Here is a 54,200-nt window from a genome sequence, read left to right as displayed (position 1 = left end):
TGAATGCGGCGTTCCTCTGCGGAGCAGCGTCGCGCTCGTGCGCCGCCGGCGGGTCACGCGCCCACGCCGGCGCCCAGCGCGCTGCTCGTGCCTGGTCGCGTGGTGGCTTCGGCCGTCTCTGCACGCAGGCGGGGCAGCCCTTCCGGATACTCACGGGCCACGAAGGCTATCATGGCTTCGCGAATGGCACAGCGCAGGTCGAATGCCGTACCGGAATCCTTGGCGCTCACGAGCAGGCGGATCTGTGCGGCGCGCTCGCTGGTCTCCGTCACATGCAGCACGCACACGCGACCGTCCCAGAGCTGCGAGCTTTTGACGATGCGCTCGAATTCAGCCCGCACGGCCGGGATAGGCACACCGAAATCCAGCCACAGGAACACGGTGCCCAGGATGCTCGCCGAGCGATGCGTCCAGTTCTGGAAGGGGTTCTCGATGAACCAGCGCAACGGCACGATCAGACGTCGCTCATCCCAGACGCGCACCACGACGAAGGTGCCGGTGATTTCCTCCACCCGGCCCCATTCGCCTTCCACGATGAGCACGTCGTCGATGCGGATGGGTTGAGACAGTGCAATCTGCAGCCCGGCGATGAAGTTGCCGAGCACCGGCTGAGCGGCGATACCGGCGACCAGGCCGACGATGCCGGCCGAGGCGAGCAGGCTGGCGCCGATCTGACGGGCACCCGGAAGCGTGAGCAAGGCGAAGGACAGCCCGATCAGCCCGAGAACGAACATGGCGCTGCGTACCAGCACCCGGGTCTGTGTGAGTACGCGACGGGCCTTGAGATTGTCGGCGACATCGTAGGGGTTGGCCTGGATGACCGTATTGCCCACCGCCTGCACGCAGCGCATGGCGAGCCAGGTGAGCGTGGCGATCAAGGCGATGCCCACGACATACGACGCGCCCGGCACGAACGCCAGCTCACGTGGAGCACCGGTGAGCACGACGCGGATGCCCAGCAGCGTCAGCGCCAATTGCGAAGGCCCGTACGCCAGCTTGAGCACTTCCTTGACGAGTGGACGGTGCCGCGTGACGCGCCGAAGAATGCCGTGCACGATGCGGTGAAAGACGTAGGCGATCAAGGCAGCCACGCCGCAGAAGAGCAGGATCAGCAGCCAGGCAGCAAGGGTTTCCTGGAGCGCAGGCGATAGAAAGCCGACATGCATCGAGGGATCTCCGTGTGGGCGGGGGCAGGGCGGCGCACCGGGCCCGCCGCGGGTGGTCGCGGCGCTGACTGCCCCTCAGGACGTGGGGCAAACCGTAAGCATTGGCCGCTGTGTGAGGCAACGGTGTGAGCAGGTACCGTGCCGAACGCGACAGTTCGAGCGGGCCGAAGGCTGACAAGAAGCCAGCGGGAAAGGCCGGCGGCGGGGTGGCGTCAGGCGCGCGGTGTGCGCAGTGCCGCCCAGGCCACGAGGCCCCAGGCGATGAGGAACAGGGTGCCCCCGATGGGTGTGATGGCCCCCAGGATGCGCGTGTTCGTCAGCACCAGGACGTAGAGGCTACCCGAGAAGAACGCGATGCCGCCCAGCATGACCGGGCCGGCGAGCCGCAGGGCGCGGCAATCGAACCGCGGCAGCAGCGATGCAATCGCCAGAAGCCCCAGCGCATGCACCATCTGGTAGAGCACGGCGATGTGCCAGATCTCCAGATCGCCGGCCGACAGGATCTGGCGCAGCCCATGCGAGCCGAAGGCGCCGGCGCCCACGGCGATGATGAGATTGAGCGCGGCGAAGACGACGAGACGGCGATCGGACATGGCGGGCGGCTGACGACGGGATCCCCGTAGTGTAGCGGCCCGCCACGGCGCCGATCAGGCGCTGGCGTCGGCGAGCTCGGCGTAGCGCTGCAGATGGTAGTCCGCGTCGCCATACTGCTGGCCGATCAGCGTGAGACGGCGGAAGGTGTGCGAGACCTTCAGCTCTTCGCTCATGCCCATGCCTCCGTGCAACTGCACGGATTCCTGGGAGATCTGGCGGCAGGCATCGGCCGTCTTGATCTTGGCCGCCGAGGCCACGCGGCCCCGTTCATTGGCGTCCGAGGCCGAATCGAGTCGCGCGCAGGACAGATACTGCATCGAACGCATCTGCTCTTGCGTGACGAACATGTCGACCATGCGGTGCTGCAGCGCCTGGAACGTGCCGATGGGCTGGCCGAACTGCTGGCGCTGCTTCAGGTAGGCGAGCGTGTCGTCGTTGGCCGAGCGGATGGCGCCGGCGGCTTCGGCGCACAGCATCACATTGGCGAAGTCCACGGTCTCCTCGATCTCGGGCAGGGCCGCGCCTTCCGTGCCGAGCACGTCGGCTGGGGCCAGATGCACGTTCTCGAAGACGAGGTTGGCCGCACGGTGACCATCCAGCGTGCGATACGCCGTGCGGCGCACGCCCGGCGCCGACGGGTCGACCAGGAAGAGGGTGATGCCCTGGGCATCGCCATCAGCCCCGCTCGTGCGCGCGCTCACGACAAGCTTGTCGGCATGCGGCGCCCCATAGACGGCGAGCTTGTTGCCCGACAGGCGCCAGCCATCGCCCACGCGTTCGGCGCGGGTGGTGACCTCGTTCAGCGCGTAGCGCGCCTGGGTCTCGCCATGGGCGAAGGCGAGCTTGAGCCCGCCGCCAATGAAGGGCGTGAGCACGGCCTCGTGCAGCTCGGCCGAGCCGAGTCTGGCCACCAGCCGTGCCGAGAGAATGCCCGCCAGCACCGGCTCCACGACCAGGGACTCGCCCAGGGCTTCCATGACCGTCATCATGCCCACGGCACCGCCGCCGAAGCCGCCGGCCGATTCCGGAATGGGCAGGCCGAGCAGGCCCATGTCCGCGAATGCCGCCCACGCCTCAGGGCTGGTGCCTTCGTCAGAGGCGATCACGCGGCGGCGCGCGTCGAAGTCGTAGTTGTCCGCGAGCCAGCGGCGCACGGAGTCCGCCAGCATCTGTTGATCGTCGTCGAGTTCGAAATTCATGGATAGGCTTCCGTTGTGCTCAGAGACCCAGGGTCATCTTGGCGATGATGTTGCGCTGGATCTCGTTGGAACCGGCATAGATACTTGTCTTGCGGAAATTGCAGTAGCGTGCGGCAAGATTGCTGGTGAGCGTGTCGAGCTCGCCCGCCTGCTGCAGACCATCCGGGGCAAACGCCGCGGCCTGCATGCCGACGGCCTGCATCATGAGCTCGGTGAGCGCCTGCTGGATCTCGGTGCCGCGCAGCTTGAGCATGGAGACTTCCGCGCCCGGCGCCTTGCCGCCGCGCAACTGGTCCAGGAAGCGCAGGTTGGTGATCTCCAGCGCCTGCAGCTCGACTTCCAGTCGCGTCATGCGATCCCGAAACCGGCTGTCCTGCATCATGGTGCGACCGCCGCCGGCGGGCTGGCGCGAGGCGAGCTCCTTCAGCTGGGCGAGCTCGCGCTTGGACACCCCGATGCGGCCCGTGTTCATGCGTTCGTGGCCGAGCAGGAACTTGGCTACCGTCCAGCCCTTGCCTTCCTCGTGCACCAGATTCTCGGCCGGCACGCGAACGTCATCGAAGAAGACCTCGTTGACCTCGTGATGACCGTCCATGAGGATGAGCGGGCGCACGGTGATGCCGGGCGTCTTCATGTCGATCAGCAGAAAGCTGATGCCTTCCTGGCGGATGCGCGGGTTCGAATCCGTGCGCACCAGGCAGAAGATCCAGTCGGCGTAGTGGCCGAGCGTGGTCCAGATCTTCTGGCCATTGACGACGTAGTGATCGCCGTCGCGCACAGCGCGGGTCTTGAGCGAGGCAAGATCGGAGCCCGAACCCGGCTCGGAATAGCCCTGGCACCAGAAATCGTCGGCATTGAGAATGCGCGGCAGGAAGCGCTCTTTCTGCGCCTGGGTGCCGAACCGCATGAGGACCGGCGCGCACATCGACAGGCCGAAGGGTACGAGCGGAGGCGTACCGGCAAAACCGCACTCCTCCTCGAAGATGTAGCGCTGGGTGGCATCCCAGCCCGGGCCACCCCATTCCTCGGGCCATGCGGGGCCTGCCCAGCCTTTGCTGGCCAGCAGCTTGTGCCAGCGGATGAGGTCCTCGCGGCTCAGCCCTTCGTAGCGCTCGACCTTGGTGCGCAGGTCTTCGGGCAGGTTCTCCCGAAGCCACGAGCGGACTTCGTCGCGAAAGGCGAGTTCTTCGGGGGAATAGTTCAATTCCATGGTCAGGCTTTCCCTTGGTTGGCGTACTCATGTTCCTGCAGCTTTCGCCAGAAGACCTTGCCAGTGGCGGTCTTGGGCAGGCTGTCGGCGAATTCGACGATGCGCGGCACCTTGTAGGAGGCCATGTGCTCGCGCGCCCATTCGGTGATGTCGTCGGGACGGGTGGTGTCGATGGCGTCATCGCGCAACACGACGACGGCCTTGACGGTCTCGCCGCGGTGCGCATCGCGTGAGGCGATGACGCAGGCTTCGGCGATGGCCGGGTGGCCATACAGCATTGCCTCGACCTCGGCGGGCCAGACCTTGTAGCCCGACGCGTTGATCATGCGTTTCAGGCGGTCGGTGATGAAGAAGTAGCCTTCCTCGTCGTAGTGGCCGAGGTCGCCCGTGCGAAAGAAGCGCTTGCCGTCGAGCTCGAAGAAGGATTCCTCGGTGGCCTGCGGTTTGCCCCAGTAGCCCTTGAAGATCTGGGGCCCGTTGACGACGATCTCACCCGTCTCGCCCACGCCCACCTCGCGCAGCGTCTCCACGTCCACGACGCGCGCGTCCACGCCGAAGATCGGGATGCCGGCGCACTGGCGCTTGGGCCGATGCACGGGATTGATGTGGGTAGGGGCGATGGTTTCGGAAAGCCCGTAGCCCTCCACGAAATCGAGGCCGATGACCTGGCGCAGACGCTCGGCGAGCGCCTGCGGCATGGCCGCGCCGCCACCGGACAGATGGCGCAGGGACGACAGATCGTAGCGGCCGAGCTCGGGGTTGCCGAGGAAATCCACCAGCATCGTCGTGATCGCGGTGAACGCGGTGATCCGGTAATTCTGGATGAGGAGCGCGGCCGTGTTGCGGTCCCACCGGGTCATGATGACGACGGTATCGCCACCGAGGATGGGCACGTTCATGCCGCCTTGCATGCCCGTGACATGGAACATCGGCAGGGTGGCGAGGGCGACGCGATCGCCTGCGCTGGCCACCCACACGGATTGGGCTGCCGCCGTGCTCATCACGGTGCCGTGCGTGTGCATGCAGCCCTTGGGCGCACCGGTGGTGCCGGAGGTGTAGGGCAGGACCGCCAGGTCGTCGGGTCCGACTTGCGCCACGGGCGGGGGCAGGGCGGCGCCGAGCGCATCGTCCCAACGCACCAGCGAGTGGGGGGACGACACGGACGGCAGCGCTGCCACCGGCGCCGCGACGATGTCGGGCAGGGCGCCCACAGGCTCGGCTGGCAGGTAGCTCGAATAGGCGGCGGCAATGCCGTGATGCAGACTGCCGTCTGCCATCAGCGGCTGCCACTCGGCGAGCCCCTCCTGACCGAAGATGGCCGTATTCGCGCCGCTGTCCTGCAGCAGGTAGCGCAACTCATCCGTGCGCAACATCGGATTGGCCGGCACCACGACCGCGTTGGCGCGCAGGATCGCGTAGTAGCCGATCAGGAACTGCGGACTGTTCTGGACGTTGAGAAGGACACGGTCACCCCGCCCCACGCCGCAGGGGCCCGCGAGGTACCCGGCCAAGGCTTCGACTTCCCGCAGAAAGCGCGCATAGTCGATCGCCTGACCGTAGTAGACCATGGCGGTCTTCCCGGGATAGCGCGTGGCGCTGACATCCAGGTTGTAGCAAAGCGAGGTTTGCGGCACCGACAGGGTGTGCAGGGCGTGCGGCGGCCAGAACGGTAGATGCCGGTCGAACATGCTGTCTCCTGAACCTGATCGTTATTGTCATACTGCAGGTTCAGTCTACTGGTTCGCGCGCGGTCCCGTCCACGGCCGGCGCAGGGCGTTCTGCATTGCAGAACACCTTTTGCGCATACTCTAGATTCGATTTCCCTTCACGCGTAAGGGTCGGGCAGGCCCATCGCGGTCAGCACGCGCACCTCGAGCGCCTCCATGGCGGCGGCTTCGTCAGCCTCGATGTGGTCGTAGCCCAGGGCATGGAGCACGCCGTGCACCGTGAGGTGCGCGGCATGCTGCTGGAGTGTCTTGCCCTGTTCCTGTGCCTCGCGAACCAGCACGGGCAGGCAGAGCACGATGTCGCCGTGATGGAGGCCGTCCGGATCCTCGCCGTACTCGAACGTGAGGACGTTGGTGGCGTAATCGCGTTCGCGGTAGCCCTGGTTGAGCGATCGACCTTCGTCGGCATCCACGATGCGCAGCGTGAGGCTCGCGCCTGCGATGTCGTCGTGCTCGCGTGCCGCCGCTGTGAGCGCGCGCGTGGCCCAGCGACGCAACTGGTCACGCGGCAGTTCCGGCGCGGGGGTGGCGTACTGCACTGACAGGCTCAGCCGGGGGGCGCTCGTTTCAGGCATTGTCGGCGGCCTTGTCGTAGGCATCCACGATGCGCGCGACCAGCGGGTGACGTACCACGTCCTTGCTGGTGAAGCCCGCAAAGGCGATCCCGTTGACGCCATCCAGCACTTCCAGGGCATCGGCCAGTCCGCTGCGGTGACCCCGCGGCAAGTCCACCTGGGACGGGTCGCCCGTGATCACCGCCTTGCTGCCGAAGCCGATCCGCGTGAGGAACATCTTCATCTGCTCGGGCGTCGTGTTCTGGGCTTCGTCCAGGATCACGAACGCATGGTTGAGCGTGCGACCCCGCATGTAGGCGAGCGGGGCGATCTCGATGGTCTGCTTCTCGAAGAGCTTCTGCGTGCGCTCGAAGCCGAGCAGATCGTAGAGCGCGTCGTAGAGCGGGCGCAGATAAGGATCGACCTTCTGCGTGAGATCGCCCGGCAGGAAACCCAGGCGCTCGCCGGCCTCCACGGCCGGGCGCGTGAGCACGAGGCGTTGCACGGTGTCGCGCTCGAGCGCATCGATCGCACATGCCACGGCAAGCCAGGTCTTGCCCGTGCCCGCAGGCCCGGTGCCGAACGTGATGTCGTGCGCGAGGATGCGCTTGAGGTAATCGCGCTGGCGCGGCGTGCGCGGACGCAGATCCGAGCGGCGCGTGCGCAGCACGATGGCTTCGTCGTCCGGCATCTCGGTGGGCGGGGGCGTCGGCACGCTGGCCACAGCCTTCTTCGACGTATCCGCTGCGGTTTCGGCAGCGGTGGCTGCCTCGCGCTGCATGGCCTGCAGTTCCACCATGCCCAGCTGCACGTCATCCACGGACAGCGCGCGATGGCGCGCACGCACGTAGAGCACGTTCAGCACGACGGCGGCTTCTTCGGCCTGCTCGCCGGTGATCGTGACCCGGTTGCCACGACGCCCCACCTGCACGTCGTAGGCGTCGGCCAGTTGTCTCAGGTTCTCGTCCAGCGGGCCGCACAGATTGGCCAGCTGGGTATTGTCGCCGTCGAGCAGGACGGTGGTGGTGCGGGGACGGCGCGACGCGCGCGCTCGGGTGGCGGTCATGCGGTGAGGCTCTCCTGGCGCACGCCGCGCGGCGTGCTGCTCTCGATGGTAGTGGTGTCGCTCGTCAGCACTTCGCCGCGCAGACTGTTCGGATAGGCGTGCACGATGCGCACGTCGATCATCTGGCCGATCAGGCGCTCCGAACCCGGGAAATTCACGATGCGGTTGTTCTCGGTGCGGCCCATGCGTTCGCTCGCATCCTTGCGGGCGGTGCCTTCGACCAGCACGCGCTGTACCGTGCCGACCATGCTGGCGCTGATGGCCTGGGCCTGCTCGTTGATGCGCGCCTGCAAGCGCTGCAGGCGCTGGAGCTTGACCGTCTGCGGCGTGTCGTCTTCCAGATCGGCCGCGGGCGTGCCCGGACGGCGGGAATAGACGAACGAGAACGAGGTGTCGAAGCCGACATCCTCGATGAGCGCCATGGTCTTCTCGAAATCCGCTTCGGTCTCGCCGGGGAAGCCGACGATGAAATCCGACGAGAGCGTGAGCCCGGGGCGCGCCGCGCGCAGCTTGCGCACCAGCGACTTGAATTCCAGCGCCGTGTAGCCGCGTTTCATGGCGGAGAGCACGGTGTCGCTGCCGGCCTGCACGGGCAGGTGCAGAAAGGGCACGAGCTTGGGCAGATTGCCGTGTGCGGCGATAAGCCGGGGCGTCATCTCCTTGGGGTGTGAGGTGGTATAGCGGATGCGCTCGATACCGGGGATCTCGTGCACGTACTCGAGCAGCATCGCAAAATCCGCCACCTCGCCGTCGTCGCCCAGCGGCGCACGATAGGCGTTGACGTTCTGCCCCAGCAGCGTGACTTCGCGCACGCCCTGGTCGGCCAGGTCGGCGATCTCGGTGAGCACGTCGTCGAAAGCGCGCGAGACTTCCGCGCCGCGCGTGTAGGGCACCACACAGAAGCTGCAGTACTTGCTGCAGCCTTCCATGATGGACACGAAGGCGGTCGGGCCTTCGACCCGGGCGGGCGGCAGGTGATCGAACTTCTCCACTTCGGGAAAGCTGATGTCTACCTGGGCGCGGCCCTCGCGCTTGCGGCGGGCGATGAGCTCGGGCAGGCGGTGCAGGGTTTGCGGACCGAAGACCACATCCACGTAAGGCGCGCGATTGACGATGGCCGCGCCTTCCTGGCTCGCGACACAGCCGCCCACGCCGATGACGAGGTCAGGCTTGCTCTGCTTGAGGATCTTGACGCGACCCAGATCGGAGAAGACCTTTTCCTGGGCCTTCTCGCGCACCGAACAGGTGTTGAAGAGAACGACGTCGGCCTCTTCGACGTCCTGCGTGAGTTCGACGCCCTGATCGGCGTTGAGCACGTCGAGCATCTTGGCCGAGTCGTACTCGTTCATCTGACAGCCGAAGGTGCGGATGAAGACTTTGCGGGCGCGCGTGGGTGCGGCAGCCGCAGCGGCCGGTTCGGCCGAGGCAGTAGTGGTGTGGTCCATGCGTGTGCCGGAGCGGTTGTTGAATCCGTGGGCGGGATAACCGGCCATTGTAACGCGAGGTGCCCGCTTGAGCGGGCACCTGGGTATGACCGGCAGGAGATCAGGCAGGCCGGCCGCGGTCGCAGCCGGCCGACAGCGCGTCAGTCGCGTACCGTCTCGCCCATGGCGTCGCGATACCATTCATGGAAGTGCTGCATGCCGTCTTCCATGGGGGACTGATAAGGGCCGGCCTCGTTCACGCCGCGTTCCATGAGGATGCGGCGCCCGGCGTCCATGCGTTCGGCGATCTCGTCGTCTTCGATCGCCGTTTCCATGTAGGCCGCCTGTTGCGCCTCGATGAATTCACGCTCGAAAGCCGCGATTTCCTCGGGGTAGTAGAACTCGACGATGTTCATCGTCTCCTGCGGCCCCTTCGGGTAGAGCGTGGACATCACGAGCACATGCGGATAGAGCTCGATCATCAAGGTCGGGAAGTACGTGACCCAGATCGCACCGAAATCCGGGGCCTTGCCGCCGCGGTAGTCGAGCAGGCGGTCGTGCCAGGTGCGGTAGGCTGCCGAGCCCGGCTGCGCGAGCGCATTGTGCACGCCCACCTTCTGCAGGCTGTACTGCTGGGTGAACTCCCACTCGAGATCGTTGCACGTCACGAAGCGGCCCAGGCCGGGGTGGAACGGCCCGACGTGGTAGTCCTCCAGATAGACCTCGATGAAGGTCTTCCAGTTGTAGTTGCAGTGATGCACCTCGACCTTGTCCAGCACGTAATCCGAGAAGTCGAATTCGGGCCGGCCGAGCAGGCGGCCGAGATCCTTGCCGATGTCACGCGGCCCCTCGAAGAGGAATCCCTTGTGGTTCTGCATGGGAAAGCGCTGCAGGTTCAGGCAGGGTGTGCTGTCGAACTGCGGCGCGCCCAGGAGCTGACCACGGGCGTCGTACGTCCAGCGGTGCAGGGGGCAGACGATGTTGCCGCCTTGCGCGCGCAGGTTGCCATGGCTGCCTGAGGGGCCGGTCACGTTGCCGGCGCTGCCGCCCAGCATCACGGCCTGCCGGTGCCGGCAGACGTTGGAGATGAGTTCGACGCCCTCAGGATTGCGCACGAGCGCGCGCCCGTTGTCCTCTTGCAGGAGCGTGCGATAGTCGCCGACGTGGGGCACGAGCTTTTCGCTGCCCACGTACAGCGCCGATTGCTGAAAGATGGTTTGCAGTTCCCGCTCGAATCTTGCGTTGTCGAAGTAGGCGGTTACGGGCAACTGCGCCCGGCTGGCTGCCACATGTGCCAAACGACCGATGTCGGTCATGATTCCCTCCGCGTAGGGTCGATGCCCCGCGCCCTCGCACGATCCCTGCCCAGGGGCAGAAAGCGATGCCATGACGAACGGTGCACACGAGCCAAAGTGGTGTGGCCGACTTTCCCGGATATGACGGTTGGGGCGGCGCGAAGAAAATTTGATCGGGGTGGATCAAGGAAACCTTGCATTGTACCTCCATGGGGAAGGACAGCCAAACCGGCACGGGGTTCCCCTGACTCGAGGCCCTTGCTTCCTTTACAATCGCGGGCTTTGATGCCCTTGCCGGCCGGCCCGGTCACGAGGGGCTGCAGGAGTTCCATGAGCGACCATCTTTCTTCCCGCCCTGCGGGTGCCCCTGACGCCGAACCGCCCGTTCCCGATGATTTCGAGGCCGCTCTGGCGGGCCTGGAACGCATCGTCGGGGATCTCGAGCGCGGCGACCTGCCGCTGGAAGCCTCGCTGCTGGCCTATCGCCAGGGCGTGGCTCTGGTGCGGGCGTGCCAGCGTCACCTGGCCCAGGCCGAGCAGCAGGTGAGCGTGCTGGACGCAGATTTGCTGCGCCCGCTGCAGAATGAAGACGTCCGGGGGGATGCATGAGCGCGCGCGACGATACGGCCGAGGACATGGCGTTCGCCGCCTGGCTCGAAGCCACCCGCCAGCGCACGGAAGCGGCGCTCGAGCGCCATCTGCCGCCGGCGGATACGGCGCCGCAGCGTCTGCACGAGGCCATGCGTTACGCGGTGCTGGGCGGTGGCAAGCGGGTGCGTGCCGCGCTCGTCTACGCCGCAGGCGCGGCCTGCGGCGCCAACACACAGGCGAGCGCGGCGGCGCTGGATGCCGCAGCGGCCGCTGTCGAGTTCATCCATGCCTACTCGCTCGTGCACGACGATCTGCCCTGCATGGACGACGACGTGCTGCGGCGTGGTCGGCCGACTGCCCACGTCCAGTTCGACGAGGCGTGCGCGCTGCTCGCGGGGGACGCGCTGCAGCCGCTGGCCTTCACGTGTCTCGCTCAGATGCCCATCGCACCGGCGCTCGTCGCCCAGGCGGTACGCACGCTGGCCGATGCCAGTGGCAGCCTGGGGATGGTCGGCGGCCAAGCGATCGATCTCGCGAGCGTGGGGCACGTGCTCACGCTCGACGAGCTCGAGACCATGCATCGCATGAAGACGGGTGCGTTGCTGCGTGCCAGCATCGCGCTGGGCGCTGTCGTGGCAGGGGCGAGCTCGCCCCTGCGCCGCACGCTCGATACCTACGCCCAGGCCCTGGGACTGGCCTTTCAGGTCGTGGACGACATCCTCGACGTGAGTGCGGACAGCGCGGCGCTCGGCAAGACGGCGGGCAAGGACAGCGCGGACAACAAGCCGACCTACGTGTCGCTCCTGGGCCTGGAACGTGCTCGCGAGCTCGCCGAGGTGTTGCGAGGCGAGGCGCACGGCGCGATTGGTGCCATGGGCGATGCCTGCCGGCAATCCGAACCGCTGGCCGGACTGGCCGATTACATCGTGTTGCGCGGCCATTGAGCTGCGGAGCCGGCCAGGCCGGCGATATTGGATAATTTGCGGATGACTACTGACTTGCTGGACCGAATCCAGTCGCCAGCCGATGTGCGGCGGCTCTCCCGCAGCCAACTCGACACGCTGTCGGCGGAACTGCGTGCCTACGTGCTGGAATCGGTGTCGCGCACCGGCGGGCACCTGTCCTCCAATCTGGGTACGGTCGAACTCACGATCGCGTTGCATCATGTGTTCGACACGCCCCATGATCGTATCGTGTGGGACGTGGGCCACCAGACCTACCCGCACAAGATCCTGACGGGCCGACGCGATCGCATGTCGACCCTGCGGCAGGCGGGCGGCATCTCCGGCTTTCCGCGCCGGGTGGAATCCGAGTACGACGCCTTCGGCACCGCGCACTCGTCCACCTCGATCTCGGCCGCCCTGGGCATGGCCGTGGCCTCGCGCAATACCGGCGTGCGCCGCAAGCACATCGCCGTGATCGGCGATGGGGCGATGTCCGCCGGCCAGGCCTTCGAAGCCATGAACAACGCCGGCGTCACGCCGGACGTGGACTTGCTCGTCATCCTGAACGACAACGACATGTCCATCTCGCCGCCGGTGGGTGCGCTCAACCGCTATCTCACCCGGCTCATGTCAGGCGGGTTCTATGCGGCGGCGCGCAACGTCGGCAAGGCCGTGCTCTCGCGCATTCCGCCCGTCCTCGAGTTCGCGCGCCGCTTCGAGAACCATGCCAAGGGCATGGTCGCGCCCGGCACGATGTTCGAAGAGCTGGGCTTCCAATATTTCGGTCCCATCGATGTCATGACCTCGATGCCCTGGTGCCCACGCTGCAGAATCTGCGCAACCAGAGCGGGCCGATGTTCCTGCACGTGGTTACGCGTAAGGGGCAGGGCTACAAGCTCGCCGAGGCGGATCCCGTGCTTTATCACGGCCCGGGCAAGTTCGATCCCGCCGTCGGCATCCGTCCGGCGGGCGCCCCCGCGAAGCAGTCGTTCACGCAGGTTTTTGGCCAATGGCTGTGCGACATGGGCGCGGCCGATCCGCGTCTGGTCGGCATTACCCCCGCCATGCGAGAAGGCAGCGGCATGGTGGAATTCGAGCAGCGCTTTCCCACGCGCTACTTCGACGTGGGCATCGCGGAGCAGCACGCCGTCACCTTCGCTGGCGGTATCGCCTGCGAGGGCCAGAAGCCTGTCGTGGCCATCTATTCGACCTTCCTGCAGCGGGCCTACGATCAATTGATCCATGATGTCGCGCTGCAAAACCTGGACGTGACGTTCGCGCTCGATCGCGCCGGTCTGGTCGGGGCGGATGGCGCCACGCACGCGGGCAACTACGACATCGCCTTTCTGCGCTGCATTCCCAACATGGTCGTGGCCACGCCCTCGGACGAGGCTGAGTGTCGCCTGCTCCTCTCCACCTGTTACCAGTACCCGGGTCCGGCGTCCGTGCGCTACCCGCGGGGCGCCGGCACCGGTGCCACGCCGTCGGTCACTCTGGAGACCGTGCCGCTGGGCAAGGCGGTGGTTCGCCGCGAACGCGCTGCCGACGACGGCGAGGGCGTCGTGCTGATGGCCTTCGGCACCCGGCTCGCCGCGGCGCTGGGCGCGGCCGAAGCGATCGACGCCACCGTGCTCGACATGCGCTTCGTCAAGCCCATCGATCGCGAGGCGATCCTGGAGCAGGCCGCGCGTCACGCCGCCATCGTCACGGTGGAAGAGGGCAGCGTGATGGGCGGCGCTGGCAGTGCCGTCACCGAGGTGCTCAACGACGCCGGCGTGACCGTGCCCGTCCTGCAACTGGGCCTGCCCGACGTCTTCATCGATCATGGCGAGCAATCGGCCCTGCTCGCGGCACAGGGGCTGGATGCCGCTGGCATCGAAGCGGCGGTGCGCGCCCGGTTTCCTGCGTCGGCGGTATCTGCCGCACCCCGCGAGGCTGCTGCCTGAGCGTGGCTTTCCGTGATACCCGTACTGCGTTTGTCCGTGCCGGTGGCAGGGCCTTGCGCAGGCGGGCAGGTGCGATGCGTCATAATGTCCGGCAATTGCCTCTTTCTTGCCCTTAGCTGCCCATGAATTCTCCCGTCGATTCCGCGCTCGTCATGCCGGACGTCCAGTCCGCCTATGATTCCCGCCAGATCGCCATCCAGCGTGTCGGCATCCGGGGTGTGCGCCACCCCTTCATCGTTGCCTGCGAAGACGGCTCGCCCCTGCCCACCGTGGCGCAGTGGACGCTGACGGTGGCACTACCCGCCGACCAGAAGGGCACGCACATGTCACGCTTCGTGGCGCTGCTGGAGAAGCACCGTCGCACGCCGGTCGATACGAAGGGCTTCGCCGGCATCGCAGCCGAGATGCTCGGTCTGCTCAACGCCGAGCGCGGGGAGTTGATTGCCGCCTTCCCGTATTTCGTGAACAAGACAGCGCCAATCTCCGGCGTGCAGAGCCTGCTCGACTACGAAGTGCAGTGGACGGCGCGTGCGGGCCTTGACGGCGTGCAGATGGAAGTGAAGGTGGTGGTGCCGGTGACGAGCCTGTGCCCCTGCTCCAAGACGATCTCGGAATACGGCGCGCACAACCAGCGCTCGCATGTCACCGTGCATGCTGTCCTGGACGACACCGAGGGCTTCTCGCTGGAAGGCCTCATCAAGGCCATCGAGAGCGAAGGCTCGTGCGAGCTCTGGGGCCTGCTCAAGCGGACCGACGAGAAGTTCGTGACCGAGCACGCCTACGACAACCCGAAGTTCGTCGAGGATCTGGTGCGTGACGTGGCCGCGCGCGTGGCCGTGTTCCCCGGCGTGGGCAGCTATGTGGTCGAAGCCGAGAACTTCGAGTCCATCCACAACCACTCGGCCTACGCCGTCGTCGAAGGCTGACGCACGACGAGCCGGCATGGCCGGCTCGTCCAGCGTGCGCCGCGTGCAGCCGCCCAGCGTGGCGGCTGGCAGGCTCAGTCGCGGAAGTTGTCGAACGTGAGCGGGATGTCCTGCACGTCCTTGCGCAGCATCGCCATGGCGGCCTGCAGGTCGTCGCGCTTGGCACCTTGCACCCGCACCGCATCGCCCTGAATGCTCGCCTGCACCTTCATCTTGGCATTCTTGATGATGGCGACGATCTTCTTGGCGTTCTCTTGCGGAATGCCGTTGCGCACGGTCAGCACCTGCTTGACCTTGTCGCCGCCCATCTTCTCGACCTTGCCATGATCCAGAAAGCGAACGTCCACGTTGCGGCGGGTCATCTTGCCGAGCAGGATGTCGAGCACCTGCTCAAGCTGGAAATCACTGTCGGCATGAGCCGTGAGCACCTTGTCGGTATGCTCGATGCGCGCGTCCGATCCCTTGAAGTCGAATCGCGTGCCGATTTCCTTGTTGGCTTGCTCGACGGCGTTACGCAGTTCGACCTGATCGGGCTTGCAGACGGTGTCGAATGAGGGCATGAGTGGGCTCCTGTAACAAGCCCGCCAGTATGACATAATCGCCGCGTGCTCGAACCGAATCCCCTCGCTGATCTCACTCAGGCCAACACCCTGGCCCTGCGCGCGCAGGCGGCGCGCCTCGTGCGCCTCACGGCGTTGACCGATGTCCCGGCCGTGGCCGACCTGCCGGGCCCGGTGTTCATCCTGGGCGGCGGCAGCAACGTCGTCTTGCCGCCCCAGATGGCAGGCACCGTGGTGAAGGTGGAGCTACGCGGCATCCGTGAAGTGGCCTCGGGGCCGAAAGGCGTGATTCTCGAAGCAGGTGCGGGCGAATCCTGGCACGACTTCGTGGCCTACGGCGTGGCCCGTGGGCTTGGGGGCCTCGAGAATCTTGCATTGATCCCCGGTACGGTGGGCGCGGCGCCCGTGCAGAACATCGGCGCCTACGGTCTTGAGATCAGCGAGCGCATCGTCGGGGTCACCACCTACGATCTCAAGGCGCACGTCTGGCAGGAGTGGACGCCGCAAGCCTGTGCCTTTGCCTACCGTGACAGCGCATTCAAGCGGGCCGAGCCCGGGCGTTGGCTCATCACGGCGGTTCGCGTACGCCTGCCGCATCGCTGGCAGCCCCGTCTTGATTATCCTGATCTGCGCCAGCACCCCGCGTGGGCCGATACGCCCCCGACGCCAGCGGCCGTGTTCGACGCGGTCTGCGCGATCCGCCGCGCCAAGCTGCCGGATCCGGCGGTCTTGCCCAACGCCGGCAGCTTCTTCAAAAACCCCGTCGTGGACGTGCCGACCTACCGCGCGATCGCTGCGTCACATGCCAGCCTGCCCGCATGGCCGCAGGCCGACGGCGGCGTCAAGCTCGCAGCGGCCTGGCTCATCGAACAGGCAGGGTGGAAGGGGCGCCGACTGGGAGCGGTGGGCATGCACGAACGGCATGCGCTTGTGTTGGTGAATCACGGCGGGGCGAATGCGGACGACGTACTGCGCCTGTCCGAGGCCGTGCAGACGGCCGTGCGTGCCCGCTTTGGCGTGGGGCTCGAACGCGAGCCGGTGATGCCCGCCGCCAGCTGACGGCAGGCAGATACGACGTTTCAGCCGTTCAGGCCAAGCACCTGTTGCATGTCGTACAGGCCGGCCGGCTGGCTGGCCAGGTAGCGCACGGCACGCAGGCTGCCGCTCGCATAGTTGGCCCGGCTGCTGGAGCGATGCGTGATCTCGATGCGCTCGCCGGTGCCGCAGAAGAATGCCGTGTGATCGCCCACGATATCGCCGCCGCGCAGCACGGAAAAGCCGATGCGGCCCGGTTCGCGCTCGCCGGTGTGACCGTGACGCGCCCAGTCGGCGACGTCGTCGAGCGACTCGCCCCAGGCGTCGGCGATCACCTCACCCATCTTCAGCGCGGTGCCGGACGGGGCGTCCACCTTGCGCTTGTGGTGGGCTTCGAAGATCTCGACGTCGTAGTCCTTCAACGAGCGTGCGGCCAGCTCGAGGAGCTTGAGCGTGACGTTCACACCCACGCTCATGTTGGGGGCGAAGACGATCCCGACCTGGGCTGCCGCCGCCTGGATGCGCGCGCGGCCGGCGTCATCGAACCCGGTGGTGCCGATGACGAGGTTCACGCCATGGGCGACGCACGCATCGAGATGCACGAGCGTGCCTTCCGGGCGGGTGAAATCGATCAGGCAATCGGCCTCGGCCAGTGCGCCGAGATCGTCCGTGATGCGCACCCCGGATTCGCGGCCCAGGAAAGCCGTGGCGTCCTGCCCGCAGAGCTCACCGCCGGCGCGTTCGAGCGCCACGGTGAGGGTGAGATCCGGGCTGTCGACGACAGCCTGGATGAGTTCTCGGCCCATGCGGCCGCCAGCGCCGGCGATGGCGACGCGAATCGGTGTGGTCATGCAGACTGCCTTAGTTCATTCAACGCAGGGGAACGGTATTGCCGCCGCGCCCGGATTGAGGCACGGCCGACGGGTCGACGGCGGGGCCGCGCTGCAGACGCAGCAGCGGATTGCGCACGTTCAGGTCCGGCTGCTCGTCCGTGGCGGCCTCCTGGCTGTCAGTGCGGACTTCGCCGCGCGCGGCCTGTTCGGCCGACATGGGCACCGGGCTGCCGAGCTGGTTCATGCCGGGATCGAGCACGGCACCGGGCACGGGCAGGGGGCTGAAAGCCTCCTTGCCTTCGGCCGCGGGCTGGAAGGGCTGCTGGTTGGGCAGCGGATCGCCTTCCCATCGCGTGAGCCGATCGTTCTCGAAGAACACGGTGAACTTGCGCTCCTGGACCTGACCGTAGCCAGGCTTCAGGAAGTAGGGGTAATCCCAACGCTCGGCATGGAACACCGGCGTGAGCGTGGGCGTGCCCAGCACGAAGCGGACTTGTTCGCGCGTCATGCCGGGGCGCAGTTGCTCGACCTGCTGGGCAGTGACCCAGTTGCCTTGCTGGACGTTGGGGCGATAGGGCTGCCAGAACGCGCGGCCGGTGCGATCGACCGCGCCGCAGGCGGCGAGCAGGGTGACCGCGACGGCCACGGTGGCCAGGCGCGCAGCGCGCCGCCCAAAGGAGTAAGACGAGACGAGGGACACGTGTGAGGAGCCTGTATCGGATGGTGCCGCAAAACCGGTATCATACCGGTTGAAGCCGCAAGCAGGGAATTCCTCATGTCAGACCAGAACGAGCTCAAGAGCATGGGCCTGAAGGCCACGTATCCGCGGCTGAAGATCCTCGACATCTTCCGCAAGGGTGATACGCGCCACATGAGCGCCGAAGACGTGTATCGCGCCTTGATGGCCGAGAATGTCGAGATTGGTCTTGCCACCGTGTATCGGGTGCTCACGCAGTTCGAGCAGGCGGGTCTGCTCACCCGCAGCCAGTTCGATAGCGGCAAGGCCGTCTTCGAGCTCAACGAAGGCGATCATCACGATCACCTCGTGTGCACCAACTGCGGTCGCGTCGAAGAGTTCTACGACGCCGAGATCGAGCGCCGTCAGCACAACGTCGCCAAGGAGCACAACTTCGTGCTCACGGGCCATGCCATGGCGCTGTATGGCATCTGCCCGCAGTGCGCGGGATCGCGCCAGAAGGGCGGCACGACGCTGGGCTGATCGCCTGTCGTCCAGCGCGGGGCCCGGCCAGCCGGGTCGCCGCGTGATCTGCGCCCACCGCACAAGGGCCTGAGCGATGCTCAGGCCCTTGTCACGTCTGGCCCCTCAGCGCTGCCGAGCAGAGGGTTTCAGATTCCGGCGCGTGCGTCCCGGATGCGCCTCGGTCAAGCGTCCGAGCGCGCTTCGTACTGATCCCGCAATTCCCGCTTGAGGACCTTGCCGATGGGGCTGCGCGGCAGGTCGTCCACCACCCGCACATCGGCCAGGCGCTGCATCTTGCCGAGCCGTGCGTTGGCCCAGGCGAGCACCGCCTCGGGCTCCAGGCGCGCGCCCGCGCGCGGCACCACGAAGGCCACCGGCGTCTCGCCCCAGCGTTCAGAGGCGACCCCCACCACGCTGCTGTCGGCCACGTCCGGGTGGGCGCGGAACTCGGCTTCGATGTCGCTCGGGTAGAGGTTGAAGCCACCCGAGATGATCATGTCCTTCTTGCGGTCCATGAGCACCAGGAAGCCGTCCTCGTCGAAGCGGCCCACGTCACCCGTGCGGATGAAGCGGCGGCCTTCGGCGTCGAACCACTGGGCCTCGTCCGTCTTGGCGGGTTGATTCAGATAGCCCAGCATCATGCCGGGAGAGCGGCCCACGATCTCGCCAGGTTCGCCCGGCGCCGCCGGTTCGCCAGCGTCGTTGAGCAGGAGGAATTCGTGGCCGTTGGCAGGCTTGCCCACCGTGTGCAGCTTCTCGGGAAAGCGATCGGCTTCCAGGATGCAGACGCCGCCGCCTTCGGTCATGCCGTAGGACTCGATCAACCGCCCGGGCCAGCGCCGCAGCACCTCGGCCTTCAGTTGCGGGGCGAACGGTGCGCTCGTGCACTGCTTGGTCTGGGTGGCAGACAGATCGTGCTTGTCGAACTCGGGATGCGCGAGCAGCCGCTGATACTGGGTGGGCACGAGCATGGTGTGCGTCATGCGGTGGCGCTCGGCAAGCGCCAGGTAGGTCGGCACATCGAAGCGCGGCATCAGGATCGCGGTGCCACCATTTCCCAGCGTCGAGAAGAAGCTCACCAACGTGGTGTTGGAATACAGCGGCGTCGAGAGCAGCGTGACGCTGTGCTCGCCGTAGCCGCTCAGTGTCGACGAGCCGCTCTGCAGCTGTACGGCACGCATGCCGAAGGGCTGCACGATGCCCTTGGGCGTGCCGGTGGTGCCGGACGAATAGATGATGTTGAAGGGCCAGGCGGCCTGAGGTTGCACCGGTGCCGGACGAGCGTCAGGCGCAGCCAGCCAGGCAGCCAGTGGCGTGGCACCCGGGGTGGCGTCGTCCAGGCCGATGCGCGTGCCCGTCCACGCGGTGTCCGCAAAGAGCGGCGCGCTCGCTTCGTCCAGAAAGAGATGGCGCGCACCCGCATCGGTCAGCATGGCGGCCAGCGCCGAGGACGTGGCCGACGGCGGCAGCGGCGCGACGGCGACGCCGGCGCGGACGGCGCCCAGATAGACGGCCGCGTACGTGAGGCTGTTGGTGGCGCAGATCGCGATGGTCTGGGTGGGTTTGACCCCATCACGCTGCAGGGCGGCAGCCACGCGGTCGAGCAGGACGTCGAGTTCGGCGTAGGTCAGGCAGGCGTCGGCCGCGTCGCGCAGCGCGACGTGCTCGGGACGGGTGGCAGCGGTGGCGCGGATGCGCTCGGCAACCGTGGCCAGGGCCGGGGCGTCGGACAAGGCAGAGTCTCCTTCAGGGTTGGCGGGACAGCATCTCGCGCGCGGCGCGTCGGGTGGTGTCCGTGATCTGGATGCCGCCGAGCAGGCGGGCGAGTTCGTCGATGCGCCCGCGGGCGTCGAGGCGGTCGATGCGCGAGCGCGTGGTGCCATCCACGGGCTCCTTGCTGACCTGGAAATGGGTGTTGCCGCAGGCGGCGACCTGGGGCAGGTGGGTGACGCAAAGCACCTGGTGACGCGCGCCGAGCGAGCGCAGCAGGCGGCCGACCACCTCGGCCACGGCGCCGCTCACGCCCGTGTCCACCTCGTCGAAGATGAGCGTGGGCACGCGGGCGGCCTGGCTTGCAATGACGGACAACGCCAGCGAGATGCGCGCGAGCTCGCCGCCGGAGGCGACCTTGGCGAGCGAGCGGGGCGTGGTGCCAGGATGGCCCGCCACCCGGAACTCCACGGACTGATCGCCCGCCGGCCCCGGCTCGCCATCCGCCAGGTGGACCGCGAAGCGCCCGCCGGTCATGGCGAGCGTCTGCATGGCGTCAGTGACTGCGGCGGCCAGGGCATCGGACGCCTTGGCGCGTGCCTGGCGCAGCTTGCGGGCTGCCTTGTCATAGGCGGCACCCGCGTCGGCCGCGCGCTGGCGCAGGCCGTCCAGATCATGTGCCTGGGCAAGCGTCTGCAGACGCTCGAAGAGCCAGGTGTGGCGCTCGGGAATCGCGTCGGGCGCGAGCCGGTATTTGCGCGAGGCGTCGAACACCCCTTGGATGCGGGCTTCGAGCTCGGCCAGGCGCTGCGGGTCGAGCTCGAGTTTGCCGAGATAGCTGTGCAGACCCGACACCGCCTCGGCCAGGCCGATGCTGGCCGTCTCGAGTGCCTCGGCGACGTCGCGCAGCGCCGGGTCGTGTCGCGCGAGCTGGTCCACGCGTTGCGCAGCGGCAGCGAGCTGATGGCGCGTACTGTCGTCGGCTTCGTCCAGCTGTTGCAGCGTCTGGGCCGCGCCGTCGATGAGGGATTGCGCATTGGCCAGGCGCTCGTGCTCCGCCTGCAGGCCCGCCCATTCCCCGGGCGCCAGCGCCAGGCGGTCGAGTTCGTCGAATTCCCATTGCAGTCGCTCGCGCTCGTTCTCGAGACCTTCGGCATCGCGCAGGAGATCGGCGAGCTGGCGCTCGAGATGGCGCCAGCGCTTCCAGGCCTCGGCGACGGCGCCGCGCAGCTCGCCATGGCCGCCGTGGCCATCGAGAAGATCGCGTTGGGCATCCGCACGCATCAGGCTCTGATGTGCATGCTGGCCGTGGATGTCGACGAGTTGCTCGCCCAGCTCGCGCAGCTGCGCGACCGTGGCGGGCACGCCGTTCACGAAGGCGCGGCTGCGCCCGTTTGTATCGATGACGCGGCGCAGAAGCAGGGTATCGGCGTCGTAGCCATGTTCGGCGAGCCACTCATGCAGGTGCGCCGGGCGGTCGAATACCGCGGTGATGTCGGTGCGTGATGCGCCTTCGCGCACCACCGAGGCATCGGCCCGCTCGCCGAGGGCGAGGGCCAGGGCATCGATCAGGATGGATTTGCCCGCCCCGGTCTCGCCGGAAAACACGGTGAAACCCGCGCCGAACTCGATCTCGGCGCTCTCGACAATGACGAAATCACGAATGTGCAGATTCAGCAGCATACGACGGCAGGCGGCGCTCAGACGGAGGGTTTGCCAGCAGGAACATCCTCGCCATCGCCGGGGGAGGGCATGCGATGCCAATTCAGCTTCTGGCGCAGCGTCGCATAGTAACTGTAGCCCACGGGGTGCAGCAGCCGGATGGTGTGTGCGGCACGACGCACCACGATGCGATCGCCTTCCGTGAGCTGCGACCACGTCTGCATGTCGAAGTGGGCGCTCGCACCCGCCTCCACGCGGCCCGTGGAGAGCAGCGTGATCTCGATCTCACAGGCGCCGGGCAGCACGATGGGCCGGTTCGACAGCGCCTGTGGCGCCACGGGAACGAGCACGAGTCCGCTCACGGCCGGGTGCAGGATGGGGCCATTGGCGGACAACGCATAGGCGGTCGAGCCGGTGGGCGTGGCGATGACGAGGCCGTCCGCGCGCATGGTGGCTACGCTCGCACCGTCCACGGCGATGTGCATGTCGATCATGCCGCCGCGGCCAGCCCGGCTCAGGACAACGTCGTTCAACGCATCGGCTTCGTAGAGCACCGTGTCGCCGCGGCGCACGGTGCCCGTGACGAGCATGCGCTCATCGGCCTCGTAGCGGCCTTCCAGGATCTGCGCGATCGCTTCAGCGGCCTGGGCGTGGGTGATGTCCGTGACAAAGCCGACGCGGCCGTGGTTGATCCCGATGAGCGGCGTGCCGAACGGGGCGAGCCGACGTGCGGCGCCCAGCATCGTCCCATCGCCGCCCATGACGATGCCCAGCGCGGCGCGTGCGCCGATCTCGCTCGTGCTTGCGGTCGGGTAGGTCGTGACACCCGTATTGGCAGCGGTCTCGGCCTCGAAGAGCACGTCACGTCCAGCCGCCTGAAGCTGCTGCGCAAGCGCAAGCAGCGGTTCGGCAATGCCGGCGTCGTTGTAGCGCCCGATCAGGGCGACGGTGGGAAAAAGCATCAGGCTGCGCCGGTAGGGGGATTCTTTGTTGGATTATAGGTGGACTGTTCTAGAATAAACCCTATGGATGAACGCGCACGTGCTTTGCTGAAGGCTCTGGTAGAACGGTATATCGCCGATGGCATGCCGGTTGGCTCGCGCACGCTGTCGAAACTCTTCGATCTGTCGCCCGCCACCATTCGCAACGTCATGGCCGATCTCGAAGAGCTCGGTCTCATCCACAGCCCGCATACCTCGGCTGGCCGCGTGCCCACGCCGCGGGGCTACCGCATGTTCGTCGATACGATGCTCGCGGTGCAGCCCTTCGAGATCACGCACGCGAACGTGCGCGAGTTGCTGCCCGTGGCCGATCCGCAGCGTGCCGTGAGTGCAGCAGCCGCGCTGCTGTCCAACCTGTCCCAGTTCGCCGGCGTGGTGCTCTCGCCCAAGCGCGCGCAGGCGTTTCGGCAGATCGAGTTCATTCGCCTGTCCGATCGTCGCGTGCTGCTCATCATCGTCACGCCCTCGGGCGACGTTCAGAACCGCATCGTGTTCGTCCCCCGCGATTACCGCGAGCAGGAGCTCATCGAGGCCGCCAACTTCTTCAACCAGCACTTTTCGGGCAAGTCCTTTGACGAAGCTCGCGCTGTCATGAAGAACGAGGTGCAGAAGCTGCGCGAGGATATTTCCACGCTCATGCAGGCCGCGGTGGATGCGGGCGCCGAATCGGCCTCGGACACTGAGGACGTGGTCATCTTCGGGGGCAGCAAGCTGCTGGAAGTGGCCGACATCACCTCCGACATGAACCGCCTGCGCAAGATGTTCTCGCTCTTCGAAAAGAAGACGGACCTGCTCAAGCTACTCGACGTGTCGAGCCGTGCCCAGGGCGTGCAGATCTACATCGGTGGCGATTCCCAGCTCGTGCCGCTCGAGGACGTCACGGTCATCACGGCGCCGTACGGCGTGGACGGCCAGATCGTCGGCACGCTCGGCGTCGTCGGTCCGACGCGCATGGCCTACGAACGGGTGATTCCCATCGTGGACATCACATCGCGTCTGCTCTCCAACGCGCTCAGCCAACACTCATGAATCCCGTCCTTGCCCGGAGCATCGGGCTGCCCCAGTACACCGCGGGTGTACCGGGCGCGCTGCCCATGGCCGACGCCCCGGTGGGCGTCATCCTCGTCAACCTGGGTACGCCCACCGCCGCAGAGCCCCGCGCGATTCGTCGCTTCCTGAAGGAATTCCTGTCGGATCCGCGCGTCGTCGAGATCCCGAAGCCGCTCTGGTGGCTGATCCTGAACGGCATCATCCTCAACGTGCGGCCGCGCAAGATCCAGGACAAGTACGCCTCGGTCTGGCTGCCCGAGGGCTCGCCGCTCATGGTGTACAGCCGGCGTCAACAGGCGGCGCTCGCGCATGCCATGCAGACGCGCGGCCTGAACGTGAAGGTGGAGCTCGGCATGCGCTACGGCGAGCCGAGTCTGGCGTCGGCCATCGATGCCCTGCGGGCGCAGGGCTGCGAGCGCATGCTCGTATTGCCCCTCTATCCGCAATATGCCGCCAGCACGACGGCCACCGTGGTCGACAAGGTGGCCGAGCACCTGCGGGGTTTGCGCAGCCAGCCCGAACTGCGGTTCGTGCAGCGCTACGGTCAGGATTCGGGCTACATCGCCGCGCTGGCCGCGCAGGTGCAGGCCCACTGGGCCGAGCATGGCCGTGCGCAGCGCCTGCTCATGAGTTTCCACGGCCTGCCCAAGGTGTCCATCCAGCAAGGCGATCCGTATCACGCCGAGTGCCTGGATACGGCGCAGCGCCTGACCGCGGCCCTGGGCCTGACCGAGGCGGATGTCGTGGTCACCTTCCAGAGCCGCTTCGGCGCTCAGGAATGGCTGCAGCCCTACACCGAGCCCACCCTCCAGGCCCTTGCGCGCGACGGTGTGCGCACCCTCGACGTGATCTGTCCGGGCTTCGCGGTGGACTGCCTCGAGACGCTGGAAGAGGTGGCCCAGGGCTGCGCCGAGACCTTCCACGAGGCAGGCGGCGAGTCGCTGCGCTACATTCCTGCGCTCAACGACGCACCCGTTTGGATCGACGCGCTTGCCGATCTTGCGGAACGCAATTTGCTTGGTTGGCTTCCGATGCGCCCGTGAGGCGCAATTCGGAGCCTGACATGACCCAAGCATCGAAAACCGGCGGCAACGCCGGCAAGACCCAGCCCGACGATGAGCGCCTGGACAAGGCCATCGACGACACGTTCCCGGCGAGCGATCCCGTCTCTCCCGGCAGCAACGACAAGCCCAAGCAGCCCAAGGGCTCGGAAGGCGAGGTCGAGAAAGAGCTGGATGAGTCCCTCGAGGACACGTTTCCCGCGAGTGATCCGTTGCCGTTGACGGATCCGGATCACCCGACGAAGTGAGCAGCATTTTCAAGGCAGTTCTATGGCGGCACCTTCGGGTGCCGCTTTTTCGTGGCCGCCATTCAAAAAATAATTTGCGTCAGGGCCTTGAAAGACCCTGCTGGCATCCCCAATTCACGCCCGACGGCGCGATTTCGAGGCTTCATCTGAGTTCGCGCCCCTTTCTTCTTTCGTCAGAACGTTGTCAACACGGAGGATGCCGATGTCGGCTCACCACGAATTCGATCCGGATCGCCCGCAGCCGGACGCCCAGGAACCCCAGCAGGGCGCCACGCCCGGTGCCGCGCAGGCGGCCACCGGCGATGACCACGCTGCGCCGGGCCTGGACGCTCAGGCGGCATTGCAGGCGCGCCTGGCCGAATTGGAGGCCCAGGTCGCGGATCTGCAGGATCAGGCACTGCGCGCACGCGCCGAGGCGGATAACGCGCGCCGCCGGGCTCAGGATGAGGTGACCAAGGCCCGCAAGTTCGGGATCGAGTCGTTTGCCGAGAGCCTGGTGCCGGTCAAGGACAGCCTGGAGGCTGCGCTCGCCACGCCTGACCAAGGCGTCGAGGCTTGGCAGAGCGGTGTCGAGGCCACGTTGCGCCAGCTCGTGAACGCCTTCGATCGCAATCATCTCGTCGAGATCGCGCCGGCCGCGGGCGAGAAATTCGATCCGCACCGCCACCAGGCGATCTCCTCCGTGCCCGCCGAGCAGGCGAGCAACACGGTCGTGATGGTGCTGCAAAAGGGCTACCTGATCGCTGATCGCGTGTTGCGTCCGGCCCTCGTCACCGTGGCGGCTTGAAAACCCCACGCGCATCCCAACATTCCCGGCATCCCACCTAATTTCTCATCAGGACACGAACATCATGGGCAAGATCATTGGTATCGACCTGGGCACCACCAACAGCTGCGTGGCTGTGCTCGACGGCGGCCAGGTCAAGATCATCGAGAACGCCGAGGGCGGTCGCACCACCCCCTCGATCATCGCCTACATGGAAGATGGCGAGACGCTCGTCGCGCGCCGGCCAAGCGCCAGGCCGTGACGAACCCGCGCAATACGCTGTATGCCGTCAAGCGCCTCATCGGCCGCAAGTTCGAAGAAAAGGCCGTGCAGAAGGACATCGACCTGATGCCCTACCAGATCGTCAAGGCCGACAACGGCGACGCCTGGGTGCAGGTGCGTGACAACAAGCTGGCGCCCCCGCAGGTGTCGGCCGAAGTGCTGCGCAAGATGAAGAAGACCGCCGAGGACTACCTGGGCGAGGAAGTGACCGAGGCCGTGATCACGGTGCCCGCGTACTTCAACGACAGCCAGCGTCAGGCGACCAAGGACGCCGGCCGCATCGCTGGCCTGGAAGTCAAGCGCATCATCAACGAACCGACCGCGGCTGCCCTGGCCTTCGGCCTGGACAAGGCGGAGAAGGGCGACCGCAAGATCGCGGTGTATGACCTGGGCGGCGGTACCTTCGACGTGTCGATCATCGAGATCGCCGACGTCGACGGCGAGAAGCAGTTTGAAGTGCTCTCCACCAACGGCGACACGTTCCTGGGCGGCGAAGACTTCGACCAGCGCATCATCGACTACATCATCGCCGAGTTCAAGAAGGAACAAGGCGTCGATCTGGGCAAGGACGTGCTGGCGCTGCAGCGCCTGAAGGAAGCCGCCGAGAAGGCCAAGATCGAGCTGTCCTCGGCCCAGCAGACGGAAATCAACCTGCCGTACATCACGGCCGACGCCTCCGGTCCGAAGCACCTGAACCTGAAGATCACGCGCGCCAAGCTCGAAGCGCTGGTCGAGGACCTGATCGCCCGCACGATCGAGCCCTGCCGCATCGCCATCAAGGATGCCGGTGTCAAGGTGTCGGACATCGACGACGTGATCCTGGTGGGCGGCATGACCCGCATGCCCAAGGTGCAGGAGAAGGTCAAGGAATTCTTCGGCCGCGATCCGCGCAAGGACGTGAACCCGGACGAAGCCGTGGCCGCCGGTGCTGCGATCCAGGGCTCGGTGCTGTCGGGCGACCGCAAGGACGTGCTGCTGCTGGACGTCACCCCGCTGTCCCTGGGTATCGAAACCCTGGGTGGCGTGATGACCAAGATGATCACCAAGAACACCACGATCCCGACCAAGTTCTCGCAGGTCTTCTCGACCGCCGACGACAATCAGCCGGCCGTGACCATCAAGGTGTTCCAGGGCGAGCGTGAGATCGCTGCGGGCAACAAGGGCCTGGGTGAATTCAACCTCGAAGGCATCCCGCCCGCCGCGCGTGGCACGCCGCAGATCGAAGTCACCTTCGACATCGATGCCAACGGCATCCTGCACGTGTCGGCCAAGGACAAGGGCACCGGCAAGGAAAACAAGATCACCATCAAGGCCAACTCCGGCCTGACGGAAGACGAGATCCAGCGCATGGTCCAGGACGCCGAGGCCAATGCGGTCGAGGACAAGAAGGTGGCCGAGCTGGCGCTGGCGCGCAACCAGGCCGATGGCCTCGTGCACGCCACGCGCAAGTCGCTGACCGAGTACGGCGACAAGCTCGAAGCCGGTGAGAAGGAAGCCATCGAAGCCGCCATCACGGATCTCGAGGGCGTGCTGAAGGATGGCGACAAGGCGCAGATCGACGAGAAGGTCGAAGCGCTGTCCACGGCGTCGCAGAAGCTCGGCGAGAAGATGTATGCCGACATGCAGGCCCAGCAGCAAGCGGGCGCGGCGCCCGTCGGCGAACAGCCGCAGCAGGCCAAGCCGGCCGACGACAACGTCGTCGATGCCGACTTCAAGGAAGTCAAGCGCGACGCTTGATCGATCCTTTTTCGTGAGTGCGGCGAACCGCATCATTCCTACGGGCGTGATGCGGTTCGCTTTGGCATTCTGCTTTGAATGATGACGTGAACACGACGATGGCCAAACGCGATTTCTACGAAGTGCTCGGTGTTGCCAAGAACGCCTCGGACGACGAACTGAAGAAGGCCTACCGCAAGCTGGCGATGAAATACCATCCGGACCGCAATCCGGACAACAAGCAGGCGGAGGAGAAATTCAAGGAAGCCAAGGAGGCGTACGAGGTCCTGTCCGACTCGCAGAAACGCGGCGCCTATGATCGCTTCGGCCATGCCGGTGTGGATCCGTCGGCCGGTGGCGGCGGGGGGGGCAATGCCCATTTTGCCGACGCGTTCGGCGACATCTTCGGCGAGATCTTCGGCGGTGGCCGCGGCCGCGGTGGTGGCGGACCCCAGGTGTATCGTGGCGCCGACCTGCGCTATGGCATGGAGATCACGCTCGAGCAGGCAGCCCAGGGCTTCGACACGGAGATCCGTGTGCCGAGCTGGGAATCCTGCGAGGTGTGCGACGGCTCGGGCGCCAAGCCTGGCACCCAGGCCAAGACCTGCGGCACCTGCGGCGGCGCGGGGGCGGTGCGCATGCAGCAGGGCTTCTTCAGCGTGCAACAGACCTGCCCGACCTGCCACGGCAGCGGCAAGGTGATCCCAGACCCCTGCACGGCGTGCGATGGGGTGGGGCGCACGAAGAAGAACAAGACCCTGCAGGTCAAGATCCCGGCCGGAATCGACGATGGCATGCGCATCCGCTCGTCCGGCAACGGCGAACCCGGCGTGAATGGTGGCCCCCCGGGCGATCTGTACGTCGAGGTGCGTATCAAGGCGCACGACATCTTCCAGCGCGAGAACGACGATCTGCATTGTGAGTTGCCGATCTCCTTCACGACGGCAGCACTGGGAGGCGACATCCAGGTGCCGACGCTCAATGGCCGCGCCGAGATCACGGTGCCCGAAGGTACGCAGAGCGGCAAGACCTTCCGCTTGCGCGGCAAGGGCATCCGCGGGGTGCGCTCGAGTTATCCCGGGGATCTTTACTGCCACGTGACGGTCGAAACGCCGGTACGCTTGACCGATGACCAGAAGGCCATCCTTCAGCAGTTCGCCGATTCGCTCAACGAGGGCGGATCCAAGCATTCGCCGCAGAGCAAGTCCTGGACGGAACGCGTCAAATCTTTCTTTAGTTGAACCGGGGGGCGCCTCGCGCGCCCCGTCTTACGCTAGCCTCGCGCGGGTGATCGCTGCCCGCCGATTGTGGGAGAGCCGCCGCATGCGCTCCGCCATCGACTATCGCAAGGTCTTCGAGGCCTTGCCATTCCCGTGTGCGCTGCTGTCGCGCGATCTCGTCGTGCAGACCGCCAACGCCGCATACGTCCAGGCATTGGGGATGAGCGAGGCCGCGCTGCAGGGTGGCAAGCTCGTCGATGTGTTGCACATGCCGGACGATGCCGAAGCCGACGCCTTGCGCGAAAGCCTTTATGCGCCGCTCTTTCACGGTCATGCCGACACGGCTATGCTCACGGTCACCACGGCGACGGCCCAGGGCACAGCGCGCCAGTGGCGTGTCGTGAACGTGCCGCTGCCCGCCGAGGGCGACAGCCCCGAAGGCATCCTGCATTGCCTCTTGCCTTGCGATGACCAGCGGTCGGTCAGTGCCGCATTGGCGGGGTTGCCGGCTGTCGCGGCCGACGCGGGCGAGGCCGAAGACGCGAGTGCGCCCGGCGCCGACGACACGTTCGGTGCGTCGACGGTGCTGGTCGTGGTCGACGAGCGCACGGTACGTGCGCAGGTGTGTCAGTATCTGCGAACGCAAGGCCATCGCGTGATCGAGGCTGCCGATGTGGCGGCTGCAATCGCCGCGCTGGCCGAGCGCGAGCCCATCGATCTCATCTTCGTGGATACCGCGCGCAACGTGGACGAGCTCGCCAGCGTGGCATTCGGCCTGAGCGACGACCTGGATCTGCTCGCTGCCGCGCACGCCGGCCAGACCGACGCTGCCGCGCCAGGCTGCACGTTGCTGCGCCGACCTTACACGCTGCTCGAGCTGGGCAGCAGTGCGCATCACCTGTTGCGCAACCGCGAGCAGCGTCTGCTGCTGCGCCAGGCGACGGCGCCCCGCAGCCAGCGTGAAACCTATGCCCCGCACGCCTCCGACGCCCAGGCCCCGTCGGCCGAGTCCTTGCGCATTCTGATCGTCGAGGACAGCACCGAGACGCGGGAAGCGACGACTGAGCTACTGGAATTGCTGGGCCATATGGTCACGGGCGTGTCCAGTGCCGAGCAGGCGCTGGACATTCTCGCAAGTGGAGCGGAGTTCGACGTCCTGTGCAGCGATCTCAACCTGCCCGACATGTCTGGTGCCCAGCTTGCCCGCGTGGCGCGTGAGATGCGGCCCACCATGGGCATTGTCTTCGCCTCCGGCGCGCGCACGCTTGGGCAGCAAGCCCAGGGTGAACGCACGGTGTCGCTGCCTAAGCCGTACACGCTCGCCTCGCTCGAGCGAGCGCTGCATCAGGCGATGGGGTCCTAGCGCTGTCGTCGAGCCAAAAAAAGGGCGACCCTCGGGTCGCCCTTTGACTGAGCGGGCCTTGCGGCCCGGTACTCAGCGCGCCGTGCGCAGACGGATGTCGTTGCGAACGTCCTTCACGCCTTCCACGCCACGCGCGATCTGCACGGCACGGTTGGCGGATTCGCGCGAGTCGGCGAAGCCGCTCAGTTGGACCACGCCCCGGAAGGTTTCGACATTCACGTCGAGCGCGCTGACCTTCTCGTCATTGACGAAAGCCAGCTTCACGCGCGCGGTGATGGCGGTGTCACCCGTGTACTCGCCGGTGCTCCGGGTCGTGTCGGTGGCCGCACAAGCGGCGAGTACGAACGACACGCCAAACAGGGCAAACCACTTCAGGATTCTAGTCAGCATCTTGGGACTCCAGGTTGTACAAAAAATGGCCGGGCGATTCAGGTGACACTCGGCAGTTCACGAAAAGCAATCGGCGTGCCCGACAGTAAGAGTGTGCCTGATCACAGTTGACGGCGCAGTTCTGCAGGCGGCACCTTCATCAAGGTACGGTACTTGGACACGGTGCGTCGGGCCACGATCACGCCTTGCTTGGCCAGCATCTGGGTGAGCGTCACGTCCGACAGGGGGGCGGTCGTATCCTCACCCGCGATGAGTTCCTTGATGAGTGCACGCACTGCGGTGGTCGAGCAGGTGCCACCTGTCTCGGTGGAGAGCTCACGCGAGAAGAAATGCTTGAATTCGAAGATGCCACGCGGCGTGGCCATGTACTTGTTGCCCGTGGCGCGCGAGACGGTGGATTCGTGCAGACCGAGTTCCTCGGCGACTTCACGCAACACCAGCGGCTTAAGGGCGACTTCGCCGTACTCGAAAAAGGTGCGCTGGTGCGCAACGATCGCCTCGGCCACGCGCTGGATGGTGGTGAAGCGCTGCTCGACGTTGCGAATGAGCCAGCGGGCCTCCTGCAGCTCTTGCGCCATCGGTGCGCGGTCGTTGCAGCGGGCCTGGCGGAACATGCTGGCGTAGGTGCTGTGCAGTCGCGCGCGAGGCATGACCGCGGGGTTGGTATCCACCATCCAACGACCCTTTACCTTGCGCACGATCACGTCCGGGATGATGTGATGCGCTTCTTCGCGAGCGAAGCGAAGGCCCGGCTTGGGATTCAGGCTACGGATGAGAAGGCAGGCTTCACGCAGCGTGTCCTCGTCGCAGGCGGCGATGCGCAGCATCTCTGCCTGGTTGCGTCGCGCCAGGTGCTCCAGGCCCTTGCTGCTGACCAGGCGCAGCGCGGCCTCGCGCCCCGGGACTGTCTTCTCGAGGGCGTCGAGCTGCAATCGAAGACATTCGTTCAGGTCTCGCGCCGCAAGGCCGGGAGCATCGAGCTGCTGCACCAGCCGCAGGGCGGTGTTCCATTCGCTTTCCGACGGCACTGGATCCGCGTCGAAGATAGCGGCCAGTTCGTCGAAGTCCTGACGCAGATACCCGTCATCGTCCAGCGCTTCGATGAGTACGTGCGCCAGAGCTTGGTCACGCTCTGAGAGTCGATAGCCAGCCAACTCGCGATGCAGATGTTCGCGCAGGTCGGGCGTGCAGCGCATCCACTCGCCGAGGTCGGTGCGCTCGTCATCGCCACTGCCTCGGGAGCTGGGGAAGTCGCCGGAGTATTCGCTGGGCGGATCGTAGGACGCGTCCAGATCGGAGGCGGGCTCGGGGGCGACTTCCGTCGGCGTGACTTCGCTGGTGTCTGGCAGCGGCAGGTCCGGCACGTCGGTCGGCACGGCAGCTTCGGCAGTTGCCATGTCCGGCAGCGGGGCGTCTTCGTCGTCGCCCGCTTCCTCGAGGAAGGGGTTGGTTGCCAGCGCCTGGCGCAATTCCTGCGTGAATTCAACGGCAGACATCTGCAGCAGCTTGACGGATTGCTGCAGACGCGGCGTCAGAATCGTCTGCTGTTTGGCGCGCAAGTCGTAGGTGGCGTGTATCAACTCGATCTCCGATGTCCTGGTATTGCGGGGACGGCGGCGTCGAAACCCCCGTGCATGGATGGGTAGGTGCAAGACCTATGCCAATTTTGTTTTTTGGAGGGCTGGGCACGCGATTTGCCGCATGCTGCCTAGGGTGACAACCCTCCAACCAGCAGCGCGACGATCGGCTTCAACTTGCCTAGAGACGCGCTCAGCCGCAACGAAATTACAAACCCTGCAAGTTCTTCGTGGCCGCGCTGGCCGCCGCGAGGCTGCAAACTGTTCATGTCGGAATCGCCTACGGGTAACACCGTCATACGGCACAGCACTTGCGGAGTTGGCAACATGATCAGGAGGGAAGCCATGACAGCCAAGCCATCATCGACGCCGCGTACGAGCGCCAAAGCCGAAGACCATTGGCATGAGCGTCACCAGCAGGGTGCCGTGGGCGGTTACGGCACCTACGGTGGGGCTCAGGACCAGATCCCGGAAGTCGAAAGCGCTGCGCCGCTGGACGAGCAGCAGCCGCGTGTGCCCGTCAGCCCGCGCTCAGGCGAGCGCCGGCATGACGAGGGCGAGCCCTATCGACAAGAGCGTGTGCAGGGCGGCACGGCAACCGGCTTCGAGCCGTCGCCAGGCAATCCGGCCGCCGACGATCAAATGTCTGGACAATTTGCCGGCGCTGATGCCACCACGTCTGCGACACCAGCAGCCCGCCAGCACGGTGGGCAGGCCGGTGACGAGACAGAGGGTGATGCCCTGTCGACCCACCTGACGGCACAGCTGGCGAAGGCAGGATTTGGCAACGCTCAGGTCAAAGTGAGCTGCGCAAACGGCAATGTAATGCTGACGGGCCGTGTGGCCGACGCAGGCACGAAAGCTGCGATCACCCAAGTCATACGTCACGCTGCAGGCAATGCCCGCATCGACGACGGAATCGAAGTCCACGGCCAGCAAGGCCCATCTGCCCAAGGGCAGGGTCTTGCAGCGGCAACGGACGAATATGCGGTGCTGAACGGCCGTCAGGTCTGAAGCTCGTGAAAGCAAGGGGCCTTTCGGTCCTCAACTCTAGGAGGTAATTATGCAAGTGAAACGTGTCCTTCAAGGTACCCTCGGTGCAATCGCCATGGCCACGGTCTTCAGCGTGTCTGCGCAGACCAGCGAAGGCAGCCGTGCGAATCCTCCCACCCCCAGCCCCCCCACGACGGCCACGCCGAATGCGGATGCTCAGAACACGACGGGCGGCACGCATGATCGTGGCATGAACCACCAGACCACCACCAACACGGGCAATGTGGGCACCGATCCTGCCATGACCCCGGGTGCTCCGGCTGGTCCGGGCGCCACGCCGGGTGCCGCCACGCCGGGTACGGCTGGCACGCAATCCGGTTCCACCGCCGTGAACCCGACGAAGCCGGGTGCTGCTGCGGAGCCCACCACGCGTTCGAACTAAACTGCGTGAGTGGAGCGGTCGGCACTGCCGACCGATCTTACGCCCTGCTGATACGCTCAGCAGGGCGTTTTTGCGTGAAGACGCAGTGTCACAGGCGAGGCAGGTGATGAAGCGGGTCCTGAAGGTGGTGTCTGTCGCGGTGTCCGCGCTCCTGCTCAGCCATTGCGCGAGCTTGCCGGAGGTGTCGGATGAGCTGCCGGCAGCGGCCGAAGTCCGAATCTCCTCGGAGCGGGGTTGGCTGAGTTACCGCAATAGCCGACAGATCATCGACAAGCTGGGCGAGGGCGCTCGCGGCGAGGACTTTCTCGCGGCCCACCTGCGTGTCGAAGAGGCAGTGGCGGGTGCACCGTTGACCGCAGGTAATCGCGTCGAGATCCTGGACGACGGGCCACGCACCTACGAGTCCATGTACAAGGCCATCCGTCAGGCGCGGCACTACATCCACCTGGAGACGTACATCTTCGAGGGCGACGAGGTTGGCCTGCGGCTGGCCAAGCTGCTTGCCGACAAGCGTGCGGAGGGTGTGGCCGTTGCGGTGATGGTTGACGGGATCGGCACGATCGGCACGCCGACGGCCCTCTTTGACACGATGCGCGAGGCTGGGATCCAGATCGTCGTCTTCAATCCGGTCAATCCGCTGGCGGCACGCACCGCCGCCTGGTCGCTCAACAAACGCAACCACCGCAAGATCCTCGTCGTGGATGGGCAAGTAGGATTTACCGGCGGGATCAACATCAGTGGCGTCTATGCGTCTTCTTCGGGTGGCGGCAGCGGCAAGGCCGCACGGGAGAATGCCGCCCAATCGGGGAGCGACGAGCCGCCCTGGCGCGATACCCACGTGCGAATCGAGGGGCCTGCCGTGGCGCAACTCGAGACGGTGTTTCTGAGCGGCTGGCAATTGCAGAAGGGCCCACCGCTGCCACCCGGTGAATATTTTCCTCAGGTGCCCGCGGACGGTGAGCACGTGGTGCGCATCATCGCGAACGATCCGCAAGCGCCGGACGGCTACACCGTCTACCTCACGTTGATGTCGGCGCTCTCGAGCGCACAGCGCAGCATCCACATCACGATGGCGTACTTCGTGCCGGATCCCGCCTTCATCCAGGCGCTCAAGGACGCCGCAGGACGCGGCGTGTCTGTGGTGCTCGTGCTGCCCGAGATCTCGGATTCCTCGCTCGTCCTGCACGCAGGCAGATCGCATTATGGCGATCTGCTGGAAGGGGGCGTGAAGATCTACGAGCGCAATGGCGCACTCCTGCATGCCAAGACCGCGGTCGTCGACGGTGTATGGTCAACCGTCGGCTCGAGCAACCTCGATTGGCGCAGCTTTGCCTTGAACTATGAGGTGAATGCCGTGATTCTTGGTCGGGCGTTCGGTGAGCGCATGGAAGCGCTCTTTCGGGATGACGTCGCCAAATCGACCGAGGTGACGCTGGCACAGTGGCGCGAGCGTGGGGTGGGCCCGCATGATGGAGTTGCTCGGCCGGATGGCCGAGCGCTGGCTCTGAGCTGACAGCCAGCGGATCAGAGCGAAGACGACTCCTGCGGCACGCCGTTGTAGGCCTCGAGCCGGTTGTAGAGGGTCTTCAGGCTGATGCCGAGCGTACGGGCGGTCTCGCGCTTGTCGCCCTGGAAGTGGCCGAGCATGCCGAGGATGAGCTCACGCTGCGCATCGGCGAGCGAGATACCCACGGGCAACTGCAGACAGCCGTCCTGCCAGCTGACACGGCTGGACGCCGTGCGCGCCTGCCCGGGCGTGGGCAGATCGATGACACGGTCGGCCAGGATGAAGGCGCGATACAACGTATTGCGCAGCTCACGCACGTTGCCTGGCCAGGGATACCCCTGCAGCACGTCGAGCGACTTGGTCGACAGCGTCTTGGGTGTCTTCTCGTTGTTGTTGAAGACGGACACGAAACGGCGGGCAAGCAGTGGGACATCGCCGTCGCGCTCGCGCAGCGGCGGCACCCGCAACGGAAAGACCGCCAGTCGGTAGAACAGATCCTCCCGCATCAGACCATCGGCCACGGCCTGCTGGGGATCGCGGTTGGTGGCGGCCACGATGCGCACGTCCGCCTTCATTTCTTCCGTGCCGCCCACGCGATGGAACGTGCCCGCTTCCAACACACGCAGCAGCTTGGTCTGCATGTCGATGGGCATTTCCGTCACTTCGTCCAGGAAGAGCGTGCCACCTGCGGCGTGCTCGAAGTACCCTGGCGCCTGCTGCAGGGCACCCGTGAAGCTGCCTTTCTCGTGGCCGAAGAGTTCGGCTTCGATCAGGCTCGCGGGAATCGCGCCGCAATTGACGGGAACGAAAGGCTTGCCCGCACGCGCGCTCTTGTCATGCACGGTGCGCGCGACGAGTTCCTTGCCAGTGCCGCTCTCACCAACGATCAGCACGGTGGCCATCGACATGGCGACGCGCTCGATCTGGCGGTATAAGGCCTGCATGGCGTCCGACGTGCCGTAGAGCAGCCCGAAGGGCGGCGGTCCTGCATCGGTCGGAGCCTGGCTTCGCGAGGTCTTGCGGCTGCTGGGGCGACGGGTAAGCTGCGGGTCCGGAGAATTCATGTCAAACACGTGATGCAACGGGGAACGTCAACGGAGTATCGTACCGCGTTATCGCAACGAAGACCGTGATGCAGCACCTATGCGGGTTAGCGTGCGCGACTATCTCGAATCGTCACGTTTTGTTGCGGGCAAATGGCGCGGTCTCTTGGCAAACCGTGTATTTTCTACAGCTTTACCCAGCATCGGCAGGTGAACGGGCATGCCCCACGTATTGATCGTCGACGACGAACCCAACACTCTGGCCGCATTGGCAGAGATTATTTCCGCTGAAGGGTTCACAGTGGGCACCGCGCAGGATTTGCGCCAAGCCAAGATTCAGATGGTCCGGCAGACGCCGGATGTCATCCTCGCCGACTTGAAGCTGCCGGATGGCAACGGCATGGAGCTTTTCGAGGCGCTCGACCCCAAGGTGGCGGTCGAGTTCATCCTCATCACCGGACACGCGAGCGTGGAGAGCGCAGTGGATGCGTTGCGCCTGGGCGCGGCGGATTATCTGGTCAAGCCGATCAACATGCAGCGTCTGAAGACGGTGCTTGATCGCATCCCGCGCGCGGGTGATCTGAAGGCGGAGATCAGTTCGTTGCGTGGCGAACTGCGCCGCTTCGGCCGTTTCGGCCGCATGCTCGGCGGCTCGCCGGTCATGCAGAATCTCTACGATCAGATGAACAAGGTCGCGCCCACCGAAGCCACCGTGCTGCTGGTGGGCGAGAGCGGCACGGGCAAGGAGCTCGTGGCCCAGACGCTGCATGAGCTCAGCCTGCGCCGCAAGCATCCCTTCCTGCCCGTCAACTGTGGCGCGATCTCGCCCAACCTCATCGAGAGCGAGATGTTCGGCCACGAGCGTGGCAGCTTCACGGGCGCGGATCGCCAGCACAAGGGCTACTTCGAACGCGCGCACGGCGGCACGCTCTTTCTCGACGAGATCACGGAGATGCCGATCGAGTTGCAGGTCAAGCTCCTGCGGGTGCTCGAGACCGGCATGTTCATGCGCGTCGGTGTGAACAGAGAAATTGAGACGGATGTGAGAATCGTTGCGGCCACCAACCGCAATCCCGAGAAGGCCGTGGCCGAAGGCAAGCTGCGGGAGGATCTTTACCATCGCCTGAATGTGTTCCCGCTGTATCTGCCGCCGCTGCGCGAACGCGGCAAGGATGTGGAGCTCATCGCACAGAGTCTGCTGGAGCAGATGAACGCCGAGCACAAGACCGACAAGGTCATGGACCCGGATTTCGTCAGCGGCCTGATGCGGCACAGTTGGCCAGGCAATGTGCGCGAGTTGAAAAATTACATGCAACGCGCGTACATCATGCCGACGGGCCGGTAATCCTGCCCTCGTCCGTGCCCCTGCAAGTGTCGCCTGCACGCCCTGCGCCCGCCACGGTCGTGCCCATTGCCGTTGGCACATCTCTTGCTGAAGCGGACCGTCGCCTGATCCTGGCTACCTTGGAACAATGCGGCGGCGTGAAGAAGCGTGCCGCCGAAGTGCTCGGGATCAGCTTGAAGACGCTGTACAACCGGCTTGAAGAGTATGCCGCTGGCGGAGGTGCCGACGCGTCCCTGGATGGGGTCGATTCGGACGAATCGACCGACACGGCATCCTCAGTGTGAGGGGAATGTGGCAGGAAACGACCGTCAAGGGATGCCGATGACGACCGAGGCAGGTCAGACACCGGCGTTCGCGCTCGAAGTGGAACGCGCCATTGGTGGCATGCGGGTGCAGGCCCGTGATCGTCTGGTCGCCAGAGCTGCGCATGATCTGCGCTCGCCCCTCAATGGCATCCAGGGTTGGACCCACGTGTTGTCCAGCCGCCTGGGCCAGGAGGGCGGCATTGTCGCAAAGGCCCTAGACGGCATCCGCAGTGGTGTGCAGCAGCAGGTGCAGATGATCGGGGACCTCACCGACCTCCTGCAGGTGATGACGGGGGAGCTCACAATCGAGTTCGCGTCTGTAGACCCCTACGCTGCGCTGGAACGCGCGGCCGCCGATGCCGATGCCATGGCGCAAACGCGATCCGTGCAACTCGTGCTTGCCGAGCCCGTGGCCCATCCCGCGCTGTATGCCGATGCAGCTCGCCTGGCGCAGGCCCTTCGGTACGTGATCGTGCATTGCGTGCGATGTGGCATGGAGGGTGACGTCATCAGCCTGCGTGCAGAACGGTCCGACGACGCTACCGTGTTCCACATCGGGGACCCCGCCCCCCAAGGCGGCGCTGTGGCCGATCAGGTGATGACCAAGACGCCGGCGGCGTTGTTGCTGGCCGAGCGGCTCGTGGATCTGCATGGTGGGCGACTCGTGGCATTTGCGCTCGATGCAGATGGTATTCGGCAGGGTTACCGCGTTACCTTCCCCGATTCGGCCGCGTCGTTGTTGGCAAAGGATCCCCAGGCCTATCAACGCATTGCCAGCGTGCGGGCGCAGATGCCGCGCGATCCCTTGCGTGTGACGTTTCGCGCCGGTGTGCAAGGTGGCGATGCCCTGCACGCCATGCTGCGGGCACTGGGCTGCACCGTGCTGACCTCAGGCGAGGCCGATGCAACGCCGGCAGACGTCGAGCTGGTGGCAGTCGACGCGGACTGCGATAGCAGTGCGGGCAAGGGCTGCCTCCGTTGCAGCGATGGGTCGGTCACGCCGCCCGAGCCAGGCGTCTTGTCGGCGTCGTGCGATCCGCTGCAGGCAGCCGGCATGTTGCTGGCGGCTCGGCGGCGAGCAGCCTGAGCGCGACGGCACAGCGGGCGACCTGCCCGCTGACTTCAACGGCATGGGGTCCCTACGGCCCCCGTGCCGTTCGCAGTATGGCAATGATCGCGTATAGCGCTGCCATCGCCACGCCCAGGTAGGCCAAGCGCCACGCAGCCGTCTGGCTACCGAAAAGCGCCGACACCCCATCGACACCAAATGCCGCTGCTATCCATATCAGCGCACCGCCCAGCGACACCCCGAGCGCCACCAGGAACGTACTGCGCGGCAGCCGCGCCGGGCGGCTGCGCTGGGCTGCGTTCGCCGGATGGGAGAGGGCGTTCATGGTTGCGGATCCTCGGGGTCCGCGTCCTCGTCGAGCACCTTGTCGATATCGACGTCGTGCGCCTCGCCGCTATCCCGACGGTTGACGCTGGGGCGTTCGCCGGTGCCGGCCGCATCCGAGTCATTGTCCAGCCATTCCGCCGAACCGGTGCCTGCGACATCGCTGCCGCTGTCCGTCGAATCGCTGGGGCCGAGCGTGCGGGTGTCGCCGCCGGCGATCTCCGGGGTGCGCTCGCCGGTCTTGGTCAAGGAACTGTCTGCCATGGCATCTCTCCTGCGGCCAAATGTGCCGCGATGCTGATGCAGAGCAACCGCTGTTCCTGTGTGACGGCGATATAATGTGCGCATGACGACCGACACCGCTGCTCATGCTCTGGCCCCCGGCTACTACTGGTACGCCGTGGATTCCGATCCCTTTTGCGTGATGCATGTGCATGCGCACGGTGGTGCGAGCCTGATGGGCACGGACGACGAGGTGTCCGCCCATGACCTGGCGGCGCTGATCGCGCGCGGTTGCCAGATCGTGCGCATCGACCCGCCCATGGGTGCTGCGGTCTAAGCTGCGCACATCGTCGCCCCACGTGAAAACGGCAGCCCTTCGGGGCTGCCGTTCTGCTTTGCGCTCAACGCGTTCAGCCGGCCTGCTCGATCCGGAACGAGGAGGGCATCGAGCCGTGGCGGCGGAACGTCCAACGCTCGCCCTGGCCCCGGATGACGAGCGTGTCGCCCTCCTTGCGGAACTCAACGCCCTTCTCGAAGAGCCGGGTGGCGGCGTTGTCCACTGCCAGCAGTCCTTCTTCGCAGGCCATGCGCGTCCCGACGAAGCCCTTGGGCACGGTCAGGCGAGTGCCTTCCTGCACGTAACGACCCGACAGGGCATTGCAGCCATGCACATTGACGCGGCTTTCGAGGAACCGCAGTTCGACTGGCGGCGATTGGGGCACCGCCAGCGTCCGCCCGCTCACGGACACCAGCTGCCAGCGCGTGCCATCGAGGCCCGGTGCCTGCGCGGGGGGTTGCAGCGCGCACCCGACCAACCCGGCGGCCAGGACACTGGCAAAAATGGCTCGACATTGCATAATGTGCTTCCTTGTGACTGACAATGCGCCGCATTGGACGCACGATCTTATAACACCCCCGCCCACTTTCGCAGGAGAGGCCAGCATGACGACATCCCTTCAGGACATCCCCGTGAATCGCATCGATGGCAGTCCCGAGCGACTGGACGCCTACCGCGGCAAGGTCCTTCTCGTGGTCAACGTCGCCTCCAAGTGCGGCCTGACGCCGCAATACGCCGGCTTGCAGTCCCTGCATGAGCGCTTTGCACCGCAGGGCTTCTCCGTACTCGGCTTTCCGGCCAACGATTTCGGTGGCCAGGAGCCGGGCAGCAATGAAGAGATTCAGGGCTTTTGCTCGACGCAGTATGACGTGAAATTCCCGATGTTTGCCAAGATCGCCGTGACCGGCGAGGGCAAGCATCCGCTGTACCAGGCGCTGACTGCGGCAGCACCTGTCACGCCTGGGCGCGAGCGCATGGAGACGCGCTTGAAGGGCTTTGGCCGCACGCCCACCGAGGCGCCGGAAGTGGTGTGGAATTTCGAGAAGTTCCTGATTGGCAAAGATGGTCAGGTCGCTGCACGCTTTGCGCCGGACACGGCGCCGGATGCGCCCGAAGTCACGGCCGCCATCGAGAAGGCTCTGGCAGCCTGAAGGGGAACCGGGTGGCGGGCGCTCGCCGTCCGCCTGTCGATGTGACGGCATGCAGGCGGTTGAATGGGTGAGAGAACGGTGGCACGGGGGTTGCGATAAGCACTGCGTCACCAACCCAGGAGGAAACTTCATGTCACGCTGGAAACTCACCGTCATCGCCTGCGCCACCGCCGCCTTTGGCTTCACGGGCGCTGCCCATGCTGCCCAACCGGCCGCACAACCGGCCCAAGGCACGCAAGCTACCGCCGCGGCCCCTGCAGAAAGCAAGCTGTCGCGTGGCGACACCCGCTTCCTGCAGCGCGCTGCCCAATCCGGCAAGCTCGAGATCGAAGGCAGCCAACTCGCCGCCCAGCGCGCGCAGTCGCAAGAGGTCAAGGACTTCGCGCAGAAGATGGTCACGGATCACCAGGCCGTGGATCAGGAACTGCGCACGCTCGCGCAGGGCAAGGGCGTCGAGCTGCCCACCGATCTTCGCTGGGGCCAGAATCGCACCCTGAAGGGCTTGCAGAATCGTGAAGGTCACGACTTCGACGAACGCTATGTCGACAAGGTGGCCGTGGATGCGCACGAAGATGCGGTCGATCTCTTCGAGAACGCCGCCGAGGATGCTGACGACGCTCAGGTCAAGGCCTTCGCCGCCAAGGTGCTGCCCAACCTGAAGAGCCACCTCGCCATGGGCGAGCAACTCAAGCAGGCAGTCGACGCCAAGAAGGACAACGCGCCGGCCGCGGCTCCGGCCACGAGCAGTGGTTCGATGGGCGTGACGCCCGCCGCTCCTGCCGCGCCTGCTGCGGGCGCTGCCGGTACCAACCGCTAAGCGTTTGATGTCAGTGCCGGCCCGGTGGGCCGGCACACTCTGTTGACCCTCCCGTATGACTGAGATCCTCGACCTGCTGCAATGGCCGGCCATGGCGCTCACGGTAGCCGCCGCCTGGCTGGTCGCATCGTCGCGCAAGCGCAAGCGCAACATCGGCTTCTGGCTGTTCCTCACCAGCAATGTGCTGTGGGTGGCGTGGGGGATCCCCGCATCAGCGTACGCAGTCGTCGTGTTGCAGATCTTTCTCGCAGGCCTGAACCTGCGTGGTCTTTTCAAGACTGACCCCGCCAGAGAGCGCGCGCCGCGCACGGTATGATCCCTGGACCGTGAGCCTTTTGCAGGAGACTCCATGATTCGCTATCCGCACGCGGCCGTCACGGCCGCACTGGTTGCTTGTCTCGCCGCGCCCGCGGTGATGGCGCAGGGCAGCACCACACCGCCACCCTTGAAGCGCAATCCGCAATGCAACGTGCCGTTCCCGAGCGAGGCGTTTCAGAACGCACCCGCGGGTTTCCAGGGCGAGACCCTGGCGCTGCTGTCCTTCACGGTGAAGGGCGAATTCCGCAGTGCGAGGCTGTTGCGCACATCCGGCAACGAAGCACTCGATTCCGCGGCCTTGCGCGCTGCCGTGGGCGCGCGTTGCGAGCCGCTCGGCGACGTGTCCGATCCGCAATTGCAGGATGCCCTGATCGGCATTCCGTACGCGTTTACCTTTGACAAGACGTCCAGCGCCGGCTCCGCGCAGACTATGCCGGTGCGCTGACGATGGGTCAATGCTGCATAGCAACTTGATTGGCTGAGCGCAACCCGGGAAAATACCGGGTTTTGCCGAAGACCGCACCGCGTTGGTGCGGTTTTGCCTGGCGCCGCGAGCCCCCATGACCCAGCGCATTATCGAAGACGCCCTCAATTACCATCGCCTGCCGACTCCCGGCAAAGTATCCGTGGTGCCGACCAAGGCCCTCGACAACCAGAGCGACCTGTCGCTCGCCTATTCGCCGGGCGTGGCCTACGCCAGCGAGGCGATCGCCAACGATCCGCATACCGCTCGACTCTACACCTCGCGTGCGAATCTCGTCGGTGTGATCACCAACGGCACGGCGGTGCTCGGCCTGGGCAACATCGGTGCGCTGGCGGCCAAGCCGGTGATGGAAGGCAAGGCCTGCCTCTTCAAGAAGTTTGCCGGCATCGACGTCTTCGACCTGGAGATGGCCGAATCCGATCCCGATAAGCTCATCGACGCCATCGCCATTCTCGAGCCGACCTTCGGTGGCATCAACCTCGAGGACATCAAGGCGCCCGAGTGCTTCTATATCGAGAAGCGCCTGTCCGAGCGCATGTCCATCCCGGTCTTTCATGACGACCAGCACGGCACGGCCATCGTCGCGTCCGCGGCGATCATGAACGGCCTGTCGCTCGCCGACAAGCGGCTGGCGGACGTGCGCCTGGTGTGCTCGGGCGCGGGTGCCGCGGCCATCGCCTGCCTGGATTTGCTCGTGCGGCTGGGCCTGCGCAAAGAGAACGTGCTGCTCGTGGATTCCAAGGGGGTGGTGTTCGAAGGACGCGATGCCAACATGGAGTTCAACAAGTCGCGCTATGCCACGCGTGACACGGCCCGATCGCTGGCCGACGCCTGCCAGAACGCCGATGTGTTCCTGGGCTGCTCGGCCGCGGGTTTGCTCACGGCGGACATGGTGCAGTCCATGGGCCCGCGCCCGTTGATCCTGGCGCTGGCCAACCCGGAGCCGGAGATCCGACCGGAAGTCGCGCGGGCTGCGCGGGCCGACGCCATCATCGCGACGGGCCGGTCGGACTACCCGAACCAGGTCAACAACGTCCTGTGCTTCCCGTTCCTGTTCCGCGGCGCGCTGGACGCGGGCGCGAGCCGCATCACCGACGAGATGAAGCTTGCCTGCGTGCACGCCATCGCGGGGCTGGCGCGCCGCGAGATCCCGGCCGAGGTTGCCGCAGCCTATCCAGGACGTACCCTGGCATTCGGCGCGGAGTACATCATTCCCACGCCGTTCGATCCGCGCCTGATCGTCGAAGTGGCCTCGGCCGTCGCTCTGGCCGCTGCCGATTCCGAGGTGGCCCGCCATCCGGTCGCCGATATCGACGCCTATCGTGAAGCGCTCGGCGCCGGGCACTTCACGGTGGGCACGCTGGCCTGAGCCAGGGCCGGCATCTCATTCGAGGACGTCGTCCTCGTCTTCCGGCGCGCGGGCCCTGACGGCGGCCCGCGCCGTCGCGTGCGTCGAGTCGTCACCAAAGCGTGTGGCGGCGTCGCCGTGTTCGCGGGCTGCTTCCGCGTCCCAGCGTTGTGTCCAGAAGAAGAGTCGGCGCTGGGCGGCGGAGCGCAGATGCCCGGTGAAGGGGTGTCGCATGCGGTCCTCCGGCAAGGTGCAGCGTCTGTCGCGCGGGGTGCGCTACAGTCACGCTTTCCCATTCTTGCACGTTCCGCCATGCTGACTCGCCCGGACGATGACAACCACTTGCGCGAGACGACCTTGACGTCGGAATCGCTTTTTCGCGGCAACTTCCTCGATGTGCGGCGCGACACGGTGCGCTTGCCCGACGGCGGCACCGCCTCGCGCGAGTATGTCGTGCATCCGGGGGCGGTCGTCGTCGTCCCCCTGCTCGATGATGCCCGTCTCGTGCTCGAGCGGCAGTACCGCCATCCCGTGGGCGAGGTGATGTGGGAATTTCCAGCGGGCAAGCTCGATGCGGGCGAGGATCCGCTCGTGTGCGGACAGCGCGAGCTGCTCGAAGAAACCGGCTACGAGGCCCGTGAATGGGCGTACGCGGGGCGCATGCACCTCGCGATCGGTTACTCGACCGAGATCATCCACATGTACTTCGCGCGCGGCCTCACGAAGGGCGAACGCCGGCTGGACGCGGGCGAATTCCTCGATGTGCACGTCGAATCCGTCGACGCCCTGCTTGCGGGTTGCCGTGATGGCCGGGTGACCGACGCGAAGACGCTGACGTGCGCGCTGTGGCTGCAGAACGTCGCCCGGGGCGAGTGGCCCCTGGATTGGCAACCGGCTTAGGACAGCGGTAGCGCAGCGACAGACAGCACCGGCGGGATCCGCCGGTGCGTGGCCACAGGATCAGGCGGCGGCGCGGCTGTGCGAAGCAATCAGGCTGCACAGCGTGCGGATGCCGGCCTCGATCTCGGCGGGCGGATTGAGCGAGTAGCTCAGGCGCAGCGTGCGTGCATTGCCCGCCTGGGCATAGAAGGCGGGACCGGGCACGAAGGCCACGTTCGCCTCCAGCGCGCTCGCGAGCAAGGCCTTGCTATCGCATCCTTCGGGCAACTCGGCCCAGATGAACAGCCCGCCTTCTGGCTGCGTCCAGTGCATGCCGGCCGGTGCGTAGCCACCGAGCGCGGTGAGCATGGCGTCACGACGTTCGCGGTACACCGCGCATGCACGCACCAGCTGTGCATCGAACCCGGCCAGTGCCACGCGGTGCATGGCCATCTGGTTGAGCGTGGCTGTATGCAGATCCACGCCTTGCTTGAGCAGCACCAGCCGATCGATCACGAGTCGAGGCGCGCAGATCCAGCCCACCCGCAGACCGGGCGCGAGCGTCTTGGAGAACGTGCCGCAATACAGCGTGCGGGCGGCGTCGATGCCGCCGTGACGGGCGCAATCGAGTGCGAGCAGCGAGGGCAGGGGTTCGCCCTCGAAGCGCAGGTCCACATAGGCGGCATCCTCGAGCACGACGGCGTTGGCTGCCTGGGCTGCATCGAGCGCGGCCTCGCGTTGGGCCAGGGTGAGGGTTTCGCCACTCGGATTGGCGAAATCCGGCACCAGGTACAAGGCCTTGGTCTCGGCCGGCAGCGCCGCGCCCTGCCATTCGACGAGCGTGGGCTCATACGCTCGAAAGCACTGCAGCGCACCGAGGTAGGTCGGGCGCGCAACGGCCAGCGTGTCGGCGGGGTCGAGCAGCAGCTTGCCGATGAGGTCAAGACCTTGCTGCGAGCCGCTCGTGATGAGGATGTGCTCAGGACCGCAAGTCACGCCTTGCGCGCTCATGCGCTCTGCGATCCAGCTGCGCAGCGGGCCGTAGCCCTCGGTGGCTGAGTATTGGAGTGCATTGCCGGCGCCGGCGAGCTCGGCCAGCGCGTGCGCGAAACCCTCGCGGTCGAAGAGATTCGGATCCGGAATGCCGCCGGCGAACGAAATCATGCCAGGGCGTTCAAGGACTTTCAGGAGTTCGCGGATTTCGGAAGCGCGCAGGCGCGTGGCCCGCTCGGAGAGCGCATTGGCAAAGGCGTCGATCATGGGAGAAGGCTGGTGAGGGCGGGTATTGCAACGGTATGTTATCTGGAAATGTCCGGGCACGCATTGCCATCGAATCGACTGCCGCGTTGCAGTATGCTGTGCGCTTGGCCGCCGCGCCCTGCCTCGGGCCGCTGCCGCGGCCACTAACACGAGACGGAGCAATGAGCGCAACCGATATCGTTCCTTTTCTGCGTGCCTGGGTCGCGAACCCCCTGCAAGTGGCCGCGATCGCCCCCTCGGGCAATGCCCTGGCCGAACTCATGACGCGCGACATCAGCGCGACGACCGGGCCCGTCCTGGAGCTCGGCCCTGGCACGGGTGTCTTCACGCGGGCGCTGGTGGGTCGCGGCGTGCGCGAATCGAATCTCATCCTGGTCGAGTCTGGCGCGCGTTTTGCCGGCATGCTTGAAGTCCGTTTTCCCGAATCCCGCGTCTTGCGCATGGATGCCGCACGGCTCGCGCGGGCGCACGTCTGCCGGCGCGGCGAGCTGGGCGCGGTTGTGAGCGGCCTGCCCTTGCTGTCGATGCCCCCGCGCAAGGTGATGGCCATCCTGGCAGGCGTGTTCCCCTACCTGCGCTCCGACGGGGCGATGTACCAGTTCACCTATGGGCCACGCTGTCCGGTCTCGCGCCGGATGCTCGATCGCCTCGGGCTGCGCGCGCAGCGAATGGGCACAGCGCTCATGAACATGCCGCCTGCGACGGTGTATCGCATCACGCGACGCGGACCGCAGCCGATGCATCGTTAGCATGCCTTGAAGGCCGGCGCGTGAGTGCAGTTGCGCAAGGGTCGTAGTCAGGTAACCGCGCCTGTTACGCACAGCTTTCCGGTATGCTCGACAGTTCGGGGGCTCCCCCCACCGGCGCTGCACGAGCCCCGTCACGAACGACCCGCATGAGATGGTGAGAATGGCTGAGCCTGCAGGATGCGCCGTTGCTGACGGCGACATGGCTGTCGCCGCGCGTGCGCATGACTGGTCGCGCACCCCGCTCGGGCCGCGCGAGCACTGGCCGCCTGAGTTGCACCTGGCCGCCAATCTGGTGCTCGCGTGCCGGTTTCCCCAGTGCCTCGTCTGGGGCCCTGCGCTTACCGCCATCCCCAATGCCGGCTACCTTCCCGTCATTGGCTTTGATGCGACGGCGATGGGGCGGTCCTTTCGGACGCTCTGGGAGCCACATTGGGATGTGGTCGGTCCGTACGTGGCCCGCGCTTTCGACGGCGAATCGGCGTTTCATGAGGATTTCCCGCTGGATGTCTGCCGCCAGGGCGTCACCGAGCGCCGCTACTACACCTTCTCCTGCAGTCCCGTCCGTGACGCCGGCGACCGTGTCGTCGGACTGCTCGCGACCGTCGTGGAGACGACGGCGAAGGTGCGGGCCGAGCAGCACATGCGCGAGGTCATGGCCTCGCTCGAAGAGGAGGTTGCTGCGCGCGCGGCCGATCGCAACCGGCTCTGGCAGCTGTGCACCGATCTCATCGTCGTCATGCGCAAGGATGCCGGCATCATGGCGGCCAATCCGGCCTGGGCCGTTCATCTCGGATGGCAGGAGTCAGAACTCGTCGGCCGCAGCTTCACGGAACTCCTCCACCCGAACGACCGCAGCATGACGGTCGATGCCTGCCGTGTGCTCGAGCGTGGCGCCACGGTGCGCGATCTCGAGGCGCGCTTTCGCCATCGTGACGGTGGCTATCGATGGCTTGCCTGGACGGCCGTTCCCGCCGATGGCCTCATCAGCGCGTTCGGGCGCGACATCACCGTCGAGAAGGAGCAGGCCGAGGCGCTGCGCCAGGCCGAGGAGCGTCTTCGGCAAAGCCAGAAAATGGAGGCCGTTGGCCAACTCACGGGCGGGCTCGCCCATGACTTCAACAATCTGCTCACCAGCATTCTGGGGAGCCTGGAGTTGCTGGCCGCGCGTGTCAGAGAGGGGCAGCTTGAACATGGCCAGCGCCACATCCAGGCGGCGCAAGGTGCGGCGCGACGGGCAGCCGCGCTCACGCACCGGCTGCTCGCCTTCTCGCGCCGGCAGACGCTCGATCCGAGGCCGACGGATCTGAACCGGCTGGTCGAGGACATGATCGAGTTGATTGGACGCAGCATGGGGCCGGCCATCGCCTTGCACGTGCAGACAGCGTCGGGTCTGTGGCCGGCCATGGTCGATGCCAATCAGCTCGAGAACTCCTTGCTCAACCTGTGCATCAACGCGAGCGACGCCATGCCCGATGGCGGCCGACTGACGATCGAGACCGCCAACATCCGTCTGGATGCGCAGGCGGCCAAGGCGCGCGAACTGGCGCCGGGGCCTTATGTGTCGCTGGCGGTGATTGACACCGGCGTGGGCATGAGCGACGACGTCATCGAGCATGCCTTCGATCCGTTCTTCACGACCAAGCCAACGGGTCAGGGAACCGGGCTGGGGCTCTCCATGGTGTATGGATTTGCGCGGCAGTCCGGTGGACAGGTGCGTGCCTATTCCGAAGCGGGGCGCGGCACGACGATGTGCCTGTACCTGCCGCGCTACGAGGGCGCGGCGCATGCGAGCGAGCGCGTGCCACCGGCGGCCCTGCCGGCGATGGGTTCGGCAGGCACCGGCCGCGTGCTGGTGATCGACGATGAGCCGTCCGTGCGATCGCTCGTTGCCGAACTCCTGCGCGAACAAGGCCATGTCGTGCGGGAATGCGGCAATGGCGCGGCGGGGCTGGCCCTGCTGCAGTCGGGCGAGCCCGTGGATCTGCTCGTGACTGACGTCGGTTTGCCCGGAGGCATGAACGGCCGCCAGGTGGCCGATGCTGCGCGGGTGTTGCGTCCAGGCCTGCGGGTGCTCTTCATCACCGGGTACGCTGCGAATGCGGTGGTAGGCGACGGCCAGCTGGAGCCTGGCATGCAGGTGCTCACCAAGCCGTTCGAAGTCGATGCCTTGCTGGCCCGCGTGGACAACATGCTGGGCGAGGACTGAGCGGTACGTCCAGACTGACTACGCGTCAGATTGCCAAGCCAGCGGTGACGGCCGCGCCCACGCCCACCTGTCGTGGTCGTATGATGCCGGCTTCAGACAGTCGAGGGCGGCATGATCGGGTTGATGCAACGGGTGCGCGAAGCGCGGGTGAGCGTGGCAGGGGAGGTGACGGGCGAGATCGGGCAGGGGGTGCTTCTGCTCGTGTGTGCGGAGCCCGGGGATGGGCCGGGCGAGATCGACTGGCTCCTGGGCAAGGTGCTGCGCATGCGCATTTTCGCGGATGACGAGGGCCGCATGAATCGCAGTCTGCAGGACATCGGTGGCGGGCTGCTGGTGGTGAGCCAGTTCACGCTGGCAGCCGACGTGGCGCGCGGCAACCGGCCGGGATTCTCGGCGGCAGCACCCCCGGCCGAAGCCAGAGCCAGCTACGACGCGTTCGTTGCAGCGGCGCACGCGGCACATGCCACCGTCGCCACGGGCCGCTTCGCGGCAGACATGCAGGTGTCGTTGATCAACGACGGTCCCGTCACGATTCCGTTGCGCACGCCCAGGCGTGCGCCACCCTCGGACTGACCGGGGCGGGGTCGCGCGGCGCGCGGGCCGATGAGCACATCATCGTGCCCGCCGCCCACGCGGGGGCCAGGTCAGCGGCTCTCGACGATGCTCCGGAAGCCACCCCAGAACATGCGCTTGCCGTCGAACGGCATGTTGTCCGGACCCATGCCGGCGATGCGCGGATCGGCCATCACCTTGGCGTTGATGGCGTCGCGCTCTTCGCGCGAGCGATAGAGAATCCACGCGAAGATCACGGTCTCGTGCGGCTCGAGCATCACGCTCTGGGGAAACGAGGTCAGCTTGCCCGGCTGGACGTCGTCCGCGACACATTCCCAGTATTCCAGCGCGCCGTACTCGCGCCACACCTCGCTCGCCTTGCGGGCGATCTCCTGGTACTCGGCGATCTTGTCCTTGGGCACGGGCAGGACGAATCCATCGACATAGTGCGACATGGCAATGCTCCGAAGAAGGGGGTCAGACGTTGGGCATGATCATGGGGCCGTTGATGAGCCACGGCGTGCCGAAGCGGTCGCGCAGCATGCCGAAGCCCTCTGCCCAGAATGTGGGGCCAAACGGCATCTGCACAGAGCCACCATCGGCCAGAGTGTCGAACGTGCGCCTGGCATCGTCGAGTCCTGGGAAGTTCAACGTCACGCCGACACCCTGAATGCCCTCATACGTATCGCCAGCGGGCACGTCCGAGGCCATCAGGGCGCCATCGGGAAACTTCAGGATCGCGTGCATCACGCGGTCTTGCGTGTCGGCACCCATGTTCGGGCATTGCGCACAGGGTGGGGCGTCCTGGTAGCGCATCACCTGCAGGTCACCACCCAGCACGCGCTGGTAATGCGCCATGGCTTCAGCACATTGACCATCGAAAAAGAGGTAAGTCTCGACGAACATGGCGGTCTCCGGTTGGAATGTCGCATTCCTCGTTGTGTACAGCGTCCACAAACGATAGCATCGTGTTTGTCAGCCGTAAAGCCCGATGTCATGACCGCCGCCTCGCCTGGTTCCTCTCGCTCTGCCAGCCCCTATGCCGCCACGCGCGGCACGTATCGTCATGGCGATCTGCGGCGTGCATTGATCGAGGCGGGCGTGGCTTTGGCCCGCGATGGCGGTCCAACGGCCGTCGTGCTGCGTGAGACCACGCGCCGCGCGGGTGTCGCCCCGAACGCGGCCTATCGGCACTTCAGCAGTCGTGAGGATCTGTTGGCGGCCGTGCGCGCCGAAGCGCTGGCGCGGGCCGCGCGCCACATGGAGGAAGCACGACCCGCACGCACCAATGAGGACGAGGCAGCCTGGGCTCGGGCGGCATTGCGGGCGGTGGGGGCGGGCTATCTGCGATTCGCTCGACAGGAGCCTGGGCTTTTTCGCACGGCCTTTACTGTGCAGTTCGATGTCGTTCGGGATGGCCCGGCGGACCCGGCGACGGCGGGGGACACGGGCCGTAATCCCTTCGAACTCTTGGTCGATGCGCTGGATGCGCTGGAGCGCACGGGGCAACTCGTAGAAGGGCAACGCGCAGGCGCCGAGTTTCTGGCGTGGTCGGCCGTTCACGGCATGGCATTGCTGGCCCTCGACGGGCCGATGCGCGGCTTGCCCACGCCGCAATTGGACGTGCTCGCGGATCGTTTGCTGCGCATGGTGCAGCACGGACTGGCGCCGTGAGCACGGTGCCCGCGGGTCTCACGCGTGGCCTGGCTTGCCTTTGCGGCTCGTGCTGGCCATCTTCTCGAGTTCCTTCTTGTCCATGGATTCGTACATGGATTTCGATGCGCCTTTCAGATTGCCGACTTTCTGATCGCCGCGTTTGGCCGAGAGCGCGGCGCCCGCAGCCATTTGCTGTGCCTTCGATTTCGCTGGCATGGATATCTCCTGGACGGGATGACGGCCCCGCGCGGGATGCGCGGGGTGCCCGCCGTACTAGCGCAACCTGCGTGCCGAGGAATGCCCGGCACGAGCGGGTGGAGGGTTCCGCGTGACCGGCGGCAAGTTCACGGCCGTGCTCCTCGCAGTGCTGCTCTCGGGCTGCGTGGCGCCGGGCCCCCCAGGCGCGCACCTGGGTGCGCCGGGCACCGAGTCGATGAGCGCCGATCAATGGTTGCAGACGGACTTCAATCGAACGGTGACAGTGGCTATGCAGGCCAACCTCTCCAGCCTGTACGCCTTGCTCGACAAACTGTACAAGCGCAATCCCCGGGAATGGCGCAAGTCGGACCGAGCGGATCACGCCGCTGCGACTGCCGCCGTGCGCCAGGCAATCGAGCAGCGCATTCCGCCGGCGGATCTCATTGGCCTGCGCGACATCGAGCTGCTCGCCGTGGCGCTCGATCCGGACTATCGCGGCGATCGCGTGTTCGCGCTCGTCTATGGTCTGGCAGATACGATCATCGCCGCGCACAACGATCGCACACGGGTCTACGCGCTGGACGTGCTCAACGGGGCTCACGTCTACAATGCGGCGCGCAACGTGGAAGCCGCCGCCTGGCTGCTCACCAGCCGGCGTGATGCGAAGGGGGCGCCCCTGCTGCTGGCCAACGAGATGTCGGGCGAGACCGCCAACCTGAGCTTCGAGCGCGAGTTTGGCGCCATCATCGGCCGGCTGGACCTGATCTCCAGCCTGCTGGGTGAGAACTCACGGCGCCTGGGCATCAATTACGCCCAGAATCTGCTGTTCTTTGCTTTCCTGCCTGTGCGTTGAGGACCGGCGGCGCCTGACGGGGGACGGGGTTGGCCGTGACGTCAGGCCAAGAAAAACGGCGCCCGGAGGCGCCGTCGTGAGGCCTGTGTCGATCAATCGATGCGGTAGGCGATCACATAATCACCAGCCTTCGTGCCCAGCGAGCCGTGGCCACCGGCCACGGCGAGCACATATTGCCGGCCGTCCTCGCCCACGTAGGTCATGGGCGTGGCCTGGCCGCCCGCCGGCAGACGCTCCTGCCACAGCGTGTCGCCCGTGGCCACGTCGTACGCGCGGATGTAGTAATCCAGCGTGCTCGTGAGGAAGGCCACACCCGAGGCCGTTACCATCGGGCCGCCCAGGTTGGGCACGCCCATCTTGAAGGGCAGGGGGAGCGGCGAGCTGTCGCGAACGGTGCCATTGCGATGCATCCAGGCGACGTCACCCGTCGTCAGATCCGCGCCGGCCACGAAGCCCCAGGGCGGGGCCTGGCAGGGCAGCCCCAGTGCCGACATGAACGGATGCAGCTTGACGGCAAAGGGTGCACCGAAGTTCTCGTTGAGCGCCGGCAGGCTGTATTCCGGCCGTTCATCACCCTGCACATACAGGCTCGTATCGTCCTCGCGCCGCACCAGTTGCGAGACGAACGCCAGGCGCGTGGGCGTGGCGAACACGATCTGGCGTTGCGGATCGATGGCCACGCCGCCCCAGTTGAACGTGCCGAAATTGCCGGGATAGATCAGCGACCCTTTCTCCGAGGGCGGCGTGTAGCGGCCTTCGTAGCGCAGGCGATGAAACTTGATGCGGCAGGCGAGCTGGTCGAAGATCGTGGCGCCCCACATGTCGGCACCCTGCAGACGGGGCGGATCGAACGAGAGCGCCGAGCGCGGTTGGGTCGGCGCGGTGGTGTCGCCCTCGGCCGCCCCTTGAGGGACCGGCTCTTCATTGACCGGCAACACGGGCTGGCCGCTACGGCGATCCAGTACGAAGAGCTCGCCCTGCTTGGTGGGCTGCACCAGCGCCGGCACGGTCTGTCCATTGATCGTCAGGTCCACGAGCGAGGGCTGCGCGGGCACGTCGTAGTCCCACAGGTCGTGATGCACCGTCTGGTAATGCCAGCGCACGCGGCCAGTCTCGAGATCAAGTGCCACGACCGACGACGAGTACATCTCGGCCGCGGGGGAACGGTTGCCGCCCCATTGGTCCGGTGGCTGGTTGCCCATCGGCACGTACACCAGGCCGAGCGACTCATCGACGCTGGAGATCGACCAGCTGTTGGGCGAATTCTGCAGGTAGGTGCGATCGCCACCAATCGGTGCGGTCTCGTTGGGATTGCCGGAATCCCAGTTCCATACCAGCGCGCCGGTACGCACGTCGTAGCCACGGATCACGCCGGACGGTTCGGTGGTGGACACGTTGTCCAGCACGGTGCCCGCCACGACGAGGCGATCGCGCGAGACGACCACGGGCGACGTGGAGTAGTAGCTGCCCGGGTTCAGATTGGGCATGTTGGCCCACAGGTTGATCTGGCCGGTGCCGTCGCCGAAGTTCGTGCAGATCGCACCGTCGTCGGGGTTCAGTGCGATGACGCGCCCGTCAGCGGTGGGCATGAAGAGCATGGCCGCGCAGGACGGGTTGGTCGGGTGCGCGTCCTCGGCCGCGATGGGCTGACCCGGGTGCGTGAACGGTGTCGGATCGCCGGTCGCAATGGCGCCGGTCCCGGGCGCAGCATTGGTCGGCGCGACGCGGGCGTCGTCCTCGGCCGAGACATTGTCCACGTCGCTGGGTGCGGCAGCCGCGGGCGAGGGCGTGGCCGACGGGGCGGCGGGCGTGCTCCCCTCCGGCG

The 54,200-nt window shown here is 66.2% G+C and carries 53 protein-coding genes and 5 pseudogenes; 30 read left to right on the top strand and 28 right to left on the bottom strand.

Translation table 11 applies throughout. The features are described 5' to 3' along the window. Positions 1-53: 53 nt before the first annotated feature. The 9 genes from IMZ29_RS00290 to IMZ29_RS00250 all read right to left on the bottom strand — a co-directional run bounded on the left by IMZ29_RS00290 (position 54) and on the right by IMZ29_RS00250 (position 10,256). Positions 54-1,166, bottom strand: coding sequence for a mechanosensitive ion channel family protein (locus IMZ29_RS00290; protein ID WP_216179061.1), 1,113 nt, complete (start codon positions 1,164-1,166; stop codon positions 54-56). Between the two features lie 212 nt (positions 1,167-1,378). Beyond that, positions 1,379-1,759, bottom strand: a complete 381-nt coding sequence (locus IMZ29_RS00285) for a DUF423 domain-containing protein (RefSeq protein WP_216179059.1) — start codon at positions 1,757-1,759, stop codon at positions 1,379-1,381. 54 nt (positions 1,760-1,813) lie between these two features. After that, positions 1,814-2,959: an acyl-CoA dehydrogenase family protein gene (locus tag IMZ29_RS00280; protein ID WP_216179057.1), complete on the bottom strand. Its 1,146-nt coding sequence runs from the start codon at positions 2,957-2,959 to the stop codon at positions 1,814-1,816. A gap of 19 nt (positions 2,960-2,978) precedes the next feature. Further along, positions 2,979-4,169 carry an acyl-CoA dehydrogenase family protein gene (locus tag IMZ29_RS00275; RefSeq protein ID WP_216179055.1) on the bottom strand — a complete coding sequence of 397 codons (1,191 nt, stop codon included), beginning with the start codon at positions 4,167-4,169 and terminating at the stop codon, positions 2,979-2,981. 2 nt (positions 4,170-4,171) lie between these two features. Further along, the gene (locus tag IMZ29_RS00270; protein ID WP_216179053.1) at positions 4,172-5,857 is read right to left on the bottom strand and encodes a long-chain fatty acid--CoA ligase; all 1,686 of its coding nucleotides are present in this window, start codon (positions 5,855-5,857) and stop codon (positions 4,172-4,174) included. A gap of 137 nt (positions 5,858-5,994) precedes the next feature. Beyond that, positions 5,995-6,471, bottom strand: coding sequence for an rRNA maturation RNase YbeY (gene ybeY / locus IMZ29_RS00265; protein ID WP_216179051.1), 477 nt, complete (start codon positions 6,469-6,471; stop codon positions 5,995-5,997). After that, complete coding sequence (locus IMZ29_RS00260) at positions 6,464-7,516, bottom strand: PhoH family protein (RefSeq protein WP_216179049.1); 1,053 nt, start codon at positions 7,514-7,516, stop codon at positions 6,464-6,466. The genes ybeY and IMZ29_RS00260 overlap by 8 nt, the downstream gene beginning before the upstream one ends. After that, positions 7,513-8,961 (bottom strand): tRNA (N6-isopentenyl adenosine(37)-C2)-methylthiotransferase MiaB, encoded by a 1,449-nt coding sequence (gene miaB / locus IMZ29_RS00255; protein ID WP_216179048.1) that lies wholly within the window; start codon positions 8,959-8,961, stop codon positions 7,513-7,515. Before miaB ends, IMZ29_RS00260 begins: the two co-directional genes overlap by 4 nt. A gap of 140 nt (positions 8,962-9,101) precedes the next feature. Further along, the gene (locus IMZ29_RS00250; RefSeq protein WP_216179046.1) at positions 9,102-10,256 is read right to left on the bottom strand and encodes an aromatic ring-hydroxylating oxygenase subunit alpha; all 1,155 of its coding nucleotides are present in this window, start codon (positions 10,254-10,256) and stop codon (positions 9,102-9,104) included. A gap of 309 nt (positions 10,257-10,565) precedes the next feature. Here IMZ29_RS00250 and IMZ29_RS00245 point away from each other — a divergent pair, with 309 nt between their 5' ends. The 4 genes and pseudogenes from IMZ29_RS00245 (at position 10,566) to folE2 (ending at position 14,642) form a co-directional block, all read left to right on the top strand. Beyond that, complete coding sequence (locus IMZ29_RS00245) at positions 10,566-10,844, top strand: exodeoxyribonuclease VII small subunit (RefSeq protein WP_216179043.1); 279 nt, start codon at positions 10,566-10,568, stop codon at positions 10,842-10,844. Then, a complete protein-coding gene (locus IMZ29_RS00240) occupies positions 10,841-11,770 on the top strand; it encodes a polyprenyl synthetase family protein (protein WP_371820047.1) in 930 nt (309 codons plus the stop codon). Before IMZ29_RS00245 ends, IMZ29_RS00240 begins: the two co-directional genes overlap by 4 nt. Before the next feature lie 42 nt (positions 11,771-11,812). Then, positions 11,813-13,716, top strand: a pseudogene (gene dxs, locus IMZ29_RS00235) (1-deoxy-D-xylulose-5-phosphate synthase). 122 nt (positions 13,717-13,838) lie between these two features. Then, positions 13,839-14,642: a GTP cyclohydrolase FolE2 gene (gene folE2 / locus IMZ29_RS00230; RefSeq protein WP_216179042.1), complete on the top strand. Its 804-nt coding sequence runs from the start codon at positions 13,839-13,841 to the stop codon at positions 14,640-14,642. Between the two features lie 74 nt (positions 14,643-14,716). Here folE2 and IMZ29_RS00225 read toward each other — a convergent pair whose 3' ends face one another. Next, positions 14,717-15,202 (bottom strand): YajQ family cyclic di-GMP-binding protein, encoded by a 486-nt coding sequence (locus IMZ29_RS00225; RefSeq protein ID WP_216179034.1) that lies wholly within the window; start codon positions 15,200-15,202, stop codon positions 14,717-14,719. Between the two features lie 45 nt (positions 15,203-15,247). Between IMZ29_RS00225 and murB the strand changes: the two genes are divergently transcribed. Then, positions 15,248-16,261 (top strand): UDP-N-acetylmuramate dehydrogenase, encoded by a 1,014-nt coding sequence (gene murB / locus IMZ29_RS00220; RefSeq protein WP_216179032.1) that lies wholly within the window; start codon positions 15,248-15,250, stop codon positions 16,259-16,261. Between the two features lie 20 nt (positions 16,262-16,281). On the opposite strand, the gene dapB is transcribed toward murB, so the two are convergent. Both dapB and IMZ29_RS00210 read right to left on the bottom strand, forming a co-directional pair. Then, on the bottom strand, positions 16,282-17,088 hold the full coding sequence (gene dapB, locus IMZ29_RS00215) for a 4-hydroxy-tetrahydrodipicolinate reductase (RefSeq protein WP_216179029.1): 807 nt from the start codon (positions 17,086-17,088) through the stop codon (positions 16,282-16,284). Between the two features lie 19 nt (positions 17,089-17,107). Continuing rightward, entirely contained in the window at positions 17,108-17,770 is a 663-nt protein-coding gene (locus tag IMZ29_RS00210) for an outer membrane protein assembly factor BamE (RefSeq protein ID WP_371820046.1), read from the bottom strand. A 75-nt stretch (positions 17,771-17,845) separates the two neighbouring features. On the opposite strand from IMZ29_RS00210, the gene fur reads away from it, so the two are divergent. Continuing rightward, positions 17,846-18,289 (top strand): ferric iron uptake transcriptional regulator, encoded by a 444-nt coding sequence (fur, locus tag IMZ29_RS00205; RefSeq protein WP_216179021.1) that lies wholly within the window; start codon positions 17,846-17,848, stop codon positions 18,287-18,289. A 164-nt stretch (positions 18,290-18,453) separates the two neighbouring features. On the opposite strand, the gene IMZ29_RS00200 is transcribed toward fur, so the two are convergent. Genes IMZ29_RS00200 through IMZ29_RS00190 form a run of 3 tightly spaced genes read right to left on the bottom strand, consistent with a single transcriptional unit; the run spans position 18,454 to position 22,605 of the window. After that, entirely contained in the window at positions 18,454-20,004 is a 1,551-nt protein-coding gene (locus tag IMZ29_RS00200; protein ID WP_216179019.1) for a class I adenylate-forming enzyme family protein, read from the bottom strand. A 13-nt stretch (positions 20,005-20,017) separates the two neighbouring features. Then, on the bottom strand, positions 20,018-21,664 hold the full coding sequence (gene recN / locus IMZ29_RS00195) for a DNA repair protein RecN (protein WP_216179017.1): 1,647 nt from the start codon (positions 21,662-21,664) through the stop codon (positions 20,018-20,020). 17 nt (positions 21,665-21,681) lie between these two features. After that, positions 21,682-22,605, bottom strand: coding sequence for an NAD kinase (locus IMZ29_RS00190; protein WP_216179015.1), 924 nt, complete (start codon positions 22,603-22,605; stop codon positions 21,682-21,684). 63 nt (positions 22,606-22,668) lie between these two features. Between IMZ29_RS00190 and hrcA the strand changes: the two genes are divergently transcribed. From hrcA to IMZ29_RS00155, 7 genes and pseudogenes are all read left to right on the top strand, one after another. Beyond that, complete coding sequence (gene hrcA / locus IMZ29_RS00185) at positions 22,669-23,673, top strand: heat-inducible transcriptional repressor HrcA (RefSeq protein ID WP_216179013.1); 1,005 nt, start codon at positions 22,669-22,671, stop codon at positions 23,671-23,673. Then, positions 23,670-24,737: a ferrochelatase gene (hemH, locus tag IMZ29_RS00180; RefSeq protein ID WP_216179011.1), complete on the top strand. Its 1,068-nt coding sequence runs from the start codon at positions 23,670-23,672 to the stop codon at positions 24,735-24,737. The genes hrcA and hemH overlap by 4 nt, the downstream gene beginning before the upstream one ends. A 20-nt stretch (positions 24,738-24,757) precedes the next feature. Then, positions 24,758-25,003 (top strand): hypothetical protein, encoded by a 246-nt coding sequence (locus IMZ29_RS00175; RefSeq protein ID WP_216179009.1) that lies wholly within the window; start codon positions 24,758-24,760, stop codon positions 25,001-25,003. Positions 25,004-25,205: 202 nt separating this feature from the next. Continuing rightward, the gene (grpE, locus tag IMZ29_RS00170) at positions 25,206-25,790 is read left to right on the top strand and encodes a nucleotide exchange factor GrpE (protein ID WP_216179007.1); all 585 of its coding nucleotides are present in this window, start codon (positions 25,206-25,208) and stop codon (positions 25,788-25,790) included. A 64-nt stretch (positions 25,791-25,854) separates the two neighbouring features. Further along, a pseudogene (gene dnaK / locus IMZ29_RS00165) lies at positions 25,855-27,788 on the top strand (molecular chaperone DnaK). A gap of 98 nt (positions 27,789-27,886) precedes the next feature. Next, a complete protein-coding gene (gene dnaJ / locus IMZ29_RS00160; RefSeq protein ID WP_216179005.1) occupies positions 27,887-29,008 on the top strand; it encodes a molecular chaperone DnaJ in 1,122 nt (373 codons plus the stop codon). An 82-nt stretch (positions 29,009-29,090) separates the two neighbouring features. Further along, positions 29,091-30,350: a response regulator gene (locus tag IMZ29_RS00155; RefSeq protein ID WP_216179003.1), complete on the top strand. Its 1,260-nt coding sequence runs from the start codon at positions 29,091-29,093 to the stop codon at positions 30,348-30,350. A 72-nt stretch (positions 30,351-30,422) separates the two neighbouring features. On the opposite strand, the gene IMZ29_RS00150 is transcribed toward IMZ29_RS00155, so the two are convergent. The 3 genes from IMZ29_RS00150 to IMZ29_RS00140 all read right to left on the bottom strand — a co-directional run bounded on the left by IMZ29_RS00150 (position 30,423) and on the right by IMZ29_RS00140 (position 32,664). Next, complete coding sequence (locus IMZ29_RS00150) at positions 30,423-30,740, bottom strand: BON domain-containing protein (protein WP_216179001.1); 318 nt, start codon at positions 30,738-30,740, stop codon at positions 30,423-30,425. Between the two features lie 101 nt (positions 30,741-30,841). Continuing rightward, positions 30,842-32,320, bottom strand: coding sequence for an RNA polymerase factor sigma-54 (locus tag IMZ29_RS00145; protein WP_216178999.1), 1,479 nt, complete (start codon positions 32,318-32,320; stop codon positions 30,842-30,844). A gap of 128 nt (positions 32,321-32,448) precedes the next feature. After that, a complete protein-coding gene (locus IMZ29_RS00140; protein WP_216178997.1) occupies positions 32,449-32,664 on the bottom strand; it encodes a hypothetical protein in 216 nt (71 codons plus the stop codon). Between IMZ29_RS00140 and IMZ29_RS00135 the strand changes: the two genes are divergently transcribed. The 3 genes and pseudogenes from IMZ29_RS00135 to cls all read left to right on the top strand — a co-directional run bounded on the left by IMZ29_RS00135 (position 32,663) and on the right by cls (position 35,260). Beyond that, the gene (locus tag IMZ29_RS00135; protein ID WP_216178995.1) at positions 32,663-33,331 is read left to right on the top strand and encodes a BON domain-containing protein; all 669 of its coding nucleotides are present in this window, start codon (positions 32,663-32,665) and stop codon (positions 33,329-33,331) included. The two genes, IMZ29_RS00140 and IMZ29_RS00135, sit on opposite strands and share 2 nt — an antisense overlap. A gap of 49 nt (positions 33,332-33,380) precedes the next feature. After that, positions 33,381-33,752: a hypothetical protein gene (locus tag IMZ29_RS00130; protein ID WP_216178993.1), complete on the top strand. Its 372-nt coding sequence runs from the start codon at positions 33,381-33,383 to the stop codon at positions 33,750-33,752. Between the two features lie 106 nt (positions 33,753-33,858). Beyond that, a pseudogene (gene cls, locus IMZ29_RS00125) lies at positions 33,859-35,260 on the top strand (cardiolipin synthase). A 16-nt stretch (positions 35,261-35,276) separates the two neighbouring features. Here the strand turns inward: cls and IMZ29_RS00120 are convergent. Beyond that, a complete protein-coding gene (locus tag IMZ29_RS00120; protein WP_216178989.1) occupies positions 35,277-36,323 on the bottom strand; it encodes a sigma-54 interaction domain-containing protein in 1,047 nt (348 codons plus the stop codon). A gap of 199 nt (positions 36,324-36,522) precedes the next feature. On the opposite strand from IMZ29_RS00120, the pseudogene IMZ29_RS00115 reads away from it, so the two are divergent. Both IMZ29_RS00115 and IMZ29_RS00110 read left to right on the top strand, forming a co-directional pair. Continuing rightward, a pseudogene (locus tag IMZ29_RS00115) lies at positions 36,523-37,931 on the top strand (sigma-54-dependent transcriptional regulator). Positions 37,932-37,962: 31 nt separating this feature from the next. Beyond that, entirely contained in the window at positions 37,963-39,039 is a 1,077-nt protein-coding gene (locus tag IMZ29_RS00110) for a sensor histidine kinase (protein WP_216178988.1), read from the top strand. Between the two features lie 52 nt (positions 39,040-39,091). Here IMZ29_RS00110 and IMZ29_RS00105 read toward each other — a convergent pair whose 3' ends face one another. Beyond that, a complete protein-coding gene (locus IMZ29_RS00105) occupies positions 39,092-39,346 on the bottom strand; it encodes a hypothetical protein (RefSeq protein WP_216178986.1) in 255 nt (84 codons plus the stop codon). Further along, complete coding sequence (locus IMZ29_RS00100) at positions 39,343-39,609, bottom strand: hypothetical protein (protein ID WP_216178984.1); 267 nt, start codon at positions 39,607-39,609, stop codon at positions 39,343-39,345. Before IMZ29_RS00100 ends, IMZ29_RS00105 begins: the two co-directional genes overlap by 4 nt. An 82-nt stretch (positions 39,610-39,691) precedes the next feature. On the opposite strand from IMZ29_RS00100, the gene IMZ29_RS00095 reads away from it, so the two are divergent. Continuing rightward, complete coding sequence (locus tag IMZ29_RS00095) at positions 39,692-39,904, top strand: hypothetical protein (RefSeq protein ID WP_216178982.1); 213 nt, start codon at positions 39,692-39,694, stop codon at positions 39,902-39,904. 73 nt (positions 39,905-39,977) lie between these two features. Here the strand turns inward: IMZ29_RS00095 and IMZ29_RS00090 are convergent, their stop codons facing one another. Continuing rightward, entirely contained in the window at positions 39,978-40,424 is a 447-nt protein-coding gene (locus tag IMZ29_RS00090) for an META domain-containing protein (protein WP_216178980.1), read from the bottom strand. 85 nt (positions 40,425-40,509) lie between these two features. Between IMZ29_RS00090 and IMZ29_RS00085 the strand changes: the two genes are divergently transcribed. From IMZ29_RS00085 to IMZ29_RS00065, 5 genes and pseudogenes are all read left to right on the top strand, one after another. After that, the gene (locus tag IMZ29_RS00085) at positions 40,510-41,055 is read left to right on the top strand and encodes a glutathione peroxidase (RefSeq protein WP_216178978.1); all 546 of its coding nucleotides are present in this window, start codon (positions 40,510-40,512) and stop codon (positions 41,053-41,055) included. Between the two features lie 130 nt (positions 41,056-41,185). Beyond that, positions 41,186-41,872, top strand: coding sequence for a DUF4142 domain-containing protein (locus tag IMZ29_RS00080; RefSeq protein WP_216178977.1), 687 nt, complete (start codon positions 41,186-41,188; stop codon positions 41,870-41,872). A 55-nt stretch (positions 41,873-41,927) separates the two neighbouring features. Next, the gene (locus IMZ29_RS00075) at positions 41,928-42,188 is read left to right on the top strand and encodes a hypothetical protein (RefSeq protein WP_216178975.1); all 261 of its coding nucleotides are present in this window, start codon (positions 41,928-41,930) and stop codon (positions 42,186-42,188) included. A 33-nt stretch (positions 42,189-42,221) separates the two neighbouring features. Continuing rightward, on the top strand, positions 42,222-42,635 hold the full coding sequence (locus IMZ29_RS00070) for a TonB C-terminal domain-containing protein (RefSeq protein WP_216178973.1): 414 nt from the start codon (positions 42,222-42,224) through the stop codon (positions 42,633-42,635). Positions 42,636-42,750: 115 nt separating this feature from the next. After that, positions 42,751-44,031: pseudogene (locus IMZ29_RS00065) on the top strand (malic enzyme-like NAD(P)-binding protein); the annotation flags it as partial. A 27-nt stretch (positions 44,032-44,058) separates the two neighbouring features. On the opposite strand, the gene IMZ29_RS00060 reads toward IMZ29_RS00065, so the two are convergent. After that, positions 44,059-44,256: a hypothetical protein gene (locus IMZ29_RS00060; RefSeq protein ID WP_216178968.1), complete on the bottom strand. Its 198-nt coding sequence runs from the start codon at positions 44,254-44,256 to the stop codon at positions 44,059-44,061. 78 nt (positions 44,257-44,334) lie between these two features. On the opposite strand from IMZ29_RS00060, the gene IMZ29_RS00055 reads away from it, so the two are divergent. Continuing rightward, positions 44,335-44,922, top strand: coding sequence for an NUDIX domain-containing protein (locus tag IMZ29_RS00055; protein WP_216178961.1), 588 nt, complete (start codon positions 44,335-44,337; stop codon positions 44,920-44,922). Between the two features lie 60 nt (positions 44,923-44,982). Here IMZ29_RS00055 and IMZ29_RS00050 read toward each other — a convergent pair whose 3' ends face one another. Beyond that, a complete protein-coding gene (locus IMZ29_RS00050; RefSeq protein ID WP_216178959.1) occupies positions 44,983-46,161 on the bottom strand; it encodes an aminotransferase-like domain-containing protein in 1,179 nt (392 codons plus the stop codon). Positions 46,162-46,322: 161 nt separating this feature from the next. Between IMZ29_RS00050 and IMZ29_RS00045 the strand changes: the two genes are divergently transcribed. The 3 genes from IMZ29_RS00045 (at position 46,323) to dtd (ending at position 49,689) form a co-directional block, all read left to right on the top strand. Beyond that, on the top strand, positions 46,323-46,910 hold the full coding sequence (locus IMZ29_RS00045; protein ID WP_216178957.1) for a class I SAM-dependent methyltransferase: 588 nt from the start codon (positions 46,323-46,325) through the stop codon (positions 46,908-46,910). A gap of 160 nt (positions 46,911-47,070) precedes the next feature. Further along, the gene (locus IMZ29_RS00040) at positions 47,071-49,116 is read left to right on the top strand and encodes a hybrid sensor histidine kinase/response regulator (RefSeq protein ID WP_216178955.1); all 2,046 of its coding nucleotides are present in this window, start codon (positions 47,071-47,073) and stop codon (positions 49,114-49,116) included. A 111-nt stretch (positions 49,117-49,227) separates the two neighbouring features. Then, on the top strand, positions 49,228-49,689 hold the full coding sequence (gene dtd / locus IMZ29_RS00035; RefSeq protein WP_216178952.1) for a D-aminoacyl-tRNA deacylase: 462 nt from the start codon (positions 49,228-49,230) through the stop codon (positions 49,687-49,689). 71 nt (positions 49,690-49,760) lie between these two features. Here the strand turns inward: dtd and IMZ29_RS00030 are convergent, their stop codons facing one another. Both IMZ29_RS00030 and IMZ29_RS00025 read right to left on the bottom strand, forming a co-directional pair. Further along, complete coding sequence (locus IMZ29_RS00030; RefSeq protein ID WP_216178950.1) at positions 49,761-50,123, bottom strand: DUF1428 domain-containing protein; 363 nt, start codon at positions 50,121-50,123, stop codon at positions 49,761-49,763. Positions 50,124-50,145: 22 nt separating this feature from the next. Beyond that, positions 50,146-50,574 carry a VOC family protein gene (locus tag IMZ29_RS00025; RefSeq protein ID WP_216178948.1) on the bottom strand — a complete coding sequence of 143 codons (429 nt, stop codon included), beginning with the start codon at positions 50,572-50,574 and terminating at the stop codon, positions 50,146-50,148. A 90-nt stretch (positions 50,575-50,664) separates the two neighbouring features. Here IMZ29_RS00025 and IMZ29_RS00020 point away from each other — a divergent pair, with 90 nt between their 5' ends. Beyond that, positions 50,665-51,342: a TetR/AcrR family transcriptional regulator gene (locus IMZ29_RS00020; protein ID WP_216178946.1), complete on the top strand. Its 678-nt coding sequence runs from the start codon at positions 50,665-50,667 to the stop codon at positions 51,340-51,342. Between the two features lie 18 nt (positions 51,343-51,360). Here the strand turns inward: IMZ29_RS00020 and IMZ29_RS00015 are convergent, their stop codons facing one another. Further along, positions 51,361-51,540, bottom strand: coding sequence for a DUF3008 family protein (locus IMZ29_RS00015; RefSeq protein ID WP_216178944.1), 180 nt, complete (start codon positions 51,538-51,540; stop codon positions 51,361-51,363). A 112-nt stretch (positions 51,541-51,652) separates the two neighbouring features. On the opposite strand from IMZ29_RS00015, the gene IMZ29_RS00010 reads away from it, so the two are divergent. Then, positions 51,653-52,375, top strand: a complete 723-nt coding sequence (locus tag IMZ29_RS00010; protein ID WP_216178942.1) for a hypothetical protein — start codon at positions 51,653-51,655, stop codon at positions 52,373-52,375. A 92-nt stretch (positions 52,376-52,467) separates the two neighbouring features. Here IMZ29_RS00010 and IMZ29_RS00005 read toward each other — a convergent pair. Then, positions 52,468-54,200 (bottom strand): outer membrane protein assembly factor BamB family protein (locus tag IMZ29_RS00005; protein WP_216178940.1); only part of this gene is annotated, 1,733 nt, incomplete at its 5' end.

This window comes from Verticiella alkaliphila, from assembly GCF_018904615.1.
Taxonomy (GTDB): Bacteria; Pseudomonadota; Gammaproteobacteria; order Burkholderiales; family Burkholderiaceae_B; genus Verticiella; species Verticiella alkaliphila.
This window is presented reverse-complemented; position numbering and strand designations above follow the sequence as displayed.

Bases quoted from the DNA above. Each gene is read 5' to 3' on its own strand.
- IMZ29_RS00040 (WP_216178955.1), top strand. From the start codon at position 47,071: ATGGCTGAGCCTGCAGGATGCGCCGTTGCTGACGGCGACATGGCTGTC.
- IMZ29_RS00135 (WP_216178995.1), top strand. From the start codon at position 32,663: ATGACAGCCAAGCCATCATCGACGCCGCGTACGAGCGCCAAAGCCGAA.
- IMZ29_RS00105 (WP_216178986.1), bottom strand. From the start codon at position 39,346: ATGAACGCCCTCTCCCATCCGGCGAACGCAGCCCAGCGCAGCCGCCCG.
- IMZ29_RS00290 (WP_216179061.1), bottom strand. From the start codon at position 1,166: ATGCATGTCGGCTTTCTATCGCCTGCGCTCCAGGAAACCCTTGCTGCC.
- IMZ29_RS00275 (WP_216179055.1), bottom strand. From the start codon at position 4,169: ATGGAATTGAACTATTCCCCCGAAGAACTCGCCTTTCGCGACGAAGTC.
- IMZ29_RS00090 (WP_216178980.1), bottom strand. From the start codon at position 40,424: ATGCAATGTCGAGCCATTTTTGCCAGTGTCCTGGCCGCCGGGTTGGTC.
- IMZ29_RS00190 (WP_216179015.1), bottom strand. From the start codon at position 22,605: ATGCTTTTTCCCACCGTCGCCCTGATCGGGCGCTACAACGACGCCGGC.
- dnaJ (WP_216179005.1), top strand. From the start codon at position 27,887: ATGGCCAAACGCGATTTCTACGAAGTGCTCGGTGTTGCCAAGAACGCC.
- IMZ29_RS00240 (WP_371820047.1), top strand. From the start codon at position 10,841: ATGAGCGCGCGCGACGATACGGCCGAGGACATGGCGTTCGCCGCCTGG.
- IMZ29_RS00055 (WP_216178961.1), top strand. From the start codon at position 44,335: ATGCTGACTCGCCCGGACGATGACAACCACTTGCGCGAGACGACCTTG.
- IMZ29_RS00225 (WP_216179034.1), bottom strand. From the start codon at position 15,202: ATGCCCTCATTCGACACCGTCTGCAAGCCCGATCAGGTCGAACTGCGT.
- IMZ29_RS00140 (WP_216178997.1), bottom strand. From the start codon at position 32,664: ATGGCTTCCCTCCTGATCATGTTGCCAACTCCGCAAGTGCTGTGCCGT.
- IMZ29_RS00015 (WP_216178944.1), bottom strand. From the start codon at position 51,540: ATGCCAGCGAAATCGAAGGCACAGCAAATGGCTGCGGGCGCCGCGCTC.
- ybeY (WP_216179051.1), bottom strand. From the start codon at position 6,471: ATGCCTGAAACGAGCGCCCCCCGGCTGAGCCTGTCAGTGCAGTACGCC.
- hemH (WP_216179011.1), top strand. From the start codon at position 23,670: ATGAATCCCGTCCTTGCCCGGAGCATCGGGCTGCCCCAGTACACCGCG.
- IMZ29_RS00085 (WP_216178978.1), top strand. From the start codon at position 40,510: ATGACGACATCCCTTCAGGACATCCCCGTGAATCGCATCGATGGCAGT.
- IMZ29_RS00285 (WP_216179059.1), bottom strand. From the start codon at position 1,759: ATGTCCGATCGCCGTCTCGTCGTCTTCGCCGCGCTCAATCTCATCATC.
- IMZ29_RS00070 (WP_216178973.1), top strand. From the start codon at position 42,222: ATGATTCGCTATCCGCACGCGGCCGTCACGGCCGCACTGGTTGCTTGT.
- dapB (WP_216179029.1), bottom strand. From the start codon at position 17,088: ATGACCACACCGATTCGCGTCGCCATCGCCGGCGCTGGCGGCCGCATG.
- IMZ29_RS00120 (WP_216178989.1), bottom strand. From the start codon at position 36,323: ATGAATTCTCCGGACCCGCAGCTTACCCGTCGCCCCAGCAGCCGCAAG.
- IMZ29_RS00260 (WP_216179049.1), bottom strand. From the start codon at position 7,516: ATGACCGCCACCCGAGCGCGCGCGTCGCGCCGTCCCCGCACCACCACC.
- IMZ29_RS00075 (WP_216178975.1), top strand. From the start codon at position 41,928: ATGACTGAGATCCTCGACCTGCTGCAATGGCCGGCCATGGCGCTCACG.
- miaB (WP_216179048.1), bottom strand. From the start codon at position 8,961: ATGGACCACACCACTACTGCCTCGGCCGAACCGGCCGCTGCGGCTGCC.
- IMZ29_RS00175 (WP_216179009.1), top strand. From the start codon at position 24,758: ATGACCCAAGCATCGAAAACCGGCGGCAACGCCGGCAAGACCCAGCCC.
- IMZ29_RS00155 (WP_216179003.1), top strand. From the start codon at position 29,091: ATGCGCTCCGCCATCGACTATCGCAAGGTCTTCGAGGCCTTGCCATTC.
- IMZ29_RS00050 (WP_216178959.1), bottom strand. From the start codon at position 46,161: ATGATCGACGCCTTTGCCAATGCGCTCTCCGAGCGGGCCACGCGCCTG.
- IMZ29_RS00030 (WP_216178950.1), bottom strand. From the start codon at position 50,123: ATGTCGCACTATGTCGATGGATTCGTCCTGCCCGTGCCCAAGGACAAG.
- IMZ29_RS00100 (WP_216178984.1), bottom strand. From the start codon at position 39,609: ATGGCAGACAGTTCCTTGACCAAGACCGGCGAGCGCACCCCGGAGATC.
- hrcA (WP_216179013.1), top strand. From the start codon at position 22,669: ATGGATGAACGCGCACGTGCTTTGCTGAAGGCTCTGGTAGAACGGTAT.
- IMZ29_RS00095 (WP_216178982.1), top strand. From the start codon at position 39,692: ATGACGACCGACACCGCTGCTCATGCTCTGGCCCCCGGCTACTACTGG.
- IMZ29_RS00110 (WP_216178988.1), top strand. From the start codon at position 37,963: ATGCCGATGACGACCGAGGCAGGTCAGACACCGGCGTTCGCGCTCGAA.
- IMZ29_RS00080 (WP_216178977.1), top strand. From the start codon at position 41,186: ATGTCACGCTGGAAACTCACCGTCATCGCCTGCGCCACCGCCGCCTTT.
- IMZ29_RS00045 (WP_216178957.1), top strand. From the start codon at position 46,323: ATGAGCGCAACCGATATCGTTCCTTTTCTGCGTGCCTGGGTCGCGAAC.
- IMZ29_RS00020 (WP_216178946.1), top strand. From the start codon at position 50,665: ATGACCGCCGCCTCGCCTGGTTCCTCTCGCTCTGCCAGCCCCTATGCC.
- folE2 (WP_216179042.1), top strand. From the start codon at position 13,839: ATGAATTCTCCCGTCGATTCCGCGCTCGTCATGCCGGACGTCCAGTCC.
- IMZ29_RS00060 (WP_216178968.1), bottom strand. From the start codon at position 44,256: ATGCGACACCCCTTCACCGGGCATCTGCGCTCCGCCGCCCAGCGCCGA.
- IMZ29_RS00250 (WP_216179046.1), bottom strand. From the start codon at position 10,256: ATGACCGACATCGGTCGTTTGGCACATGTGGCAGCCAGCCGGGCGCAG.
- IMZ29_RS00025 (WP_216178948.1), bottom strand. From the start codon at position 50,574: ATGTTCGTCGAGACTTACCTCTTTTTCGATGGTCAATGTGCTGAAGCC.
- IMZ29_RS00130 (WP_216178993.1), top strand. From the start codon at position 33,381: ATGCAAGTGAAACGTGTCCTTCAAGGTACCCTCGGTGCAATCGCCATG.
- fur (WP_216179021.1), top strand. From the start codon at position 17,846: ATGTCAGACCAGAACGAGCTCAAGAGCATGGGCCTGAAGGCCACGTAT.
- IMZ29_RS00270 (WP_216179053.1), bottom strand. From the start codon at position 5,857: ATGTTCGACCGGCATCTACCGTTCTGGCCGCCGCACGCCCTGCACACC.
- recN (WP_216179017.1), bottom strand. From the start codon at position 21,664: ATGCTGCTGAATCTGCACATTCGTGATTTCGTCATTGTCGAGAGCGCC.
- grpE (WP_216179007.1), top strand. From the start codon at position 25,206: ATGTCGGCTCACCACGAATTCGATCCGGATCGCCCGCAGCCGGACGCC.
- IMZ29_RS00150 (WP_216179001.1), bottom strand. From the start codon at position 30,740: ATGCTGACTAGAATCCTGAAGTGGTTTGCCCTGTTTGGCGTGTCGTTC.
- dtd (WP_216178952.1), top strand. From the start codon at position 49,228: ATGATCGGGTTGATGCAACGGGTGCGCGAAGCGCGGGTGAGCGTGGCA.
- IMZ29_RS00245 (WP_216179043.1), top strand. From the start codon at position 10,566: ATGAGCGACCATCTTTCTTCCCGCCCTGCGGGTGCCCCTGACGCCGAA.
- IMZ29_RS00280 (WP_216179057.1), bottom strand. From the start codon at position 2,959: ATGAATTTCGAACTCGACGACGATCAACAGATGCTGGCGGACTCCGTG.